The sequence below is a fragment of the Nonomuraea monospora genome, from assembly GCF_039531895.1.
GTDB classification, from domain to species: Bacteria; Actinomycetota; Actinomycetes; order Streptosporangiales; family Streptosporangiaceae; genus Nonomuraea; species Nonomuraea monospora.
The window spans coordinates 55,971-113,131 of sequence record NZ_BAAAQX010000044.1 but is presented as its reverse complement, the minus strand read 5'-3'; the positions used below and the strand labels follow the sequence as shown (position 1 = coordinate 113,131).

Genomic DNA, 57,161 nt, shown 5'->3' with positions numbered 1-57,161 from the left:
GCCGGGGCGGCCGGGAGGGCGGCGCCGGCGGCGGCGCGGGCGCACACGAAGTCGGACGAGGCGTGGGCGGCGGCGGCAGCGGCGGAGCTGGACGCGGACGCCGCGGCCGACGCGGAGGCGCACAACCGGGTGATGCAGCAGGTCGGCCCGGCGATCTCGGCCTGGCTGTCGCCCATCGACCAGATCGCGGCGGTGAACCAGAAGGCGTTCGCCGCGGTCGCCGCGGCTGATTCGGCGCGGGCGAACACGGAGGCCGCCGGGCGTGCCGCCGAGGCGGCGGGCCGTTACGCGGGGGAGGCGAGCACGGAGGCCAAGGCCGCGTTCGCCGCCGCCGCGCGGGCGGGTGCGAGCGCGGCGCGGGCGAAGCAGGCCACGGCGGAGACGGTGCGGCACGCGAACATCGCGCAGGAGGCGGCCGGTAAGGCGCGGGACGCGGCGACGCGGGCGGTGTCCTACGCGGAGCAGTCGGCCGCGGCGGCGGCGAGCGCCGCCGCGCACGCGGGCAACGCCGTCAACGCGGCGGAGCTGGCGACGCAGCATGCGGACAACGCCTACCGGGCGGCGGAGGATGCGCTGAACGCCGCCGAGACGGCGCAGACCGTCTACAAGTCGGCGCGTGAGGCGGACGCGCAGCGGCTGCGGGAGGAGCTGGAGCTGGAGTTGTCCTTCGCGCGGCACATCAGCGCGCAGGCCGCCGAGGCGCGGCTGGGGGAGGCGCACGGTTTCGACGTGCCGATGCGCGACTATCACACGCCGCAGATCGACGAGCTGATCGCCGAGGCCGCTGCCGCGCCGGCGTCCGACGCGGTGGCGGTGGGCAAGGCGCGGCAGGTGGCGCGGTTCTTCGCGACCGTGCCGGGCACGTGGACCAGCTCGGCGGCGGTGGACGCCCTCGGCGAGGACGACGGCGTGCTCGTCCTGGAGTTCGTCAAGCGCGGTCTGGCCGCGGCCGAGGAGCAGGACGACCGCACCACGCTGACCGGTCTCATGGTCACGAGCAGCCCGGCGATGAGGAGCGCGGCGCAGAGCGCGCTCGACGGCGGCTGGGACGACGTGGTGGAGTTCCTCGACGATCCGGAGTACCCGGAGCGGCCGGCCGAGCTGCGGGAGCGGATCGGGCGGATCCTGGCCGAAGCCCGTGGTGCGGGCAAGGCGGAGACGGAGCAGGCGGCGAACGCCGCGCTGCGTTCGGACGACGCGGAGGCGCTGGACAGGTTCCTGGACTCGACGTACAACACGGCGCACACGATCGACGTCCGTTCGAAGGTGGACGCGATCGCCGATGACGAGTCGCAGGGCACGGAGGTGCGCAACGGCGCCCAGGTGGCGCTGGCGGGGACGACGGCGATGCAGGTGGAGTTCCTGGAGGTGGGCCGGCATCAGGCGGCCGAGCGGGACCACGCGACCGCGACGCACAACTACGTCGCGACCTCTTTGATGATCGAGACGTCGCAGATCGCGCAGAGCGCGGTCGAGTTCGCGCGCACGGCGCAGGCGGCGGCGGCGCGGGCGCGTGGCGCGGCCGAGCAGGCGGTCGGTTACGCCAACGACGCCGGTGCGGCGGCCGGTCGGGCGCGGGAGTACGCGAGCGACGCCGTGGCGAGCGCCCGTGACGCGGCCGCTTCGGCGGAACGGGCGGCGCAGGCCGTCCGCACCGCCGCGGCGGCGACCCAGCAGGCGCAGCAGTCGGCGCGGAAGGCGTCGCTGTCGGCTCGTTGGGCGCGGGCCTCGGCCGTCTCGGCGGCGCAGGACGCGGCCAGTGCGTTCGCGGCCTATGACAGCGCGTACGCGGCGCAGATCCGGGCCGGGCAGAGCGCGTCGGAGGCGGCGCGCATCGCCGCGGAGGTGTTCGAGGAGTACCGGGAGGACGCGGAGGTGCGCCTGGGGGCGCTGAAGGCCACCTGGTACGGGCACTGCAAGTGGGGGCCGGAGGACGGCCTGCCGGGGTACAACGACTGCAACGCCTACGTCGAGGAGATCCTGAACGACCCGAAGGGGCCGTTGCACGATCCGGACGGGTACGCGCAGGAGCGCATCGAGCACTGCCGGAGCCAGTTCGTCGGCAAGGCCCAGGATGCCTGCATGTCGCTGGTGATGAGCCCGCTGTTCTACTTCGCGGCCAGGGGCATCGCCGATCGGGAGACCGAGACGCACCGGCTGGCCGAGGAGTACATGACGCTGTTCGGGCTGGACCTGCTGAACGCCGCCTCGCAGTACTCGGTCGTCGGCAAGTGCCGCAGCGCCGTGAAGGGCAGCCTCACGAAGGCCGCCAAGAAGTTCTCCGACTGCCTGACCGGGGTGCTGGAGCTGAGCGAGGACCCCGACTGGGACAAGTACGCCAGTCAGTGGCGGGGGACGTTCGTGGAGTCGCTCGTCCCGGAGGAGCTGCGGTTCGCCGAGTACAACTCGATCTGGGGGACGATGTACCTGAACGGGCATCTGTCGGACCGGACGATCCTGTCGGCGCTGTACGAGACGGATCTGGCGACGTCGCTGCTGCGGATCCTGCCGATCGGGTGCGTGCAACAGGGCGGGCAGTGCCCGTACGCGGGCACCGCGGAGCAGCTCAGGAACGTCAGCGCGTCCATCAAGCAGCAGAACAACCAGGGTTACATCGTCGACGCGTCCGGCCGGCCGCTGGACGCCAACGGGCTGCCGATCGCGAGCCTGCCGCCGGTGGACGATCTGCAGGCGTGGGCGCGGTACACGGTGGAGAGCGGGCTGCACGACGACCTGGCGGCGCTGGAGCACCGGCTGGGGCTGCTGTACCGGCAGGAGTTCGGGGTGCCGATGGCGCCTCCGGCGTGGCACCTGGAGACGCAGCTCGCCTATCGCGTCGCCACGCGGGAGGTGGCGTTGAAGGACAACACGCTGCGGCTGGTGATGAACAACCGGGGCGGCGTCTGCGACGCGGTGCCGATCACCGGCACGGGGCCCGACGGGCAGCGGCAGGCCGTGGCGGGCTGCGTTCAGGCCGTCAAGCTGCTGCTGCCGGCCGGCACGACGATGATCGTCTACTATCCCGACCCGGCTGACCCGGCGAAGCTGCTGGAGGTCACCGTGAAGGGCGTCGGCCGCTGGCTGGACTGAGCGCCGGCGCCGGGGGATCCCGTCCGATCGGGCGGGATCCCGCCGGGTAAAGGGCGCGTCAGCGGGCCCGGTCTCGCGGCACGGCCACCTCCCGCCTCCACGGCGGGGTGGGACGCGCGAAAGGGGCCACAGGTTCGCGTGCGATCAGGCAAGAAACCTTGGTCGGACGACACGGGGTGGCGAGCATCGCGGCGGCCCCCGCGAACTTACGTTTCGTTGTGGCTCCTATCCAGCCGCAACAAACAGGGGGATTCCTGATGCTTCGTCGTGCTCTCACGGGCTGCCTGACGCTCGCCGCCGGTCTGACCGTCATCGCGGCCCCGGCCGCTCATGCCGACATCCACACCGACTTCAAGGCCCCGTACGCGCGGGCCGCCGCGATCATCGACGCGGACGGCTCCCTCAACGAGGGCAAGAACGTCATCAAGGCCTGGCGGGCCGCCACCGGCCGGTACTGCGTGCAGCTCAGCCGCTACATCGACGCGCGCGAGTCGCTGATCCAGCTCACCCCGCGCCACGCCGTGCGCCTGCCGCACATCGCCTACCGTCACCCGTCGGCCACCTGCCGCCTGGACAACACCATCACCGTCCACGTCTACAGCACCAACACGGGGCGGCTCGCCGACAGCGGCTTCGACCTGCTGGTCTCCTAGCTCGGCCGAAAGGACACCGACATGAACACCATCCGGCGATTCGCCATCGGGGCCCTCGGCGCCGCCGCCGCCACGCTTCTGGCGCCGGTGGCCGCGTCCGCGGAGACCCCGTTCGCGCAGGCCTCCGCGAAGATCGAGGCCAACGGCTCGGTGGCGCACAGCAAGCACGTGGACGACGTGTGGCACCCGTCGCGCGGCCTCTACTGCGTCATCGTCAGCCATCTCGTCGACCTCGACGACGACGTGGCCGTGCACGTCACGCCCATCGGCCGGTACGACCATCCGCGCTCGCTGTCGGTGGAGCGCGGCGCCCGCGCCTGCGTCCGGCGTGACCTGCACCGCGGGGCGGCGGGGCGGACGTTCGCCGTGCACAGCCAGGCGGGCTCGCTGTGGGCCGCCGAGACCGCGTTCTACCTGACCGTCTCCTGACGCGGCGGCAGGCGTGGCCGCGCGCGCGACCCGCGCGCGGCCTGTCGGTGGCATACCGTCATGCCTGGCAGCCGTTCTTGCGGCGCTGGAGCGACGAGAGGCGGCGCCGTCAGCCGGCGGGCTCGCCGAACCAGCGGGACAGGTGAACGTCCAGGTCCCGCTGATCGTCGCCGATCCAGGCGACATGCCCGTCAGGACGTACCAGCACGCACGGGGCGTCCAGCTCGGCGGCGGGGTCCGCGAGGTGGTCGACCCGGTCCGACCAGCCGCCGGCGGTCAGCCGTTCGGTGCGGTCCAGCAGCAGGCCGCGGCCACGCCGCAGCAGGTCGTAGAGGCGGCCCTGCTTGACGTCGAGGTCGCGCAGGCGGCGGCCGAGCAGGTCGGGGCCTTCGCCGAAGTCGTAGCGGACGCCGATCGCGGTGATCTTCTCGACGAGGTGGCGGTTCACCTCCTCGAAGGCCATCAGCTCGGTGAGCAGCCTGCGCGCGGCCTGCGCGCCCGGTTCGGGTGACAGCAGCTCCACTTGGGCGCGGGTGTTGTCCAGGACGTCGGCGGCGACCGGATGACGTTCGGCGTGGTAAGTGTCGAGCAGTGTTTCCGGCGCCCAGCCGCGGACCTGCGCGGCCAGCTTCCAGCCGAGGTTGACCGCGTCCTGGACGCCGAGGTTGAGGCCCTGCCCGCCGATGGGGGGATGGATGTGCGCCGCGTCGCCGGCCAGCAGCACCCGCCCGGCCCGGTAACGCTCGGCCAGCCGGGTGGCGTCGCCGAAACGGGACATCCAGCGCGGGGAGTGCACGCCGAAGTCGGTTCCGGCGACGGCGCGCAACCGCCGCCGGAACTCCTCGATGGTGGGCGGCTCGTCGCTGACGCCCTCGGCCGGGACCAGGACGCTGTACCTGCCGCCGCCGAAGGGCCGCAGCCAGAACCGCTGATGGGGCACGGTCACCTGAGCCTCCGGGGGCACCCCCACCTCCATCTCGCCCATCAGTGTGTCGTTGCGTGAGGGCTCGCCGGGAAAGCCGACGCCGAGCAGCTTGCGCACCGTGCTGTGCGCGCCGTCGCAGCCGACGAGATAGCGCGAACGCAGCTTCTCGCCGCCGGCCAGCTCGACGGTCACCCCCTCGTCGTCCTGCTCGAAGCCGGTGACCGCGCGACCGCGCCGCACCTGCGCGCCCAGCTCGGCCGCGTGGTCGGCGAGCAGCTGTTCGATGACGGGCTGCGGGATGCCCAGCATGAAGTCGTACGCCGAGTCCAGGCCCTCGGGCACGGGCGCGGGAATGGCGGCGAACAGGCCGCCGGCCGGACGCCGCCTGCCCTGCTGGAGGAGGCGGTCCAGCAGGCCGCGCATCGCCATCAGCTCCAGGCTGCGCAGGTGCAGGCTGACGATGCGGACGAACGAGGCGGGCTCGGTCTCCTTCTCCAGGACGAGGACCCGCACGTCGTGCAGCCGCAGCTCGGCGGCCAGCATCGCGCCGGTCGGCCCGCACCCGGCGATGATCACGTCGAAGTTCATCGGTGTTGCCTTTCGGGAGTGCCTTGTCGGGTCAGGCGCTCCCGGCGACACCTACGTCGATCGCCCGGCCGCGACGGCGAGGCGGAGCACCCACAGCTCTGCAGCGTTCATGGGTCTCACCTCCTCGGGCGGTGTCACGGCCGACTGCAACCTACAAGCCCGGGGATCATCGCGTCCATTCCTTTTCAGGAGGAGCCTTCGATGGGGACGCCCAGGTAGCGGCCGAGGCCCAGCAGGTTGAGGTCCGCCCTGTCGGCTTCGGGCAGCCCGCGGAAGGTGGCGAAGAACTGCAGCGACTCGCCCGCGTCGATCGCGTTGGCATAGCTGGCCCAGTACGTGCACGAGCAGACGCCGTCCTCGGTGTCCGGGTGGGGCGACTTGTCCGAGCCGTCCGGCCGGATCGTGATCCCGTGGACGTCCCAGGATTCGCCGCCGCCCAGCAGGTGGGCCAGGTCGGCCTTGTCGCCGGGCGCGCCGAAGTTCTCGACCGTCCACTCCAGGCGCGTCTCGTCGAACTCGCGCGTCAGCTTGTCGATCGAGACGTGGACGGGGATCCGCCGCCCGTTGGCGTTCTCGACGTAGGTGTCGCGGGCGGCCAGGCCGGTGGTGGTGTGGACGTGCGCGGGCGCCGGCCCGGCGGTGGTGGCCTGAGCCGTCGGGGACGTACCTCCCGAAGCGCCCGAAGTGCGTGCGCTGTTCGACTGCAGCAGCACCGTGGCCGTGGCGGCCGAGACCAGCAGCGCGGCGGCGATCGCCGCCGCCGGGCGCGCCCACCGCCACCGCGTCTCCCGCGCGGCCCTGCGCTCCGGCTGCTCCCAGGACTGGTTGACCAGGTTCGTGGCCGCGGCCACGTTGATCGACTCGCGGCCGAGCAGGCGGTCGAGAAGCTGCTGCGACGTCGGCCGCCGGGCCGGGTCCTTGGCCAGCGCCTGCTCCACCAGCGGGTACAGCCTGCCGTCCAGGTTGCTCAGGTCCGGCGCGTAGTGCACCACCCGGTACAGCACCTCGGGCGGGCCGCCCACGCCGAACGGCGGCCTGCCGGTCGCCGCGTACACGACCACGCCGCCCCACGCGAACACGTCACTGGCCGCCGTGACCGGCTCGCCGCCGGCCTGCTCGGGCGACATGTACGCGGGCGTGCCCACGATGGACGCCGACTTGGTCGCGTCCGGCGTCATGAACTGGGCGATGCCGAAGTCGATGACCCGGGGGCCGATGGAGCTGAGCAGGATGTTGGCGGGCTTGAGGTCGCGGTGTACGACCCCGGCCTGGTGGATCGCGACGAGCGCGGTGGCCACGCCGACGGCCAGGGCCTCCAGGTTCGCGCCCGACATGGGGGCGCCGTCGCGGATCGCGGTGGCCAGGTCGGGGCCGTCGACGTACTCGGTGACGATGTAGGCGCTGTGCCCGTCGAGGCCCGCGTCCAGGACGGGGGCGGTGCAGAAGCGGGCCACGCGGCGCGCCGCCTCCACCTCCCTGGTGAAGCGGCGCTCGAAACCGTCGTCGGTGCCGGGGTTCAGGACCTTGAGCGCCACGGGTGGCGAGTCTCCGAGGCGTGCCAGGTACACGGTGCCCATCCCGCCTTGGCCGAGGCGTTTGATGATGGTGTACGGGCCGATGCGTCGGGTTTCGTCACTCACGTGTCGATTGTGATCAAGGTTGCTTGCGTTCTGGTATCAGGACGCTTACTTCCCGTACGGACTGTCCAGGGACACGCCCTCCTCGAGGATGACCACCCCCCGCCAGGGCCGGCACGCCCAAGAACGCCGGCACTCGCGAAACGCCGCCCCGCATCCTGCCTCCCAGGTGATGCCCCATCAGTGATCGTGACCGCCCGCGGTGTTCGTGGCGTGGTGGCGCTGGTAGTGGCGGGCGGCCCGGGCGCGGTTGGCGCACGACGGCTTGCACCACTCCTGCCGCCCGTGGCTCTTGACGAAGTAGCGCACGCAGCGCGGCGCGTTGCAGGAGCGCAACTGCTCACGCTGCGGGCCGCTCAGGAAGTCGATGGCCGCCCGCGCCAGCGCCGCGATCAGCCGCACGCCCGCATCGCGCTCCTGCGACGACACTCCCGCCCGGGGCGTTTCGCCCTCGGGCCAGTCGAGCCGCGGCACGACGGCCTCACGGGCCGCCGCCGCGTTCAGCAGCGCCAGCGCCTGCCCGGCGGGCATCAGCCGGTGGGCGTCGGCGCGGCTGGGCGGCGCGGGGCTGACCGCCCGCGCGAACAGTGCCCGCACGGCCTGGCGCAACTCGACGATCTCGCTCCTGAGCTGCTCGCTCACCGTGAGCGCCGCGATGTCGACGTGATCGCCCAGCAGCTCGGCCTGCTGGTGGATCCAGCGGGCCGTGCCGGGCACGGTCGCCAGGTCGTCGGCGACGCCGCCGTCGCCGTCGTGCCGGATCGTGCTCGCCAGTTCCAGGGCCGGCCAGCGCTCCACCCGTACCTCCCGGTTGCTCACGTTTCCCTGCATACCTTATGGTCCTAACGCTAAATCAAATTTAAGCGTTAGGAGGCCATCTGATGGCGTTGCTGCTGGCCCAGATCAGCGACCTGCACCTCGACGGCACCGACCGGGCGACCCGCCGCGCCACCCGGGTCATGGACCACCTGCGCGCGCTGCCCCGCCCGGTGGACGCGCTGCTCGTCACCGGCGACATCGCCGACCACGGTGAGGAGTCCGAGTACGAGCAGGCCGCCGAGATCCTGGCCGCGCCCTTCCCCGTGCTCACCTGCCCGGGCAACCACGACGCCCGCCCCGCCTACCGCAAGGCGCTGCTGCCTGTGCTGTCCGGCTCCGTCAACCAGGCGCACCACACCGCCGGCCCGGCCGATCAGCCGCACCACATCGACGGCCCCGTCAACCAGGCGCACCACGTCGCCGGGACCGCCATCCTGATGTGCGACTCCACCATCCCCGGCCGCGACGAAGGCCTCCTCGCCCCCGAAACCCTCACCTGGCTGCACACCACCCTCGACGCCCTCCCCCCTGACACACCCGCCCTGATCGCCTTCCACCAGCCGCCCGTCGAGCTCCACCACCCCCTGCCCGACTCCGCCCGGCTGCAGCAGCCCGGCTCCCTGGCCGCGCTGCTCGACGCCCACCCGCAGGTCGTGGCCGTGCTCACCGGCCACGCGCACACCGCCGCCGCCTCCACCTTCGCCGGCCGCCCCCTGATCGTCGGACCGGCCGTCACCTGGACCCTGCGCCTGCCCTGGGAGGGCGACCGGCCCGCCGACCGCGAACAGCCGCCCGGCCTCGCCTTCCACCTCCTGGACGACGACCGCCGCCTCACCACGCACTACCGCGTCGTGCTCCCGGCATGATCCACCCGTACGCGGTCGCCGGGTTCCTGCTGGCGATCCTGCCCCTCATCGCCACCCCGGGCGCCAGCCTCACCCTGCTGATCCAGCACGTCACCACGGGTGGCCGCCGCCGGGCCGTCCCCGTCATCCTCGGCACCGTCACCGGCCTGTACGCGCACGCCACCCTCGCCGCCGCCGGCCTGTCGGCGCTCGTCATGCACTCCAGCCAGGCCTTCACCGCCGTCAAGCTCCTCGGCGCGGCCTACCTCGTCGGCCTCGGCCTGTGGACCTGGCGCTCCACCACCCTGCCACCCCCCACGGACCAGCCGGAACGCCCCGGCTCGGGCTACACCCAGGCCGTGCTCGCCAACGTACTCAACCCCAAGGCCGCCTCCATCTACCTGACTCTGGTCCCGCAGTTCGTCCAGTCCGGCGATCCTCTCGGCGGCCAGATCCTCACCCTGGCCACCGCCCACGCCCTGCTGATGGTGGTGTGGCTGCTGACCTGGACGGCCCTGCTCCACCAGGGAGCGAACCTCGTCCGCAAAGCCCGCTTCAAGCGCGCGATCGGGAGGGTGACGGCGGTGGTGCTGGTCGTCCTGGGCGTCCGGGCCGCCGCCACGTAGGCGTCAGCGAGGCTTCTTCACCCGGTTGAAGGCGCGACGGTCAGACGGCCGTCCGGTGCGTCCGCCGCCGCTCCGTCCTCCTCGGCGGGAACGCCAGCCCCCACAGCGTCCGCCACCGCACCGGCAGGTGTTCCCTGTGCACCCGCCCCACGCTCGCGCTCGGCGTCCTGACGCGCAGCGCGCCCGGCCGCACCAGGCACCGCACCGGCGTGGGCAGCATCAGCGCCTCACCGTCCACGCCGACCGGCACCTCCGGCGCGTCGGCGTCCACGATCACCTCCCGCGCGGTGAACGAGGTGAGCGCCGCCGACCTGCGCCCCCACACCAGCCCCGCCGCCTTCAGCGCCGTGTCCGCCGTGATGCCCAGCACGCCCAGAACCCCCGAGTCCAGCCGGAGCCGCCGCCCGAAACCGCCGCCGCTGCCCGCCAGGTAGGGGTTGTTGCTGACCAGCACCGCCTGCGGCGCCTCGATGACGACCTCGCCCGCCCGCGCCACCAGCCGCGGGCCGCTGCGGTGCGTGAGCAGTTCGGGCAGCAGGTCCAGCGTCGTGTGCAGCTTGGTGTCCCGGTAGGCGGGGCTCTGCACGATCGCCGCGTACGCCCCGAACGAGGCGTTGTTGACGAACGTGCGGCCGGCCACCGACCCCAGGTCGATGCTGATCTCGACGCCGTCGTCGAGCGCGCGCAGCGACGTGCTCGGATCGTCGCGGTCCAGGCCGAGGTCCATCGCGAGGTGGTTGCGCGTACCCGCGGGGATGACCATGAACGGCACGTCGTGCTCGGCCGCGACGGCCGCCACCAGCGCCTGGGTGCCGTCGCCGCCGGCGACGCCCAGCAGGTCCGCGCCCCTGGCCACCGCGGCGCGGGCCAGCTCGGCGACGTCCTGGGGCCGGTCGGGGTCCAGCACCTGGACCTCCGCCCCCAGCGTGCTCGCCTTGGCCACCAGCCCGAACCTGTCCACCTTCCCGCCGCCCGAGCGCGGGTTCATGATCAGGTACGGCCGCTTCGGCGGTTCCACCACCCGGCCCTTCAACCGGGCGGGGGAGGCCCCCATCGCCAGCGCCACCCGTCCGACGGCCGCCGCCAGCAGCAGCAGCCCGGCCGAGACGATCATCGGCCACAGCGCGCCCACCATCGCGCTCCTGACCACCGCGCCCAGCGGCGCCAGCACCGCCACCGTCCCGGCGAGCACGCGGACCAGCCCCCGGTGCGTGAGCGCGATCCACACCGCTGCCGCGGCCACTGCCAGCGCGCCGAGCCCCAGGGCGAGCAGCGTGATGCTGTGGAAGCCCGCCGCCGTGAGCATGATCGGCACGACGGCTGCCGCGAGGGCAAGGGCGAGGCGCGCCGTCCACGCCTGCGCGTGGTCGAACCGGCTCGCCGGGATCTTCTCGCTGCCATCGGGACGTCCCATGCCCCGATGTCACCGTCACCACGTCCTGTCGCGCTTCACCCGCCGGAGGTGAAGCGCGACGCGCCCCGGCAGGCACGATCGAGCACGTGAGACTTCTCGAACGCTTCGACGCCCGGGACAAATGGGCCTTCGAGCGGATCGCCCGCGCCCACCTCCCCTACCTGGACGCGATCCTCCCCTCCCTGACGTCGGCCGCCGACAAGGCGGCGCTGTGGTGGCTCGTCACCGGCGGCCTGCTCATGACCGGGCGGCCGGACCTGCAACGGGCGGCGCTGCGCGGCGTGCTGGCCATCTCACTGGCCAGCCCCACGGCCAACCTGCTCGCCAAGCAGGCCTTCCGCCGGCAGCGGCCGGTGCCGCACGTCATCCCGGCGATCCGCCGCCGCCGCATCCCCACGTCGTCGTCCTTCCCCTCCGGGCACAGCGCCTCGGCCGTCGCCTTCGCCGTGGCGGTCGCCGCGCACGCACCCCTGCCGGTCTCCGCCCCGGTCGCGGTGCTGGCCGCCGGGGTGGCCTTCTCCCGCGTGTACGTCGGCGCGCACTACCCGGGGGACGTGGCCGTCGGCATGGCGATCGGGCTCGCCTGCGGGTGGGGGGCGAACCGGCTGCGGCGGCGGGCGGTGTGGGAACTGGTCAAACCGAGGTGGGAGGTGCTCAAGCCGGACGGCATGGACACCGGGCCCGCCAGCCTGCCCGCCGACTCGCGCGCTGGCCCCTCCGCCGACCCGTCCGGGCGCACCGCCGCCCGCCCGGTTCCGTGGACCGGTGCCGTCCGGCCCGATTCGGTACGGGTGACACGGCGCGACGCGGACGCCGTCTGAACGACAGGGCGGGCAGGACGGGCCGCCGGCGCATCCCGCCCGCCATTCGAGCTACGGCTCAGAACCACTTCTGGTAGTCGCCGGTATTACCCGGGGAAAGGTAAACCGACCCCTCCCAGTTGCTGTCCAGCTTGTGCCCCGACTGGTATTGCCCGATCTGGCCGTTGGCGTACATCTTCCACCACTGGTAACCGCCGTTATTGCAGCTGAGGGTGTACACCCGGCCGGTGGCCGAGGTGCCGTCCAGGCACTCCTGGCTCCACAGGTTTCTGAGGGACTTGAAATCACCTCCGCCGATCCACGTCCAGGTCTGGCTGGTGCCGCCGTGGCACGGAGCGGTGAAGACGTGGCCCGTCGCGCCGCCGTACGCCTGCTCCAGGCACCGGTGCGTGGCCAGGTTCCTGAGCTGGACGGACTGGGCCGTGACATCCGCCGGCTCCGCCGTGAAGCCGGACAGCGTCCCGGCGCCCGGCGCGGCGGCGGTGCCGAGCAGGGCGGTGGCGGTGGGTGCGGCGGTGGCGGGCGCGGACGCCAGCCCGGTGCCGACGGCCGCGGTGGCCACGACGGACATGCTGATCAGTGCGGTGCGGATTCGTTGACGCATGCTCACAACAACCTTTCTCGGTAATTGCCGGAGAACGGCCTGATCACTGTCGCAGGAAGAAATGGCGCGCCGCGAGGCTTGTAAGTTCTGGCTTAATCGGGCCGTTCAGAGCGTTGTGAAACTGCTTGGGGGGCGGATGCACAGAATTCATTTCACGGCCGGCGACCTGGCGCGGGTGCGGGTCGCGCCCACGCTGGGCCCCATGGCCGAAACCCTGTTCAGCCTGTACGCGTTGCGCGGCCGGGCCGAGGAGGCGGTGTTCGGCGCCTGGCGCCGCAGGGTGCGCGGCCGTCTCGGCCCGCGGTTCGCCGTCCTGGGCGGCATCGTCCCCGCGCGGCTGCCGAGCTTCGACCTGGCGCTGCTCGCCGGGCCGGGCGGCGACCTGGAGGAGAGCGCCGAGACGTTCCTGGCCAAGCCGGCGCAGGCCGTCCGGGCGGAGCTGGACTTCTACGCCGGCCACCACGGCCGGGTGCCGGCCGCGCTGGCCGGGCTGGTGGACACGTTGGCCGCCCGCCGGGAGGTGCTGTCCACGCTGAAGGCGTACCATCATGCGGCCGTCGGCTCGCACTGGACGCGCATCCGCGGGCACCTCGACGCCGAGCGCGCGCAGCGCGGCGCCGTCCTGCTCGATCGCGGGGTCGACGGCCTGCTGTCCAGCCTGCACCCGAGCGTCCGCTGGTCGCCGCCGACCCTCTACGTCGACGCCGGCGAGCAGTTCGACGACGACTTCGTCCTCGACGGGCGGGGGTTGCTGCTGGTGGCGTCGTTCTTCCACCGCATGCCGGGGGTGATGTACGAGCTGGGGGACCGGGCGACCTGCATCCTGATCTACCCGGCGGTGGTCGGCGCCGAGCACGCCGCGGGCGTCTGGGCGGGCGGGCAGCCGGAGGGCGCTGGCCAACCTGCTCGGACGGACCCGCGCGTCCGTCCTGACCGCCATCGCGGACGGTGTGAGCAGCACCGGCGCCCTGGCGCGGCGCGTGGGAACGTCCTCAGCGGCCATAAGCCAGCACACCGCGGTGCTGCGCCAGGCGGGTCTGATCACCACCCGGCGGCACCGCAGCCACGTCCTGCACCATCCCACCCAGACCGGACTGACGCTCCTGAATAAAACTTACTTTGTAAAGGCGGTCGGTTTAGACAATCAATCTCAAAATCACCAATAACGGCACGGGCTTCGCCCGTACGCCTCATCCAAGAACAGGACCGGCCGGCTCCGCGGGCTGGGCTTCGGGCTCGCGGGCGGCGGTGAGGGTGGCGCGGCCGGAGGGCAGGCGGGTGGCGATCGCGATGACGACGATGGCGGTGAGCCCGGCGGTGATGAGCAGGGCCTGCACGCTGACCACGTCCGCCAGCGGCCCGAACACGGCCATGCCGACAGGGGTGGCCAGCGCCATCACGATGCCGACATAGCTGAACATGCGCCCGTGCATGGCCGGTTCGACGGTCTTCTGGATGAGGGTCATGAACGGGGTCGAGAACGGCGGCACCAGCAGCCCGAACACGAACATGAAGGCGTAGAAGACCCACAGGTTGCCGCTCAGCCCGAGTGCCACGGTGGTCAGGCCGAAGCCGTAGACGGCGACGAGGATGAGGCCGATGGGGCTGCGTTTGGTTAGCACGGTGGACATGAGGATGCCGCCGAGCATCATGCCGAGGCTGAAGGCGATCTCGAGTGCGGCGAGCATCCAGGCTTGGCTGCCGAAGGTGCGGGCGACCATGAGCGGGGTGACGAAGGAGGGTGCGACGGTGAGCAGGAAGATGATGGCGTACACGATGAGGAGCCAGCGGACGACGGGGTGGGCGCGGACGTAGCGCATGCCTTCGGTGAGGTCCTGCCGGTAGGTGGGGCGGGTTTCGGTGGTGCGTTGCAGGGTGGGGACGGTGACGAGGGCGAGGAGCCCGATGCCGAGGACGGCGGTGATGACGTCGAGGAAGAAGACGGGGGCGAGGCCGTAGGCGGCGAAGATGGCGCCGGCGGCGGCGGGGGCGAGCAGGGCCATCGCTGATTGGATGGTCTGGAAGAGGCCGTTGACGCGCATGAGTTGGTCGGCGGGTGCGATCTGGGGGATCATCGCTTGCACGGCGGGTGTCTGGACTCCGGCGCCGAGGGAGCGGACGGCTACGGCGAGCAGGACGATCCACAGGTCGGTGACGCCGTTGGCCATGAGGAGGGCGAGGGCGAGGGTGGCTGCGGCGATGGCGGCGTCGGCGGTGATGACGAGGGTGCGGCGGTTCATGCGGTCGGCGAGTACTCCGCCGAAGATGGACACGATTCCTTGGGGGAGGAAGGCGGCGACGGCGTAGAGCGCTACGGCGAGTCCGGAGCGGGTTTGCAGGGTCACCCACCACATGACCGCGTATTGGGCGATCATGGAGCCGAGCAGTGACACGGTCTGCCCGGTCAGGAAGAGGGCGACGTTGCGTCGCCAGTGGGTGGGGGTCATCTGGTCTTTCTCCGCTCGGGGTGGTGGGGTGCGGCGCCGTGGAGGAAGAGGTCGACGACGTCCTGGGGGCGTTGACGGCATGGGGTTGGGCGTTCCTGTGGGGGCAGGGCTGCGGCGGCGAGTTCCATGAAGGCCGTGGCGAGGAAGCCGGGGTCGGCCTGGCGTAGTTGTCCGGTTTCGATCGCGTGTTTCATGAGGTCGGTGACGGGGGCGATCAGGGCTTGCTGGTAGGCGTGGCAGATGTCGGCGCGGGTGGTGTCGTCCATGTGGCGGGTGGCGTCGTAGACGCGGTTGCCGAGGGTGGAGTTGAAGGTGCCTTGGGCGTGGGCGTCGGCGAGTGCGAGGAGGTGGTCGTGCAGGGTGTCGCCGGTGTTGAGGGCGGTTCGCAAGGCGGTGCTGGTTTGTTGGATGTAGTGGTGGGCGACGGTGGTGAACAGGGCTGTTTTTCCGCCGGGGAAGTGGTGGTAGAGGCTGGCTTTTTTGACGTTCACGGTAGTGGCGATCTCTTCGAGGGAGACGCCGAGGTAGCCGCGTTCGGTGAGGAGCCGGGCGAATTCGTCGCGGGCGCGGGTGCGGGTGTCGCCCTGTGGGGTCACGTTCGTTCGGGTCCTGTCGGTGGGGTTGGTGGGGTGGGAGCCTACCTACCAATAGGTAGGGCGGCAAGTTCCGTGCGCTGATCTGGCACGCACTCAGGTGGTGGTGCTGGATCGGTTGCTGGGTGACAGGCGGGCGGCGGCTCTCGCGGGGTGGTGCCGGGTCCGGGAACATTTGTTCAAGCCGCCACCCCGTCCGGGCGGCGACACTCTGCCCATGACTGTTTCCCACCTCCTCCCGATGACTTAGGACGTCTCTCATGCGGATTCTCGTCTCCGGTGCCAGTGTGGCCGGGCCGGTGCTGGCGTACTGGCTCGTCAGGCACGGTTTCTCCGTGACCGTCGTGGAGCGTGCGCCGGCGTTGCGCAAGACCGGTGGTCACGCGGTCGATCTGTTCCGGCCCGCGGTGGACATCTCGGAGCGGATGGGGGTGCTGGCGCGTGTCGAGGAGCGGGCGACCGGGACGAGCCGGTTGAGCGTCCATCGGGAGGGTTCGCGGCGTCCTGTCCGGGCCGACCTCGGCAAGATCTTCAGTGCCACTTCCGCGCGGCATGTGGAGATCATGCGGGACGATCTGAGCGAGATCTACCATGACGCGGCCCGTGACGACGTCGAGTGGGTTTTCGGCGACTCCATCACCTCCATCTCGCCTGGCGGGGAGGTGCGGTTCGAGAAGGCCGGGCCGCGTCGTTTCGATCTGGTCGTCGGGGCGGACGGGCTGCATTCCAACGTGCGGCGTCTCGTGTTCGGTGAGGAGTCAGCCTTCAGCACGTTCATCGGCGCCTACCTGGGCGTGCTGAGCCTGCCCGGGGTGTCCGGTCTTGATGGTGAGTTGCGCATTCACGTTGGGGTGGGCCGCACGGCCGGCATGTACGGGGCGCGGCATCTCGGCGATGCGCGGGTGTTGTTCCTGTTCCGCAGTGAACAGCTCGACTACCACCACCGTGACGTGGCGCGGCAGAAGGAGTTGCTGCGTGGCGCGTTCATGGGCATGGATCCGGAGGTGGAGCGCTGGCTGGAGGGGCTGGACGGCACTGGGGCGTTCTACTTCGACTCGATCAGCCAGCTCCATTTGGACACGTGGTCGCGCGGCCGGGTGACGCTGGTCGGCGACGCGGGTTACTGCCCTGGCCCGGCGGTCGGGGGCAGCACGAGTCTGGCCGTGGTGGGCGCGTACGTTCTGGCGGGGGAGCTGGCGCGGGCGGGCGGGGACCATGAGCTGGCGTTTCCCGCCTATGAGCGGGCGATGGCGGAGCATGTGCGGGGCAGCCGCGCGGTCGCGGTGAGCGCGGCGCGCACCTTGATTCCGGCGTCCCGGCTCGGGGTGTGGGGGCTGGCTCAGGGCGCCCGGCTGATCTCCGCTCTGCCCGCGGGGCCCAGCCGGGCGCTGACCCGCCTGGCCAGCAGGACCGCGCGTCTGCACGATTCCATGGTGGTCGATGAGTACCCGCCGCGGCGGCAGGGCGTGTCCAGGTGAGCGGGAGCTGTGGGCCGGTTACGCCCAGGGGCGGGGGAAGGCGGGGCCGTCCAGCCGGTCGCCGGCGGCGAGGCCGAGGGGGTCGGTGACGGGGTGCGCGTCGCCGCTGTGGCGGGTGGCCTCGTCCATGTAGATGGTGACGTGTGCGAGGCGTGCCTGGCCGGTGCGGTTGGGCAGCGCCATGTGGCCGGTGTAGCCGCTGTGGAAGGTGCAGTCGCCGGCGCGCAGCGGCACGGTGACGCGGGGGGTCCAGCGCAGGGACGGGTCGGCGGCGAACAGGTCGTCCTCGTCGTGCAGGTCCTGGGGGCGCAGGCCGGTGCGGTGCTGGGTGCCGGGCAGGAAGGTCATGCAGCCTCGTTCCGGCGGGACGTCGACCAGGGCGATCCACGCCGACAGCGGTAGCCGGTCGCCTGTGTGCGGCCAGTAGGGGCGGTCCTGGTGGAATTCGGTGGCGGCGTTGTTGTGCGGCTCCTTGACCAGGAGCTGGTCGTGCCAGATGCGCAGCGGGAATCCGGCGAGTTGTTCGGCGATGCGGCCGAGCCGCGGGTCGAGGGTGAGCTCGCTGAGTGTCTCGTCGTGCTGCCAGACGTTGACGAGCTGGCTGAAGACGCCCTGCTTTTCCAGGCTTTCGGCGCGGTGCGCCGCCAGGAAGGCTTCGGCGCCGGCTCGGAAGCGCTGGATCTGGTCGGGTGTGAGTACTCCTCTGACTCGGACGAAACCGTGTTCGCGGTACGCCGCCACGAGCTCCTGGGGTACTTGGCCGTCGGCGTGGACGTCGCTGCCGGGCTGTTCTGACGTGCTCGTTTCCATCTCTGACCTCCGTGTGTGATACCGAAAGTGTCGTCGTGCGGTGCCGCCGGGAGCTAGGCCGATTCCGGCGGGTGGTCGTACGATTGCGACATGCCTGCCACGCTGCACGAGCACGCGCTGTTCGCCGGTGGCCCGGTGATGGGCGGCGTCCACCGTCTGGAGGCGGGCGTGGAGTCGCATGCCCATGACTTCCTGGAGATCGCGGTGATCGGGCCGGGCCGTGGCCGGCACGTGACCAGTCAGGGGGAGCATCCGGTGCGGCAGGGGCAGGTCATCGTGTTGCGTCCCGGCGCCTGGCACGGGTTTGCCGGCTGTGAGGACCTGGTGGTGGCGAACTGCTGTCTGTCGGCGCAGGCGTTGCGGGGTGAGCTGGCGCCGCTGTACGACCTGGCGATGCCGCGCCGAATGTTGTGGACGGATCCGGTGGCTTCCGGCAGGCACGGGGTGTCGGTCATCGCTGTCGATCCGGCCGCGGCGCGGGAGGCGATCGCGGAGATCGGGCTGCTGGAAGGTGATCTGCGGGCCGATCGGGGCAGGCCGGGCCGGGTGCTGGGCCGGCTGGTGACCGTGCTGGGCATTCTGGCCGACGGGCGGGCCGCCGAGCGGGGGGAGCCGGGGCCGGTCGTCCACCCGGCTGTCGCCGCGACCGTGGCCCGGCTGGAGGCGGCGCCCGCGCATTCCTGGCGGCTGGAGGAGCTGGCGCGGGCGGTGAACCTGGATCCCGCTTATCTCGGGCGGTTGTTCAGGCGGTACGTCGGGCTGACGCCGCTGGATTTCCTGGCGCGGTTGCGGGCTGAGCGCGCGGCCACGCTCCTGGCGCATTCGGCGCTGCCTGCCGCGCGGGTGGGGGCGGCCGTCGGGTGGGACGATCCGACGTACTTCGCCCGTCGTTTCCGCGCGTTGGTGGGGCTGACGCCCACCGAGTACCGGCGGCGCAGCCGATCAGCGGCCCCCGCCCGGCAGCCGGCCGGGAAGAATGATCAAATGTCTGCCACACTGGACGAGGTCGCCCACCCCGCGAAAGGTGCTTCATGACCGCATACGCCCTCGATCACGTGGCTCTCGCGGTGCGAGACTGGGCCCAGGCGGGGCCGGTGCTCGCCGGCCGGTACGCGGGCCGCTGGGACAGCGGCTTCAGGCAGCCGGTCTTCAGCCCCGCCCAGCTCGAGTACGCCGACGGCATGCGGATCGAGCTGCTGGAGCCGGGCGCGGAGCCGTCGTCGTTCGTGCGTCGTTTCCTCGACGCCAGGCAGGCGGCGGCCCGGCCGCATCACATCACCTTCAAGGTGGGCGACATCCGGGCGACGCTCGACCGGGCGCGGGAGTGCGGGTTCGAGCCGATCCAGGTGAACCTGGAGTCGGAGATGTGGAAGGAGGCGTTCCTGCACCCGAAGGCGACGGGGCTGGGCTTCCTGGTGCAGGTGGCGCAGGCGGCGGGGACGCCGGCGGACCTGGGCGGCGACCTGCCGGGCCTGCACCGGACCCCTCCGTGGCCGGCGCCTGCGGGTGCGGCTGCCGCGCTGCCCGCCGTCGCCGGCCGGGTGGCGGACCTGGAGACGGCCGGGCGGGTGCTGCGTGAGGTGCTGGGCGGCATCGAGACGCCGCTGGAGGCCGGCACCTCCTCCTGGGCGTGGCCGCAGGGGGCCGACCTCGTCCTGTCCGCCGCCGGGGAGCCGGGCCTGGAGCTGCTGGCCTTCCGCGGTGACGGGGCGACGTCCTGGAAGCTCGACGAGCTGCTGTCGGCGGCGGGCAGCGAGCCCGTCGTCCCGGAGCTGGGCATCAGGACCGTCGATCTGGGGCGCGCCGACTGACCTGTCGACAGTATGAAAGCGGTCATCCATGAGAATTCAGGCAGCCGTTCTGCGTGACACCGCGAAGCCGTTCGCCGTCGAGGACGTCCATCTGCACGATCCGGGCCCCGGTGAGGCGCTGGTGCGGGTGGCCGGCGCGGGGTTGTGTCACACCGATGTGGTCTTCCGCGCGTTCCCGCAGCTCCCGATGCCGATGATCTTCGGGCATGAGGGGTCGGGGGTGGTCGAGGCGGTCGGGCCGGGGACGAGCAGGGTCAAGCCGGGTGATCATGTGGTCATGAGTTTCGACTCGTGCGGCTGGTGCGTCCAGTGCGTGACGGGCGCGCCGGCGTACTGCGCGGAGTTCATGACCCGCAACCTGTCCGGCACGCGGGTGGACGGCAGCAGCGGCGCCACCGACCTGGCCGGGGCGCCGGTGGCGGCCCGCTGGTTCGGCCAGTCGTCGCTGGCCACGCACGCCGTGGCCACCGAGCGGAACCTGGTCGTGGTGGATCCGTCGCTGCCGCTCGATCTGCTCGGGCCGCTGGGCTGCGGGTTGCAGACGGGCGCGGGCGCCGTGCTGAACTCCTTGCCGGTACGGCCTGGCGACGGCGTGGCGGTGTTCGGCGCCGGGGCGGTGGGCCTGGCGGCGGTGATGGCGGCCAGGGTCGCGGGCGCGTCCGACATCGTCGCGGTGGACCTGCACGCCTCCCGCCGTGACCTGGCGCTGGAGCTGGGCGCCACCCGCGCGCTGGACGGGGCGGACCCGGAGCTGGCGGCGCAGGTCGGGCAGGTGGAGCACTCCTTCGACACGACGGGGGTGAGCGCCGTGATGGCGACGGCCGTGAGCGTCCTGAAGGTGGGCGGGACCTGCGGGCTGGTCGGGGCGGGCGGCGGCGACCTCACGCTCAGCCCGCTGGCGCTGGCCGGCCGGGGTGTCCGCTACATCTTCGAGGGCGACGCGGTGCCGCAGCGGTTCATTCCGCGGCTGATCGCGCTGTGGCAGCAGGGCCGTTTCCCGTTCGAGCGGCTGATCCGCACGTACCCGCTGGCCGACGTGGACGCGGCCGAGCGTGACTCCGCCGCGGGCGGCACGGTCAAGCCCGTTCTGCTGCCGTGAGCGGGCCGGCTTGCCGGGTCCTGTGGCGGCGATCTACCATCATGTCGATGATTCGACAAGTGTCGTCACGACGGGAACGAGATGGCTGACCCCGAGGATCTCGCGTTCGAGGCGCTGGCCGACGGCACCCGCCGCCGGATCCTGCGCCTGCTGTCCGAGCGAGGTGAGTGCACCGCCTCCGAGATCGCCGAGGCCGTCACGAACGTGGGGCGTACCACGGTGTCGAGTCACCTGCGCGTGCTGCGGGTGGCCAACCTCGTGGACGAGCGCCGCGACGGCCGTTTCCGCCGTTACTCCATCGCCAGGAAACCCGCCGAGGACATGGTGGATTTCCTGCGGGGCCTGTATCAGGGCTCGCTGGCCGCGCTCAGGGACAGGGCGGAGCATGCTGCTCCGCCCGAGCGGAGCGAGGCGGCGAAGTGGGCGGAATCTTCCTGAGTGAGGAGACCCGCGTCAATGCTCCCCCTGGGGAGGTGTTCGCCCTCTTCGGGCAGGACGCGGGCGCGGGGTGGTTGTTCGACGCGGCCTTCGACGCGCTGCGGCCGGGCGCCGTGGTGCGTTTCCGCATCCCCTGGCCCGCCGGTTCCGGCGGTGACGGCGCGCCGGCCGGGTGCGGCGGCGACGGGACGCTGGAGGCCACGGGCAGGATCGTCTCCGTGCGGCCGGGCAGCCGCATGGTGCTGGCCCACGAGACGCCCTGGCGCGGCCGGGTGGTGTGCACCCTGACCCCTGACGGGGGCGGCACCAGGGTCAGGGTCGTGGCCGAGATCGACGACAGCGGCATCGCGTGGCTGCTGGCCAGGAGCGGCCACGAGCCGCCGGGCCCGGCCGCCGAGCCGGGCTCGCATCCGGTCGGGCTGCTGGTCAGCCTGTCGGGCTCGGCCAGTGTGTTCGCCGCGGCGAGCGAGAACCTGGCCCGCATGGCCGTGGAGGAGGCGAACGCCGACGGCGGCGTGTGCGGCGGCCCGCTGCGGCTGGTCGTGGCGGACGACGCCACCGACGCGCGGGTGGGGGCCAGGCGGATGCGCTGGCTGGTGAGGGCGGGCTGCCGGGCGGTGTTCACGAACGTCACCTCGGCCACGTTCGCCGCCATCGAGCCGATCGCCCGCGCGGCGGGCGTCCTGCTGATCTACACGCCGGTGAACGAGGGCGGGCGCGGCGGGCACGGGCTGCTGCGGCTGGGGGAGCGGCCGGCGGGGCAGTTGTCGCTGGCGGTGCCGTACCTGATGCGTGACAGCGGCGGGCGGCGCTGGTTCCTGGCGGGCAACGACTACGTGTGGCCGAGGGCCAGCAACCGGCAGGCGCGGCGGATCATCGGCGCGGCCGGCGGCGAGGTGGCCGGGGAGCGGTACGCGGCGATCGGGACCCGTCGTTTCGAGCCGCTGGTGGAGGAGATCGAGCGGTCGCGGGCCGATCTGGTCGTGTCCACGTTCGTGGGCGCGGACGAGGCGCTGTTCGAGCGGGCCTGCCACGCGGCGGGGCTGCGCGCGCGGGTGCGGACGCTCTCGCTGGCGCTGGACGAGGCGACCCGCGAGCATGCGGGGGACGCGGCGGGAGCGGGCCTCTACACCGCGTTCGGCTACTACCAGCAGTTGCCCATCGCGGCCAACCGCGCGTTCCTGGCCCGTTACCGCGAGCGTTACGGGCCGGTGGCGCCGCCGGTGTCGAGCATCAGCGAGTCGGTGTACGAGGCGGTGCACCTGTACGCGGCGGCGGCGCGCGGGATCAGGGGCGGCGGTGAGCCGGCCGAGATCGGCCGTGCGCTGCCGGGCAGCACGCTGCGGGGGCCGAGGGGCCGAATCAGGGTGGCCGGGCACGATCGCCTGGAGCAGGACCTGCACCTGGTACGCGCGGTTCCGGGCGGGTTCGCGCACGAGGCTACGGCCGAACCCAAACCCCGCCCCTAATAAGTCAATATGTCGCCACTCATTGACATGTGTGGAGCGTTCCCCATAGCGTCCCCGGCAGTCGAACCGACCGCCAGGAGCACCGCATGCGCGCTCAGCCCCCCACTCCTGCCGACCTCGCCGCCCTCTCCGCCCGCTACGGCTTCGGCCTCACCGGCGAGGACCTGGCCGCCTACCACGAGCTGACCACCGAGACCTTCGAGTCCTGCGCCGCCGTGGAACGCCAGTGGGCCGCCCGCGACCAGCCCGCCGGCCAGCCCGCCGACCGAATCGCCGGCCGGGACCCGGGCCTCCGCCCGCAGGACGACCGCCTGGGCGCCTGGCAGCGGCGCACCTCGATCAAGGGCGCCCCCGAGGGGCCGCTGGCCGGGCGCACGGTCGCCGTCAAGGACAACGTGTGCGTGGCCGGCGTGCCGATGTCGGGCGGCTCGGCCGCGCTGGACGGCTTCGTGCCCGCGCGGGACGCCACGGTCGTCACCCGGCTGCTCGAAGCCGGCGCCGAGATCACCGGCACGTCGGTCTGCGAGGACCTGTGCCTGTCCGGCGGCAGCCACACCTCCGCGGCCGGACCCGTACGCAACCCGCACGACCTGACCCGCAGCGCCGGCGGCTCCTCATCCGGCAGCGCCGCCCTCCTGGCCGCCGGCGAGGTGGACCTGGCGATCGGCGGCGACCAGGGCGGATCCGTGCGCATCCCGGCCGCCTGGTGCGGCGTCGTGGGGCTGAAGCCCACGTACGGGCTCGTGCCGTGCACCGGGTCGGTGCCGATCGAGCCCAGCGTCGACCACCTCGGCCCCATGGCCCGCACCGTGGCCGGCGTGGCGGACCTGCTGACGGTCATCGCCGGCCCCGACGGCAGCGACCCGCGCCAGGACCCGCGCACCACGGTGCCCGACTACCGCCTGGCCCTCGGCGGCGGCGCGGGCGAGCTGCGGGTGGGGCTGCTCGCCGAGGGTTTCGGCCTGCCGGGACGCAGCGACCCCGCCGTGGACGCCACCGTACGGGGCCTCGTCCGGCGGCTGGACGCCGACGTGCGCGACGTCAGCGTCCCCGGGCACCGCGACGCGCCCCACCTCTGGACCGTCATCGTCGTCGCGGGCGCCGCCACGCAGCTCATCGACCTGGCCGGCGGCGGCGTCGCCGGCTGCGACCCCGAGCTGGCGGCGGCCCTGCACCGGGGCCGCCGCGAGCACGCCGGGCGGCTGTCGGCCACCGTCAAGCTGGTCACGCTGCTGGGCGCCCACCTGATCCACACCAGCGGCGGCGCGCACTACGCGATGGCCCGGCGGCTCGCCGCCCGGCTCACCGCCGCCTACGACGCCGCCCTGGCCGGGGTGGACGTGCTCGCGCTGCCCACCCTGCCCATGACCGCCACCCCGCTGCCCGCCCCCGCGGCGCCGCCGCGTGAGCAGGTCGCCCGCGCGCTGGAGATGATCCCCAACACCTGCCCGTTCGACGTCACCGGGCATCCGGCGATCAGCGTGCCCGCGGGGCTGTCCGGCGGGCTGCCGGTGGGCCTGATGCTGGTCGGCCGCCACGGTGACGAGGCCACCCTGCTGCGCGCCGCCGCCGCCTGCGAGCGGCTGTCCGGCGGCGCTCCCGCCATCACCACCACAGGAGGTACCCGATGATCCCGTCCCGGCCCCGCTCCATCCGCACCACGCAGGCGGTCGACCGGCTGCCCGACTTCCCCTTCGACTACGGCCAGTACCTCGCGCCCGACGGGAGCGGGCAGCGCAAGTTCATCGGCACGCTGCCGCAGGGCGCGCAGGGCAGGCCCGTCGCCGTCATCGGCGCCGGCGCCGCCGGGCTGTGCGCCGCCTACGAGCTGATGCGGATCGGCCTGCGGCCGGTCGTCTTCGAGGCCGACAAGGACGCCTCGGGCCGGCCGCGCATCGGCGGACGCATGCACACCCTGTCCCTGAACCCGGCCGACCCGGCCAAGGCGGAGATGGGGTGCATGCGCTTCCCCAGCTCGGCCGTCACCCAGCACCAGTACGCCGAGCAGTTCGGCCTGACCTACCAGCTGTTCCCCGACCCGTTCACCGAGGACGCCGTCGGCCTGACCACGGTCGACATCGACGGCAAGCAGTACGCCGCCGCGAACATCGATGACTTCCAGCGGCGTTTCCCCGTGTTCGCCCAGATCAGCCAGGCCTGGAACGAGGCGCTGGAGCAGGTCGGCTTCACCGACCTGGCCAAGGCCATCGAGAGCGGCGACACCGCGGCCGTCAAACGGCTGTGGAACCCGCTCGTGCGCCGCTACGACAGCACCAGCTTCTACGAGTTCCTCGTCGAGAGCGGCACCATGACGCGCGAGCAGATCCGCGTCTTCGGGCTGGTCGGCTTCGGCACGGGCGGCTGGGACTCCTTCTACGACATCTCCTGGCTGGAGATGCTGCGCATGCTCGTCACCGGCATGGACGCCGACCAGCTCCTGCTGGTGGAGGGTTCGAGCGCGTTCGCCCAGGGGTTCTGGACGCACGCCCCCGACGACATCCGCTACTGGAACAAGGGCACCACCCTGGCCGCCCTGCACGGCGGTGGCCCGCCGCGGGGCCGGGTGACCGCGATGGAGGGCAGCCGCGTGCAGCCGGGCTGGATCGACCTCACGCTGGAGGGCGGCGGCACGGAGACCTTCCAGGCCGTCCTGCTGACCCCGCAGCTGCACGCCGTGGAGACGCAGATCGCGCTGCCGCGCAACTTCCCGCCCACCTCCGGCCAGATCCCCGTGTTCGGCGACCGGCTGTGGAACTCCATCCACAAGACCAGCTACTGGCAGTCGGCCAAGACCTTCTCCCTGATGCCGGCCCCGTTCTGGAAGAACGGCGCGAACGAGTACCGGATGGGGGTGACGCTCTCCGACAGCCTGCCCCGCGCCGCCTACGTCTTCGACTACGGCCAGTACGGCCCCGTGCCGCCCGGCCGCAACGCCGCCGCGATCGCGCTCAGCTACACCTGGGCCGAGGACGCGATGAAGGTCAGCGCCTCCGACCTCGCCGAACGCGTGACCCTCTACAACCGGGAGCTGGCCAGGATCCACCCCAGCCTCTCCCACGCCATCTGGTCGAACTGCCGGCCGGACAACTCGGTGACCATCTCCTGGGAGAACGAGCCCCACTTCCGCGGCCTGTGCAAGTTCAACCGGCCCGGCCAGTACGAGCTGCAGTGGAACCTGTTCGCCCACTTCATGAAGAACAAGGTCACCGGGGAGCCGGCCAACAACCTGTTCCTGGCGGGCGACGACATCTCCTGGTCGGCCGGCTGGGTCAACCACGCCCTGCAGTCGGGGCTGAACGCCGCCTGGGGGATCGCCAAGCTCGTCTTCGGCGCCGACACCAGGGCCAACCCGGGCCCCGGCGACCTGTGGGACGAGTTCGCCCCGCTGCCGCCCGCCGAGCTGCACAGAAGACCACGCAACCACGACACCAGGAAATAAGGACGAAGCCATGCGCATCATCCAGGACCGCATCGACTACGAGGTCACCGGTCTCCCACCGGTGACCCTGCCCGCCGACCTGAACGACCAGGCCGTCCAGGCCAAGGTCAAGGCCAGCCGGCTCAGCGGCCACCAGCTCAGGGGCCTGGAGGACACGACACCGCAGGAGAGCCGGGCCCTGCTCTGGCTCCTGGCCGAGTACTGCACGGCCGACAGGCGCGACATGACCTTCCGCGCCCTCCTGCCCATCCCCGGCGGCGTCGGGCAGATCATCCTGCGGTACGGCTCGCAGTTCCAGGGCTCGGCCACGCTCGTGGGGCGCGGCCTGCCGATGGGCGGCAAGGACCCGGGGGTGGAACCGGAGGATCTGCTGCAGCAGATCAGGACGCAGTACCGGCTCGGCGGCATCCGCGGCACCTGGACGCCGGACCAGGTGCTCAAGCTGTACCACGCGCTGGCCCGCGTCCCAGAGGCGGACCGGCCGGCCCTGCTGGGAGTGGTGATCGAACGCGTCGCGCACCTGGGCGCCGACAAGTACGGCGCGCACACCCAGGGCAGGTTCTCGCACACGGCGGGACGGACCTCGGGAGACTGGGGCACGCTCACCCTGACGGACGCGGCGTTCACCGGCGACGACAAGGGCTTCTACGGAGGCAGCGACGGCTCCGCCGTGTACCCGCCGAGCGTGCAGGTCATCCTGCACGAGGTCGGCCACGCCGTCGAGAGCCAGGTCCGCAGGGCCGAGTCCAGGGCGAACGCCGACCTGGCCCTCGCGATCTCCGGCGGCGCCGCCTACCCGCGGGAACGCTCCCTGCCGGACGACGCGCCCATCACGCAGGGCCTGCAGCTCCGCTACCAGGACCTCCGGGACGCCGACGCGGCCGAGGCGCTCGTCCGCGAGACCTACAACCTGGTGGCGGCCAGGCAGGACGCGGCCGGGAAGATCGCCGCCTGCCGGAACCTGGGCGGCAAGATCGCCGCGTTCGCCCAGGCCGTGCAGGGCATGAAGGACCCCGGCACCGTCGCCCCCGCCGAGCGGCTGCTCAAGGAGATCCAGCACGAGCACGCCGAGCTGGTGAGCTGGTACGACTACGCCCGCGACATGATCGTGCGGCGCGGCCACGGGGAGGAGTTCGATCCCCCCGCGTACGCCAAGATCAAGGACGCGCTGGCCGGGAAGCTGGACCACACCCCCTGGCTGACCTACACCGGCGAACTCAACCGCTGGGCCGACCTGCACATCGCCACGTCCGCCTGGCGCAAGAAGTACACCAGGGCCGAGGGGTTCGTCACCCGCCGCGAGCAGAACCTCGTCGAGCACGCCAACCTCAACAAGATCGGCATCGCCCTGACCCCCTACACGAAGGCGTTCTTCGAAGGGGACAAGGCCGCGACGGAGCTGTACGCGGAGGCGTACGGGCTGTGGCGCGTGCACCCCGAGGCCGTCGCGTCGCACAGCGCCGACCTGCTGGCCTACTTCACCAGCGGCGCCTACCGCCAGGGCGACTGACCGGGAGTACTCGCTCGCGTACGTCAGCCGAGGCTCTGCCGGCCAGGCCGAGGCAGGCGTGCGCGGCGGCGCGGTGCGCTGGTCAGTCCTCTCGTGCCATCCCCGCCATCAGCGCGTCCAGCAGCCCCGGCACCGCCTCCTGGAGGGCGTCGCGCCGCAGCCGATGCCCCCGCGACGGCCCTACCATGACCGGACGCAGCACCCCCGCCTCCACCAGGATCTTGAAGTGGTGCGTCGCGGTCGACTTGTTCAGCCCGTCGTACAGGTCCGCGCACGCAGCCTCGGCGGCCGGGCCCGCGGCCAGGCCTCAGTGCAGGCACTCGCCCGAAGCCGCTCTCAGGCATGGAGTTACGCGGCCCTGCTCACCCTGCTCATGCTCGGCCAGGCGACCTCCGCCATCCCCTCGCCGCTCTACGCCCTGTACGCCGAGAAGTGGGACTACCCGCCCTTCCTCACCATCGTCATCTTCGCCGCGTACGGAGCCGTCGCGGTCGTCGCGATCCTCGTCTCCGGCGCCCTGTCCGACCGGTACGGCCGCCGCCCCGTGCTCCTGGCCGCCGTCCTGCTGCTGATCGCCGGGCTCGCGGTGTTCGTCCTCGCCACCGGGCCGGGCACCTCGTCGTGGCGCGGATGCTCAACGGCGCCGCGCTCGGCACCGCCGCCCTCGCCCAGAGCGGCTTCCACCCTCTGGTGCTGCCCTACCTCGCCGCCGCGCTCATCGCCGTCGTCCTGTTCGTCCTGCTCGTGGTGATGCGCGAGCCGCACCCCCCGTCCGGCGCGGCGCCGCTGGGGATCCCGCGCCCGCAGGTGCCCCAGGCGATCCGCGGCCACTTCGTCTTCGCCGTCGTCGGCGCGGGCGCCGCCCGGGCCGTGCTCGGCGTCTGCTTCTCGCTGGAACCTTCCATCGCCGCCCAGGCCGCCCGCGTCGAGGGGCCGTTCTTCGGCGGCGTTCGTCATCGCGGCCGTGACCCTGGCCGCCGCGGCCGCCCAGATCGCCGGCGCCCGCTACCCGGCCCGCACGGTCGCGCTGGCCGGCGACACGGCGCTGGCCGTGCTCATGCCGGCCGGGGTGGCGGCCTTCGCCACCGGCGACGCCGCCGTCATCGTCGTCACGGTCGCGGTCGTCACGGTCGCGCTGCAGGGCGGCGCCTACGGGCTCGCCTTCGGCGGCTCCCTGCGCCACCTGACCGCGCATCTCCCCGCCGAGCGGCGCGGCGCCGTCATGTCCATGTTCTACCTGCTCGCCTACGGCGCGCTCATCACGCCCACGCTCCTCGTCGGCGTCGGCGCGACCGTCTGGGGCGGCGCCGCGATCTTCCCCGTCTTCTCCGTGCTCGCGGCCCTGCTCTGCCTGTCGGCCGTGGCCGCCGAGCGCGTGCTCACCCGCCGGGCCAGGCGCCCGCGGACGGTGCCCGCGGGCGAGGTGCGCGGAGCGGGCAAGGCCGGCTGAGCCGGGGGACGTACCGCGTCAGGTGGAGTTGCGCCACGCCTACCGCGGCGGATTGACCTGCGCCGTCAAATCCTGGGTGGACGACCGGCAACAGCCCGGTCGATATCGTGATGCCGAATGTCGGAAGCGGTCACGGCCGCCGGTCAACGAGGGCCGCCATTCATCCGCTCACCTTTTGCGAAAGCCCCTGACGACGCTTCCACCTGCCGAAAAACCGTCCTAGGAGGAAAATTCATGGGTTTACGGGGTGCGGCTGTCATCGTCTGCCTGACGATGGCCGCCGCGAGCGTGCTGACATTGTCGGACCCCGGGGGAAAACCGGCCGCCGCCGCCACGGCGCCGGCCGCGGAGGCGGTTTCCCCGTTGTCCATCATTTCGACGTCGTATCCCGTCCCGGCTGACGCGATATTCGTCGCGCCCGGCGGGAACGACGCGAACGCCGGCACCCTGGAGGCTCCGCTGCGGACCGCGGGGGCGGCCGTGGCCAGGGCCGCGGCGGGCCGGATGACCACGATCGTGCTGCGCGCCGGCGAGTACCGCGAACGGCTGGGCAACGTCGCCGCGCCGGTGACGCTGCAGCCGTACCCGGGGGAGCAGGTCTGGTTCAAGGGCAGCTCGCAGATCCAGCAGAGCCAGCTCACGGCCGACGGCGGCGCCTGGCGGCTGGACGGCTGGAACCCGGCCAGCGTCTGCCGGGCCGGCGCGCCCGCCTACGACGAGTGCATGAACCCGCTGCACTTCAACGACGACAACCCGGTCGGCGGGGACCCGCAGATGGTGTTCCTCGACGGTGAGCCGCTGCGCCAGGTGGCCACCAGGGAGGAGGTCAGGGCGGGCACCTTCTTCCACGACGGTGCGGGCGACCGGACCTACCTCGGCAGCGACCCGGCCGGACGCAAGGTGGAGATCACGGCCAGGAAGAGCGGCATGCACTTCTTCGCCGGGGCCGACGGGTCGGTCGTGCGGGGGCTCGGGTTCGCCCACTTCGGCAGCAGCCAGAACCAGACCAAGGAGCCGGCCGCGCTCATCGCGCAGGCCAAGGGCATGGTGTTCGAGAAGAACACGATCATCCACAACGCCGCGTCGGGCCTGCTGGTCAACGCCGACGACGTGCGCGTGAGCGGCAACGCGATCGCCGAGAACGGCTACCTGGGCATCGGCGCGCACCGGTCGGCGAACCTGACCGTCGAGGGCAACCGGGTCGTGCGCAACAACACCGAGCAGCTCGGCTTCTCGCAGGGCTACCACCTGGCGGGCGCCGGGATGAACGCCACCCGGGTCACCGGCGCGACCGTCCGCGACAACGTGTTCGAGGCCAACCAGGGCGTCGGCCTGTGGTGCGACCTGTCGTGCCACGACGTGACGATCATCCGGAACCTGATCCGCGGCAACTCCCGGCACGGCCTGCACTACAAGGTGTCGGGCCAGGCGCTGATCGCCTCCAACGTGCTGGCCGGCAACGGCATGACCGGGCTGAGCCTGCTGGGTTCGAATCACGTCCGCGTGATCAACAACACCTCCGTCGGCAACGCGCAGGCGATCGCGGTGCAGGAGGACGCGCGGCCGGCCTGCCCCGGCACGGAGGACCTCTGCCCGACCGACGCCGACAAGGCGCTGGGCATCACGTGGGACACCGCCGACGTCACGCTGATGAACAACGTGATCGCCGGCGGCACGAGCACCGCGCCGCTGGTCAACACCACCGACAACAACACCGGCGAGTCCGGGCGCAGGGTCGGCGCCGACGGCATGATCCCGGCCGCGCAGATGCACCACAACGGGTACTCGCGCACCGGCGCGGACACGCCGGCCACGCTCGTGCAGTGGTCGCGGGTGACCGGTTCGAGCGTCCATCACCCGTCGCTGGCGCAGTTTCAGGCCGCGACCGGCCGCGACGCGAACTCCCGCTACCAGGAGACGAGCTACGTGGTCAACGCCGACGGTGGCGACTACCGGCTGGTGCCGGGCAGCCCGGCCGAGTCGGCGGGCGCGCCGCTGCCCGCCGACGTCGCCGCGGCACTCGGCGTCCCGGCAGGGGAGCCGGTCCGGCTGGGCGCGCTGGCCTGGCCGGCCGAGCCGGCCCAGGCCGAGCTGGTCCGCAACGGCACGCTGGACGGGACGTCGATCGTGCCGTGGTGGTCGGCGGGCAACCCGGCGCTCACCGTGGACGGTGGCGAGCTGCGGGCGGCCGTCGCCGACGGCGCGGCCGAGCCGGGCGACGCCGTCGTCACGCAGCTCACCGGCGGCCTGATCAGCGGGCGCGCCTACACGGTGTCGTTCGACGCCCGCGCCTCGGCCGACGTGGCCGTCGAGGTGGCCGTGCAGGAGGGCGAGGCGCCCCACAGCGCCGCGCTCGCGCAGAGCGTCGAGCTGGAGACGGGCCGTCAGCGGTACTCCTTCCCGTTCACCTCCACCGTCGACACCACCGCGGCCGAGGTGGTCTTCCGGCTCGGCGGCCAGGGCGCGCTCACCGTCCACCTCGACAACGTCTCCCTGGTGGAGAACACCTGGGGCCTGTCGAAGGAGCCCCAGCAGAGCGAGGCGGAGGCGCTGGCCGCCGCGGCGGCGAGCGGGCAGCTCGTCGAGGTGCTGTCCGAGCGCGGCCAGACGCGCGAGGTGTACGCCACGCCCGACGGCAGCTTCACCTCCAAGGAGCACTTCCAGCCGGTCCGCGTGGTCAAGGACGGCGTGTGGACGCCCGTCGACACCAAGCTGCGCAAGCTCGCCGACGGGTCGATCGTGCCGAACGCGGTGCCGGCCGAGATCAAGCTGTCCGGCGGCGGCACCGGCCCCCTGGTGACCATCAACCGGGCGGGCCGGCCGATGTCGCTGACCTGGCCCACGACGCTGCCCAAGCCGTGGCTGGACGGCGACACCGCCGTCTACCCCGGCGTCCTGGGCGCGGAGGTGGACCTGCGCGTCCGGGTGGAGCCCGAAGGGTTCTCGCACGTGCTGGTCGTCAAGACCGCCGCTGCCGCCGCCGACCCGCGCCTGGCCGCCGTCAAGCTCGGCCTGTCGGCGCCCGGCCTCAGCGTGCGCACGGCGGACGACGGCACCCAGCAGGCGATCGACGAGACCACCGGCAGCGTGGTCTACGAGGCCCCCGTACCGATCATGTGGGACTCCACCGCGCCGGCCGCCGCGGCGGCCATGCGGGCGGCGACGGCCGGCGACGGCGGGGAGACCCCCGGCGAGGACCTCACCGACAACGGCGTCGTGGAGGCCTCCGCCAGCCAGCCCGGCGACACCTCCAAGATCGCCACCGTGACCACGAGCGTGAGCGGCGGCGAGATGACGCTCAAGCCGGACCCGGCCCTGCTCACCGGCGCGGACACCACCTACCCCCTCTACATCGACCCCATGTGGGACACCCCGCGCGCCTCGGCCCGCCTCATGGTCTCCAGCGCCGGATGGTCGAAGTACAACTTCACCAAGAACGAGGGCATGGGCCGCTGCCCCCGCGACTACCCGCCCGCCGGCCGCTACTGCAACGGCTGGTACGAGAAGCGGCTGTTCTACCGCGTCCCCACGGCCAGGTTCGCGCACAAGCAGATCATCTCCGCCGAGTTCCACTCCCAGGAGACCTTCGCCACCTCCTGCCGCAAGCGCGTCGTGGACATCTATCTGGCCAAGAGCTTCGGGACGGGCTCCACCTGGAACTCCACGTCCGACAACTGGGTGCGCAGGCTGGACAGCAGGAACGTCGCCAAGGGCTGGAGCTCCGGCTGTCCCGCCGGTGACGTGCTGTTCAACGTGACGAGCGCCGTCCAGGAGGCGGCCAGGAAGGGCTGGTCGAACACCACCTTCGGGCTGCGCGCCCGCGACGGCGGCGACCAGCTCGCCTGGAAGCGCTTCGACCGCGACGCCTTCGTCCGCGTGCACTACAACAGCCCGCCCGCGCAGCCGAAGATGAGCCAGCTGTCCTCCAGCCCCGGCGGCCCCTGCCGCGGCCCGGCCACCCCGGCCACGTTCAACCGGCTGCCGACCCTGTTCGCCAAGAACCTCACCGACCCGGACAACAAGGGCGTGGAGGGCGAGAAGCTCAAGGCGCAGTTCCAGGTCACCTGGACGGAGAACGGCGTCCAGAAGGTCAAGAACCTCGGCACCGTCAAGAAGATGTCGGCCAACGGCCCGCGCAAGTCCTCCTTCAGCGTGGTGATCCCCAAGGACCTCATCCCGCAGGGCGTGGTCGCCCACTGGGGCGTGCGCGCCTCCGACGGGCGCGCGTGGAGCCCGTGGAGCTGGGACGGCAACGCCACCGCCTGCTACTTCGTCTACGACGCCAGGGCGCTGCCCGACCCGACGGTCACCTCCACCGGCGCCGACGGCTACCCCGCCCTCGACCCGGCGAACCCGGCGCAGGTCCCGGCCGACGGCGTGGGCCGGTACGGCACGTTCACGATCGCCCTCGACACCCGGGTCAGCAAGTACGCGTGGGCGATGAACACCGACCCCGCCGAGGGAGCGGCCAAGACGAAGACCACCGCCACCGAGTCGATCAAGGCGATGCCCACCCACGCCGGCCTCAACACGCTGTACGTGACGGCGTGGGACGCGGCCGGCAACTGGTCGACCGGCACCTACGAGTTCTGGGTCGCCGACGGCAGGGCGCCGAAGGCGTACTGGAAGCTGGACGAGGCGGCGGGGGCGGCCCGGCTGGCCGACGCCCAGGGCGCCCACCCGGCCACCCCGCAGGGCGGCGCCGCCCTCGGCGCGCCCGGCGCGCTGAGCACCGCGATGCGGCTGAACGGCACCACCGCCTACGCCGCCACCGGCGGCCCGGTGCTGGACACCACCCAGAACCTCGCCGTCTCGGCGTGGGTCAAGATGCCGGCCACGCTGCCCACCACCCACTTCGTCGTGGCCAGCCAGGCCGCGGCCAAGAACTCGCCCTTCTACCTGAAGTACGACCCGGCCGACAAGAAGTGGAAGCTGTGGCGCGTCCAGACCGACGCGAGCACCACCGGAGCGGGCACCGCCTACTCCAGGGAGCCCGCCAAGCCCGGCGGGTGGACCCACCTGGTCGGCGTGCAGGACGTGGTCACCAAGAAGCTGCGGCTCTACGTCAACGGCGTCGAAGGCGTGCCGGGCGACATGAGCACCGCGGCCTGGGCGGCGGGCGGCGCCTTCCAGATCGGGCGGGGCCTGTACAACGGGCAGTTCGCCAACTACACGCCGGGGGTCGTGGACGACGTCCGGGTCTTCGACCGGGTGGTGACCGGCGACGAGGTGCGGGACCTCTACACGATCAAGCCCGTGGTGGAGAGCAAGTGGCACCTCAACGCCGCCACCGGCACCCCGCCCGGCAGCCCCGACACCGGGCAGGGCGTCGCCTACCCGCTGACGCTCAACGGCGCCGCCAAGATCACCACCGACTTCGCCGAGGTGCTGGTGAAGTCCCCGGCCGGCACCCCGAGCGGGGCGCTGAAGCTGCCGGGCGGCAACAACGACTACGCCGCGGCGACCGGTCCGGTGATCGACACCCGCGACAGCTTCACCGTCTCGGCGTGGGTGTCCACCCCGGGAGAGCCCAGCAGGGCGATGACCGTGCTCGGCCTGGCCGGATCGCACAACAGCGCGATCACGGTGCGCTACGACCCGGCCAAGCAGCGCTACGTGCTGGACGTGCCGGACAAGGACGGTGCCGGCGCGGTCACGGCCGGCGTGGAGCACTCCATGTTCCACCAGGGCAACTTCGGCGACTGGGACCATCTCGCCGTCACCTACGACGCGACCGAGGGGACGGTCACGCTGTGGGTCAACGGGGTGAAGGAGGCCGCGAGCGGCGCGGACAACCTGTCCTTCCGCCACCGCACCCGGCCCTTCGGCCCCATCGCCTCGCTCCAGGTCGGCCGCGCCCTGTCCGGCGGCGCCTATCCGGCGGGCAAGGCCTGGGCCGGCGTGATCGATGACGTGTGGGTGCTGCGCGGCGTGGCCTCGCAGCAGCTCATCGACATGCTGGCGGTGCCCACGGAGATCGCCTCGATCCCCGGCTGACCCGGCGGGGGCCGGCGGCCCGGGCGCCGCCGGCCCCCGCCCCACCTGGCCGCACGACCTGACTTCACGACGCGCTTCGGAGGTGACGCATGACTGTCCGCGGTGTCACAACGCGGGTGGGAAGCGGGCCGGTCCGCCGGCTCCTTCACTTAGCCATGACCACGGCCCTGGTGGCAGGGCTGCTCGCGGCCACGCCGGCGACCGGCACGGCCGGGGCCGCGGCGGGGGAACCGCCCAGGCCGGTGGACCACGAGATCGTGGTGCCCGGCGCATCCTTGAAGGTCACGCCGCGCAAGGGCGCCCCGCGCGCCCCTGACCCGGTGGTCCGCTGGCCGGCCGCGGGGGAGGCCGAGGTCACGCTCAACGGCGAGAACAACGGCCAAGACAACGGCCAGGTCAACGGCCAGGACAGCGGCCGGCTCAGCGGCCAGAACGGCGCCCGGGAGACGGGCGCGCGACGGGCGGGCGGGCTGCCCGTCTGGATCTCCGCACCGGCATCGCAGGCGAAGGCGGCCGAACAGGGGCCGGCCGCCGAGCCGGGCAAGGTGCGGGTGCGGATGCTCGACCGGACGGCCGCCTCGCGCGCCGGTGTCAGCGGGGTGCTGCTCACCGTCGGGCAGGCGGCCGGCCGGCCGGGCAAGGTCGGCCTGCGGCTGGACTACTCGGGGTTCGCCGAGGCGTTCGGCGGGTCGTTCGGGTCGCGGGTGCGCTTGGTGAGCCTGCCCGCGTGCGCGCTGACCACCCCCGACCTGCCGGGATGCCGGACGGCCGCACCGCTGCCGTCGTCCAACGACACCCGCGCCAGGACGGTCGCCGCCGACGTCGAGACCGCCGCGCAACCGGTCGTGGTCGCGGCGGGCGCCGGCGCGGAGAGCTCGCGCGGCGACTACAAGGCGACCGAGCTGGCGGCCTCGGCCACCTGGCAGGTCGGCACGCAGACCGGCGACTTCACCTGGTCCTACCCGCTGCGGATGCCGCCGGTGCCCGGCGGGCTCACCCCCGAGCTGGCCGTCGCCTACTCCTCCTCCTCCATCGACGGGCGCACCTCCAGCTCCAACAACCAGGGCTCGCAGGTCGGCGACGGCTTCGACCTGTGGCCCGGCTACATCGAACGCAAGTACCGCTCGTGCAAGGACGACGGCGTGCCCAAGGACGGCACCTACGACGTCCACCCGATGGACCAGTGCTGGGGCTACGACAACGCGGTGCTGACGCTCGGCGGCAAGGGCGGCGAGCTGGTGCAGTCGGGCCAGAACGAGTGGCGGCTGCGCAAGGACGACGGCACCCGGATCAAGAAGGTGTCGGGGACCGGCGCCGACACCGCCAACGGCGACGACGACAACGAGTACTGGGTGCTCACCGCCCCCGACGGCAAGCGCTTCTACTTCGGCAAGAACCGGCTGAAGGGCTGGGCCTCCGGCAAGGCGGAGACGAAGTCCACCTGGACCGTGCCCATCTTCGGCGACGACTCCGGCGAGCCCTGCCACGACGACACCTTCGCCACGTCGTGGTGCCAGCAGGCCTGGCGGTGGAACCTCGACTACGTCGAGGACCCGCACGGCAACGCGATCGTCTACTACTACGGGCAGGAGGGCAACCGCTACGGCCGCAACCTGCGGGCCGCGGACGACACCCCCTACGTCAGGGGCGGCTACCTCAAGAGCGTCGAGTACGGCCTGAACGCCGCCGACCCCTACCCGGCCGCCGTCCCGGCCCGGGTGGACTTCAAGGTCGCCGAGCGGTGCCTGCGCCCGGCCGACGACTGCGCCGAGTCCAGGATCGACGACCATCCCGCCTACTGGGAGGACGTCCCCTGGGACCTCAACTGCGCGGCCGGCACCAAGTGCGAGAACTACAAGGGGGCGTCGGCGCCCACGTTCTGGACGCGCAAGCGGGTCGTCGAGGCCGCCACGAAGGTGATCAAGAGCGACGGCTCCGGCCACCGTACGGTCGACTCGTGGGCCTTCACCCACGACTGGGGCACCGCGGACGTGGACCGGCAGCTCCTGCTGAAGTCGATCGTGCACACCGGCCACGCCGGCCCGGCGCCGGTGGTGATGCCGCCGGTCGGCTTCGCCTACACGCAGCTCGCCAACCGGGTGGACGCTCTCGGCGACGACGTGGGCCCGTTCATCAAGAACCGCGTCGGGTCCGTCACCAACGAGACCGGCGGGGTCCTGGACGTCAACTACTCCGCGGCCGACTGCCGCGCCGGCGACACGCCCAGCCCGCCCGCCAACCACCGCCGCTGCTTCCCCGTCATGTGGGAGCGCACCAGCGGCGACGCCAGCCCGACGCTCGACTGGTTCCACAAGTACGTGGTCACCCAGCTCGTCCAGACCGACCTGACGGGCGGCTCGCCCGACATGGTGACCGACTACGACTACGGCATCGGCGAGCCCGCCTGGCGCTTCACCGACGACGACGGCCTGACCAAGGAGAAGTACCGCACCTGGTCGCAGTGGCAGGGCTACGACAAGGTACGGGTGCGCACCGGCGTCACCAGCGCCGCCCCGTCGCAGACCGACCACTGGTTCTTCCAGGGCATGGACGGTGACCGGCTGAACGCCGACGGCGGCACGAGGAAGGTCACCGTCAGCGACGGCGAGGGCGGCTCCTACCCCGACCACGAGTCGCTGCAGGGCCTGACCCTCAAGACGATCACCTACGACCAGGCCGGCGGCGAGCCCGTCAGCAAGAGCGTGAACAGGCCCTGGCACCACCAGACCGCCTCACGCACCCGCACGATCGACAAGGACACCGTCACCGTCACCGCCAACCTGAGCGGCGTCGCCGGCACCCGCGGCCTGAAGAAGGTGGACGACGGCTGGCGGGCGACCAGGTCGAGCGTCACCGCGTTCAACCTCACCACCGGCGCGCCCGCCCAGACCGACGACGAGGGCGACACCGCCGTCACCGGCGACGAGAAGTGCGTCACCACGACGTTCACCGCCGACGGCGCCCGCGTGCTCGCCAAGCCCGCCCAGGTCAGGACCGTGGCCCGGCGCTGCGCCGACACCCCCGACCTGGCCAGGGACCTGATCTCCGAGGAGCGCATCTCCTACGACAACGGCGCCTTCAAGGCGGCGCCCACCCTGGGCGACGCCACCCTGGTGGAGAAGGCCAAGGAGGCCACGGCCACCGCGGTGACGCCGCTGGCCGCGTCCCGCACCACCTACGACGCCTACGGCCGGCCCGTCACCGTCACCGACGCGGCGGGCCGGACCACCACCACGAAGTACACCCAGACCCACGGCCTGACCACGAAGGTCGAGGTGAGCGGCCCGCCCGCGACGCCCGGCGACGCCGCCACCGCGCACACCACCGTCAAGGTGCTCGACCCGGCGTGGGGCAGCCCCGTCAGCGACACCGACGCCGGCGGCAGGACCACCACCGTCCAGTACGACGCCGCCGGCCACCTGACCAAGGTGTGGCTGGGCAACCGGCCCGCCTCCGCCGTGCCGGACAAGGAGTACGACTACCTCATCCGGCCGGACGCGGTGGTGGCCGTCTCCGCCAAGTCCCTCACCGCCGAAGGCGGCCAGGAACAGTCCTACACGCTGTACGACGGATGGCTGCGGCAACGGCAGCTCCAGGCCGCGGGCCGCGACGGCGCCGCCAAGGGCCGGCTGATCTCCGACACCTTCTACAACGCGGCCGGCCAGGTGGACCGCACCTACGAGAGCTACTACGCCGACGGCGAGCCCAGAGCCGAGGTCTTCGGCGTGGCCGACCCCGGCAAGATCGAGACCCAGCACGTCCACGAGTACGACGGCCAGGGCCGCACGACGGCCGAGCGGCTGCTGGTGGGCAGCAGCGACGCCCAGGAGAAGTGGCGCACCCGCTACGAGTACGGCGGGAACTGGACCAGGGTGACCCCACCGGCGGGCGGCACGCCCGTCACCACCTTCACCGACGCCCACGACCGCAGGACCGAGGTGCGCGAGCACCGGGCCGGCGGCTACCTCGCCACGCGGTTCCGCTACGACCACCGCGGGCTGGAGTCCTCGGTCACCGGGCCCGGCGACCACGTCTGGACCACCGCCTACGACCTGCGCGGACGCAAGATCCAGACGTCCGACCCCGACAAGGGCGTCACCAGGTTCAGCTACAACGACGTGGACCAGCTCATCTCCACCGAGGACGCCCGCGGCAAGAAGCTGACGGTCACCTACGACGGCACCGGCCGCAGGACCGGCCTGTACGACGCCACCACGGGAAGCCCGGGCGTCAAGGTCGCCGAATGGGTCTACGACACCGTCCGCAAGGGCCAGCTCACCAGCGCCACCCGCATCGCCGGGACCGCCAGGTACACCACCCAGGTCGACATCTACGACAACCTGAACCGGCCCACGCGCAAGCGCGTCCTGCTGCCGGGCAGTGAAGGAGCGCTCGCCCCCGAAGGCGGCTACGTCTTCGACACCGCCTACAACCTCGACGGCAGCGTCAAGGCCGCGAGCAGCCCGGCCGCCGGTGACCTGCCGGCCGAGACCACCGCCTTCAGCTACGACGACCTCGGCCGGCTCGTCGCGACCGGCTCCAACCTCTCGACGTACCTCGTCGGCGTCGACTACACCAAGACCGGCAAGCAGATCGGCCAGCGGCTGTCGATCGGCGCCGCCGGCAAGCAGGTGGACCAGACCTTCAGCTACGAGTACGGCACCCAGCGGCTGCGCAAGGCCACCACCGCGCACGCCGGCACGGCCGGGACCGACCGCAGCGTCGAGTACCGCTACACCGACTCGGGCAACCTGCTGCAGGCCGTCGACACCTCCAGGGACGGGGTGGACAACCAGTGCTTCCGCTATGACGACCTGCAACGGCTGATCGACGCCTGGACCCAGGAGGGCGCCACCTGCGCGGCCGACCCCGGCCAGGCCACGATCGGCGGGCCCGCGCCGTACCGGGTGAACTACGCCTACGACGACGCAGGCAACCGGACGGGGGAGACCCACTACGCCGCCGGGCCCGCAGGCGGCGCGCAGACCGCCACGCGCGGCTACCGCTACGCCGGCAACCCCGGCGTGGACCCCAAGTACCGCGGGCACCAGCTCGCCGACGTCAGCGGCGACCCCGAGACCTACGGCTACGACCCGGTCGGCAACACCACCGAGCGCAGAACCTCCTCCGGCAACCAGACGCTGCACTGGGACGCCGAAGGCGAGCTGGTCAAGGTCGTCGACGACAAGAAGGGGGAGACCACCTTCCTCTACACCGCCGACGGCGAGCGGCTGCTGCGCCGCGACCCGGCCGGCACCACCCTCTACCTGCCCGACCTGGAAGTGCGCCTGGACAAGGGGCAGAGCGCGGCCAAGGCCGTGCGCTACCACCGCAACGCCATGCGCACCGGCCAGGGCGTCACCTTCCTCGTCAACGACCACCACGGCACCGCCGAGCTGGCCGTCAACGCCGCAGACGGCTCGCTGAGCCGCCGCCGCTACACCCCGTTCGGCCAGCTACGGGCCGCCAAGGGGCAGTGGCCCGCGGGCGACGAGAAGGGCTTCGTCGGCGGCGTCGTCGACGCCACCACCGACCTGACGACGCTCGGCGCGCGCGGCTACGACCCCGACACCGGCCGGTTCATCTCCGTGGACCCGGAGATCGAGATGGGCCGCTCGCAGCAGATGAACGGCTACAACTACGCCGACAACAACCCCGCCACCATGTCCGACCCGGACGGCCGCTTCCCCTACGTCAACTACTACCTGCTCGGCTACCGCCAGTTCTGGGTGCGCTACGGCAACTACAACTACCTGATGCGGCAGAACCTGTACCTGGTGCACGTGTACCTGAACATCTTCACGCACCGCTTCTACCTGGCGGTCAGCAACTGGTACGTCGCCGCCCGCCAGCAGGCCTACCTCCAAGGGCCGGTCGCGCCGGGGCAGAAACCGCTGCTGCGCCAGCCCGGCATCCCCGACCTGACCCCCAGGCCGCCGGCGGAACCGGCCAAGCCGCCGGCGCCGGCCAAACCGAAGAAGGGCACCGTCGGCCTGTGCGGCGGGCTCGGCATCAAGCTGACCGCGGCCTTCAGCGTGGAGGGCTGCCTGGTCTTCGACAGGAAGGGCGTGGGCCTGGCCGGCACCTACAAGACCGGCCTGTCCACCTCGATCGGCGCCGAGGCCAGCGGCGGCCTGTTCTACAAGCACACGACCATCGAGGGGCTGGCCACCAAGCCGGGCACGTGGGACGCCTACTACGGGGCCGAGTACGAGTCCAGGAAGGGCTGGGGAGGCGGCGGCTACGCGGTCACCGACAGCAAGGGCAACCTCAAGGGCGGCGGCGCCGACGTCACCTACGGCGTGTCGCAGAGCCTGCACCACGCGACCGCGGGCCAGCTCCCCGTGGGCGTCACCGCCGAACGGGGCAGGACGGTGTCCAAGCGGCTGCGCAACCCGGTGAGCTGGTTCCAGGAGAAGATGCGCGGCTTCGTCTGGGAGTCCTACCACCCAGGAGGCTGAGCACGGGCGCCCGGGCGGTCCGCCGCCCGGGAGGCTGAGCGCGGGTGCCCGGGCGGTCCGCCGCCCGGGCGCTCACCCCCACGGCAGCCACACCTCGACCCTGAACCCGCCCTCCGGCAGCGGCGCCCCCGACGCCGTCCCGCCCAGCCCCTCGGCGCGCTCGTGAATGCCGATCAGCCCGTACCCGCCCGCCCCGGCCCGCTCGCGCTCCGCGCCCCCGCCGCCGTCGTCGGTGACCTGGATGTGCAGCCCGTCCGCCGCGTACCGCAGCACCACCTCCGCCGTGGCGTCCTTCTCCGCGTGCTTGAGCGTGTTCGTCAACGCCTCCTGCACGATCCGGTACGCCGCCCGCCCCACCTCCGGCGGCACCTCGCCGGGGCTGCCTTCGACGCGTAACCGCACGTCGAGGGGCAGCCACTCGGCCATCTCGCCGATCGCCTCGACCCCCGGCTGCGGCATCGCCGGGCCCTCCCGCAGCACGCCGAGCAGCAGCCGCAGCTCGGCCAGCGCCGTGCGGCCCACGTGCCCGATCGCCTCGACGGCCGCGCCCGCCGCCGCCCTGTCGTCGTTCAGCAGCGCCACGCCCGCGCTCGACGACTGGATCACCATCGCGCTCACGTTGTGCGCCACGATGTCGTGCAGCTCGCGGGCGATGCGCATGCGCTGCTCGGCCAGCGCCGCCTGGGCCTTGCTCTCCTCGGCGCGGGCCGCGGCGCGCGCCACCGCCTCGGCCTCCGAACGCCGCAGCCTGCCCAGGCCCCACGCCGCCGCGCACGTCACGAACGACACCACGTACAGGTCGTCAGGGGGCGCGGCGGCCACCGGCCCCGCCACCACCGCCGCGAGCACCGGCCCCGCCACCACCGTCACAAGGGCCGGCAGCAGCGTGCCCGCCAGGAAGACGACCGGCAGGCTCGACGACGTCCACCGGCCCGCGGTGTAGAGCGCGAGCATGAGCGCGGTCGGCGTGCTCAGCTCCGACCAGGAGGCGTTCCACTCCGCCCAGATGTCCCACCGCCCGCCCGCGAACCACAGCGCCCACACCAGGGCCAGCACCTGCACCGGGTACCTGCGCCGCAGAGCCAGGCTCGCGTAGGCCAGCAGGTCGCCCCAGAACGTCACCGGCAGGCGGCCGGGGCTGGCGATGGTGTGCTCGCTGTAGGGCACCTCCACCAGCAGGAACGTGCAGGCCGCGGCGGCCAGCAGCGCGTCGGCGAGCTGAGGGTGCTCGCTCCACCAGTCCAGGGCTCGCCGGATCATGGTCGAACGCTACGGCCGGGACGTCCGCCGCGCCAGCCGAAGATCGCCTTCAGTCGCGGGCGGGGATCACCTCAGATACATGCGACGCCTGCCTCAGGCGCGTGCGGAGCCTTCCCGGCCTGGGACGATGAGCCCGGACTCGTACGCCAGCGCCACGATCTGCGCCCGGCTGGACAGGTTGAGCTTCGTCATCGTCCGGTTCAGGTGGGTCTTGACGGTGGCCTCGCTGACCCGCAGCCGGGTCGCGATCTCCGCGTTCGACAGCGCCCGCCCGACCAGCTTCAGCACCTCCACCTCACGGGCGGTGAGCGGGTGCAGCGCGGGGGAGAGCAGCGCGGCCGGCGGGTCGGCGTGCGGGTCGGCATGCGTGGTGTAGGCCTCGATCAGCCGCCGGGTGACGCTCGGGGCGAACAGCATGTCGCCCGAGGCGACGGTGTGCACGGCGGCGATGAGCCGCTCCGGCGGGGTGTCCTTCAGCAGGAACCCCGACGCGCCGATGCGCAGCGCGTCGTAGACGTACCTGTCCAGGTCGAACGTGGTCAGGATGAGCACGCGAGGCCGGGGCTCGCCGCTCGCGGACAGGATGTGCCCGGTCGCGCTCACGCCGTTCATGCCCGGCATCCTGATGTCCATGAGGATGACGTCGGGCCGCGCGGCGGCGGCCTGCGCGATGGCCTCCTCGCCGGTCGCCGCCTCCCCGACGACGTCGATGCCGGGCGCCGCGCGCAGCAGCGCCGCCAGACCTGCGCGGACGAGAATCTGGTCGTCGACGACGAGTACCTTGATCATGTTTTCGGCTTACCGTCTGTCTGAGGGGGGTGAGCGGGCGGCATGGGCAGGGGTAAGGGCAGGGTGACCACGACCTCGAACCCGCCCGACGGCTGCGGCCGGGCCGCGACCGTCCCCTTGTAGAGCTTGACGCGTTCGCGCATGACGATCAAGCCGTGGCCGTCCTCGTGCGGGACGGCGTCCGCGCCGCGCCCGTCGTCGGTGACGCGCAGTTCCAGCTCGGCGCCGTAGTGCAGGAAGACCCGGGCCGTGGCGGGGCCCGCGTGCCTAAGCGCGTTGGTGAGGCATTCCTGCACGACGCGGTACGCGCACAGGTCGATGCCGGGCGGCAGCGGGCGTACCAGGCCGGTGATCTCCACCTCGACCGGCAGGCCCGCCGACCGCAGCCGCTCCACCAGCTGGTCGAGCCGCTGCAATCCGGGCGCGGGATCGTAGCCCTCCGTATCGTCGTACGCGTCGTCGCCGGTGTCGTCGTTGAGGTCGATGCGCAGGATGGCCAGCAGGCGCCGCATCTCCGCCATGGCCTCGCTGCCGGTGTCGGCAATGGTGGTGAGCGCGCCGCGCGCGGTGGCCGGATCGGAGCCGAGGACGTACCGGGCCAGGCCCGCCTGGATCACGATCACCGACATGTGGTGGGCGACCACGTCGTGCAGCTCGCGGGCGATGCGCACCCGCTCCTCCGTCACGGCGCGCCGCGCCCTGTCCTCCTGCTCCTGACGCAGCCGCTCGCTGAGGCCGGCCAGCCGCCTGTTGCGCTCCACCAGCATCCTGGTGCTGTTGCCGAACGTCCAGGCGACGGCGATCATGACGCTCGTCTGCGCCAGATTCGGCCACAGGAACTCCTGCGGCCCGAGGAACGCCGCGTGCCACAGCGCGGCGACCGGGAGCAGGGCGCACGGCACGGACACGGCGGGCGGTCGCTTCCCCGCCACGGTGTAGAGCGCCAGGAGCGGCGCCACCCCGTTGAGCCGGGCGTCGTAACCGGCGGCGTGGAAGACGATCGAGGCGGCGCACGAGATCACCAGCACGCTGACCGGGGCACGCCGCCGCCAGGCCGGCGCCAGATTGACCACCAGGGTCAGCAGCACGCCGGCCGCGTCCATCGGGCGCCGCGCGTAGCCCGGATCGGCCGAGCCGCCGCCCAGGACCAGGCCGAACGTCAGGGTGACGGCGGTGATGAGGACGCACAACAGCAGGTCGGTGAGTAAGGGGTTCATCACGGCGAGCCGTCTGAGCGACGACAGCACCTTTGCGCGCATCGACGCATGGTAGCCGCGACCGGCCGGGTCGCTCATCACTCGTTCGGATGAGCGCGGCTACAACCCGTGCGGTACACGCGCGGCGGCGTACCGCAGCGGGTTGACCCACCCGCCACCGGGAAGGTCGTCGTGGTGCCGTGAAGATCCAATAACCTCTATTTCCGCCCTGTTTTAGCGGTATGTTGTGGTCTTCGCTTGAACAACCGGGAGGCGGCATGACACCACCGACGGGGCCGTTCAGCACCGCCGGCGACCCAGAACTGGACCGGCTGCTGAAGAACTTCCAGCAGGAGCTGACGGCGATCGAGGGGCTGCGCGACCAGATCACCTCGGTCGTGGGCCGGGGCGAGGCGGCCGAGGGGCGCGTCGTGGTGACGGTGACGCAGACCGGCGCGCTGACCGGGCTGAGCATCGACCCCCGCGCGATGCGGCTCGGCTCCGGCGAGCTCGCGGCGGCGATCCTGGAGGCCGCCGCGTCGGCGGCGCTCGCCGCCGAGCAGGAGGCCAACGACATGGTGGCGCCGTTCATCGCCGGGACGCCGCTGAACGAGGACGGCACGGGCGGGACCCGGTGGCGCTGAACATCAGCCCCGGCCGCGCCAGCATCTACGGCATGGGCACGCTGGGCATCGCGGCCTTCGTGTTCGAGATGCTCGCCACGCCCTACCCCGAGGGCGATCCGGACAGGGCGCGGCAGGCGGGCGCCGTCTGGAAACGCCTGGCCGACCGGATCGAGGAGAGCCCCGAGCACACCTACTCCGCCGCGCAGAGGGTGTGGCGCGGGAACGACGGGGCCGGGGTGGAGGAGTTCAAGAAGACGGTGACCGCCGCGCTCTACCCGCGGGCCGAGGGGGACGCGTTCACCGCCAGGCTCGCCAAGCGGTGCCGCGACAACGGCACGGCCTGCGACGACTTCGCCGAGACGCTCAAGGCGGCCAGGGACGCGTACTGGACGCTGGCCCTGGCCAACCTGGCGAGCTTCATCTTCATCACCACCTTCCCGTGGCAGGCGGGCTGGGCGTACCAGATCACGCAGATCCTCATCCGGCGGGCGGAGGCCGGGCTGCTGGCCAAGCTGCTGGAGCACAGCATCGCCAAGATCGTGCTGAGCAAGCTGACGGAGTACTCGATCGGCAGCGTCTTCTTCGCGGTGGGGGACGTGAGCGTCGTGGCGGGCGTCAAGGCGCTGCGCGGCGAGGACCCCGGCTCGCTCGGCCAGAACGCGACGCAGGCGGTGAAGGAGTTCGCCGCGTCGGTCGCCTTCTACGGGGCGTTCGACGCGGCCATGCCCGTGATCAGGAAGGCCACCTCGAACATGGACATCCAGTACTTCGTGAGCCGCCTGGTCGGCGGATCGGCCGGGTACGGCCCCACGTACGAGGCGCTGAACGGGCAGTCGGGCAAGGAACTCGTGCCCACCTGGGAGCAGACCCTGAGCCGGGTGCTGCTGTACTTCACCATGGCGCACAAGCCGGCCGGAGGATGAGGAGACGGCATGGAGATCCACCAGAAACCGTTCCGGTCGGCGGCGACCGCGTTCGAGATCGAGCAGAGCGATCTGCGCGGGTTCGTCGCCGCGGCGGCCGAGGACCTGAACGCCATCGGCGACTTCTGGGGCGGCACCCAGGAGGGCACGACGTTCCTGAAGGGGCAGGGCGGCGGCAGCGGGTACGAGGCGGTCACCGGCCAGATCATCGCGGCCGTCGACGTGCTGCTCGACGCGCACCTGGAGATCGCCGCACGCCTGCGCCTCATGGCGGGCAACGTGCAGGTGGCCGACTGGGCCGGCCTCGCCGCGATCCTGTCGAAGCTGCCGCCCGCCGACCCGGAACGGCCGATCTGGGGCACGGGCTGAGCGCAGCCGATGCCGTGACGCGCGCTCAGGAGGCATCATGGGTGGTGTGATCATGCGAACGTGGCGAGGATGGACCCGGACCTCCCAGGCGGCCGCCTACGAGGAGTACCTGCTCGAAACCGGCTTCAAGGGATACACCGGCACTCCGGGGAACCGGGGCGCGCAGTTCACGCGGCGCGACGTCGAGGGCGGCAGGACCGAGTTCTTCCTGGTCTCGTTCTGGGAGTCGTGGGAGGCGATCAGGGCGTTCGCGGGCGACGACCCCGCGCGGGCGGTGTTCTACGCGGCCGACGACGAGTTCCTGGTGGACAGGGAGACCACGGTGGAGCACTACGAGGTGTTCGCGAGCGCTCCCTCGTGATGGCGATCAGCCGGTCGCCGCGGCCTCCCGCTGTTGCCTGATCGACGAATCCACCGGCTCCAGCCGGATCCTCCGGCTGTCCGGCAGCCCCCACGCCGCGACGATCCCGGTCACCGCCGTCCCCATGATCACGAACGCGGGCGACAGCGGCAGGCCGGCCTGCGTGGTCAGCACGTTGGCGACCAGGGGCGGCAGGCCGGAGAAGACGAACGCCCCGATGGTCCACGCGATGCGGGGGTCAGTACTGGCAGAGACCGTTGATCGAGTGATCTGTATTCACCTGTGCGGGAAGATCGGCGGTTACTTTGAGTGGTCACCGGCGGCGTAACGGCTCCACGGGCCTCCGACTGCCGCAGCCTGGTGCCAAGCGACCTGAGAACATCAGCGGACTGCGACGTGCAATGTCAGTGGCGGAGACACGGAAGTGTCAGTAGCTCAGCCCGTCGTGCCCGGATCCGGTTAGAAGATCGTGGTTTTGTCGACAAGGGCCCTCTGCCGGATCTCGTCCTCCGTCTTTCCGTGGATGCCCTGGAGGTCCGCACCACGCAGGTCCACGCCGTACAGGTGCGTGGTGCTGAAGTCCGCGTCTCTCAGCATCGCGCCGCGCAGATCGACGTCGATCAGGGATGAGCCCGTGAAGTCCGCGCTGTTGAGCGACGCGCCACGTAGACGTGTGCGTACCAGGCTGGCGTTGGTCAGGGTTGCGATGTGCAGGGACGCGTTGTCCAGGTTCGCGCCCCACAGGTTCGAGCCATCTAGATTTATGTGGTCCAGATTGTTGCCGGTCAGCTTCGCGTCAACCAGATTTGTGTATGTCACGTACGCACGAGTCAGGGAGATGCCCCGCAGATCTGCTCCGCGCAGGTTCGCGTCAGAGATGCGGATACTGTCCAGATTGGGCGGCCGCGTACCGTCTCGGGCGACGTTTCGACGGCCGATGATCGTCAAGGCGACCTGCACATCAGTGCTGGGTGGTTCGGGTACCAGCTCTACGCTGGGCTTGGGGTCGTGCTCGCGAACGAAGGTGGCCAAAACGTCGTACACGGTCTGGTGGTCGCGCGATGAGTCTTGCGCGAGTCGTTCCAGGGCGTACATCCCGCCCAGCCGGATGTCTATCTTGTCGGAGCCGAGCTGTTGCACGGCCTTGGTGTAGCGGTCGGTGATTTGTCCCTGTTCGGCGGTCCATTGGGCTTGCCGGGAAGCGTCAAGTGATTGTGCGGTGTACCACAAGCTCTGCGCTGTGAAAACGGCACCGCCAATAACGACCAGCCCGGTTGCGGCCTGGATGAGGGTATGGCGGGCAGCGTTGACAGCCTCGACACGTTCGGTGGCGGTCATCTGCTGACGCTCGGCCTGGGTGAGCGGGTGCTGTTCGCCTGCGAGACGGCGCGCGGCCGGTCCGATGAGCAAGGCGAGGCCGAGGACGGAGAGTACGGCGAGAGCGGTACCGGCCAGGATCCACCGGCCCTGAGCCGGGATGCTTTCGCTGGTCGCCGCGATACCGGCCCCGGCGACGCCCATCAACAGGACGGGCAGCCAGACAGCTCGCAGTAGCCACCGCTGCGCCCCACGTGTTGATGCGCCTGACTGAGTGGGAGCAGGGACATCTGCGGCCCTGGCCATGCGGCGTGCCTTGGATGCGCTGGCCACTGCGATGATCTGCCGGACTGATGGCCGCGGCTGCCGGGGATGCATGGCACCTATTGCATCCCATCCTGCTACGAACAGTGACCGATACTCCTTAAACTGTTACCGCAGGAAACGAATCATCACCTTGCCCATCGACCGGGAACTGAGGTGTACTCCCGCTACAGCCCATCAGTAGACCCAGGCTGAAGCGCAGCTCACTTGGGCCATTCGTGCGAACAACTTCGGATGGTTGGCCGGCCGGTGTACTGGCAGCAACCGTTGATCTGTATTCGTCTGTACGGGAAAGTCCGTGGTCACTTTGTGTGGTCGCCGGCGGTATAACGGCTCCAGGGGCTTCCGGCATCTGCGGCGTGGCGCGTGGTGGCTTGAGGGGTGTAGCCGAGCATCTTCGCGACGACTGGAGCTGGGGCTTGGAGCACGAGTTGGCGCAGGGCAGCTTCCCGGGCGGCGCCGCTGGGGAAGCCGAGTAGCCGGAGTTGCTCTCGAATGGTGGCTGCGTTGAGAGGTTCTCGGGCGCTCTGACCAGGGAAGAGCCAGCGGGCGTCGGGGTTGGCTGCGGTGTTCATGTTCGACCGGGCCTCGGCGAGCTGGAGAAGCAGGGTGGCGAAGGGCTCGGGGACCGGGCTGGGCGGATCGCCGAGTCGGAGTTGCACTTCGGTGTCGGTGATGCTGATGTCGTCGAGGGTCAGGCGCATGATCCGGGTGATGGGCTGGGCATAGAGGAGTACCAGGCATGCGGTGACCCGGACGCGTAACGGAATCTGATCATCGGTGGCGGCCCGGCGGATCAGCTCCAGGCGGCGGCGCTGGCTCAACGGCGCAGAGCTTCCGCGCGGCGGGACGGGCAGGTCAAGACGGCGCATGTGGCGGTTGGCGATGGCCCAGGTCAGGAAAGCTTTCAGTGCGGCGCGATGGGACTTTGGATGAGTGGCGTGCCAGCAGTCCAGGTCAGCCTGTCCGCACTGTCGTAGATCAAGGTCATGCTCGTCGAGCCAGGCCAGGAAAGCCTGGGCGTAGGTGAACTGTTCGCCGGCGAACCGGCGGGCGCTGGCCGGGAGGGGCTGGCGGGCGGCGCGAGCGCGCAGGGTGGGTAGGAGGTGCCAGGTGGCGAAGCGGCGCAGCAGCGGCTCGTGCGCGTGGCCGTCGAGCTCGGCAAGGCGGTGGGTGAGCCAGGTCTCGGTGTGCAGGAGCTGCTTGTCGACGGTAGGGAGCACGCCGCAGGCCATCAGCAGGTCGCGCAGATAGGCGACGGTCCGCCAGCCGGGAAGCTGGTGAAGCGCCTGGTGGGTCAGGGGGATGCGACTGCGGGCCAGGCCGGTGAGAAGGTCCTGAACGTGGGCGGTGCGCAGCCACATCCATCCCTTCCAGGGATCGGGCATCGCGATGAGCGCCTCGGCCAGCGGGACCAGCGTGGGATTGATCCGGCCGGTGCCGTCGTCGAGCGTGGCCGTGACCTTGTCGGCCAGGGTGCAGCGCTCGCAGAGCCGACCGCCGTGCAGGCGGCCCTCGAACCCGCACCGGTCGCAGAAGAAGCTGCGGGTGATGCCCGCGCAGTCCCGGCAGATCGGGCTGCCGTCCGGGCTGCGTCCAGGCAGGAGCCGGTCGGTGCCGCAGCCGGGGCAGCGGCCTCGGGTTCGGGTGGCCCTGTCCAGGCAGGCGCGGCAGATCGGCCCATCGCACCAGTTCGCCGCCTTCTTCGCATGGCGGCCGCAGCGGGCGCAGTCCCGCAAGTGCCAGCGCTCGTACTGCTCAGCGGCGAGAGGGCGCATGTGCTACTTCTCGGGCTGGATCCGGGCCCGCTTGGGCCGGATCGGGGCCAGCTCGGTGACTTCGTCGGGGTCGGTGGCGGTGCGACGGGCGGGGGCGTTCTCGGCCTTGGTCGCGATGAGCCGGTCCGGGGTGCAGCCGAAGATGTCGCAGAGGGCGGCCAGCACGGGCAGGGACAGCCGTTCGGGAGTCTGCGTGACCAGCCGCCAGACCTGCACCGAGGACAGGGTGATGCCGCGCTCGGCCAGCAGCGGGGCCAGGTCGGTGGCGGCGAACATGCCGTGGGCGGCCATCGTCTCGCGCAGACGCCACTGGTAGCTGACCTGACGTTTCATCGCTTCCTCCGGGAGGGGTTGAGTGCGGCGTCCAGGGTGGCGTCCAGCGCCCGGCGCAGCGTGCGGGTGCGGAAGTCGGAGGAGACGCAGGTGTAGATCGAGGTGGTGGAGGCGTGCTCGTGGCCGACCTGCTCCTGGACGAAGCGGGCGTCCCAGCCGCCCTCGATCAGATGGGTGACGTAGGAGCGGCGGAAGGAGTGGAAGTCCAGCGCCCGGTCCAGGCCGAGCGCGTCACGGTAGGCGGCGAAGCGGGTGTTGATCTGGGAGAAGCCGATCCGCGGGCCGCGCTCGGATGGCCAGAGCGCGCCCGCCTCGGCGGTGGCGAACAGGGGCCGGACTTCGGTGTCCCACTGCTCTAAGATCTCCGCCGCCCAGGGCCAGACGGTCAGCACGCTGCGCCGTTTGGGCGGTGAGCCCTTCTGCGCCTTGCCGTGGCGAACGTAGAGCACGCCGTACTCGCCGAACTCCGAGCCGTCGGGATTGCGGCCGAAGTCCACCACGTCCAGCATGCGGGCCTCGTTGCGGCGCAGGCCGAAGGCGTAGGCGGTCTTGAACAGCACCCCGTCGCGGAAGATCGGCAGCCAGCCCTTGCGGCCGGCCTCGCGTACCCGGTCGACCTGCTCGTCGGCGTGATCGAAGAAGGCCTGCAGCTCCTGGCGGGTGAAGGCGCGCTTGCCCGCGTCGGCTTCGGCCTCGGCCACGTGCACCGCGGTGTTCCACTCGTGGCAGACCTGGACGGGATGGGTGCCGAAGCGCTGCTCGCATTCGGCCGGCCAGCCGTAGGCCGGGTCGGTGATGTAGGAACAGAAGCTGCGTACCGCCTCTTGGTAGTTGCGCAGCGTCGACCGCTTGAGGTGGTGGACCGCGCGCAGGTCGCCGCACCACTCATCCACCATCAGCGGTGTCCACCGCCAGGGGAAGGCGTCGGCGTGCCGCGCGAAGGCCCGTACCGTGTTCTCCCGCCCATCGATCGTGCCGAAGGCCAGGTTCCTGGCCAGCTGCTGGTTACGCCAGCCGTCCAGCATCGCGCTGAAGACCTGCTCATCGGGGCGCAGCAGCGGCAGACCGTCCACCAGATGAAGGCCTGCGGCGCCCGGGATGAGACCGTCATTAGTCATCACTCCAGCACCCTCCGTCACTTACATTGAACGAAGGGATTCTTCATCAGATGTAATCGCCTGGCAAGCGCTGCAGGTCAACCGCCCCTAGCCGGACCTGCGTCGGGGCCACTACTCTCGTTCAGGGACCGCAACCGCCCGCGCCGACCAGCGCGGCCACCTGGGACGCCCTCCATCGGCCAGCCCCGCATGTCAACTAGTCGGAGATTGCATCGGCTGAAATTGCGGCCGGTAAGAGATTTGGAACGGAATCCGGCGTTAACGGGGTTCCCGCTGGTCAGCGGGCCCTGTCGTCTCCGGCTTGCGGAGGAGGCTCGCGCCGGATTCCGGTCGCTCTGACAGCGCGACTTCGATCTACGTTGTGTGATGGTAGGTAGCCGGGGCATCGCGGCCGGCACATCCGATGCGGCTTCGCCCTGCAACTCGTGACCGTTCGCTACCTGGGATGCTTCCTGGCCGACCCGCTGGAGGTGCCGAACGAGGTCCTGGACGAGGTCCTGGACGTCGTCGCCGCCCAGCTGCACATCGACGACCCGTCCTGCGTGAAGCGCTACACCGAGCGGGACAAGACGCGGCTGGAACACACCTGGGAGATCGCCAAGGCGTTCGGGCTGAAGGACTTCGCCTCGGCCGAGGCCGAGCTGGCGGGCAAGGTGCGGGCGCACGCCTGGAACACCGGCGACGGCCCGACCGCGTGCTTCCAGTACGCGGTGCGCTGGCTGCGCCAGAACGACGTGCTGCTGCCCGGGATCAGCACACTGACCCGGCTGGTGGCGCGCGAGCGGGAACGCGCCACCCGGGAACTGCACGACACCCTGGCCGCGCTGCCCAGCGCCACCCCTTGGTGCTTACGGCCCGTTCTGGGTGAGCGCGACGATGACGTGGAGCATGCCGTAGGCGGCCGTCATGGTCTCGGCGTCGAAGGCGACGGTGCGCCCGCGCCGGGTGACGCTGGGCAGGAGCGCGGCCAGATCCGCCGCGCGCGGCTGATGCAGGTCGACCTCGATGCGAAGCGGGTGCGGCACCGAGGCCGGCGCTGTGGTGGCGTGGAGCCGCATCGCCTGACCGGTGCCGCGCCGCAGGAGATCGTGTGCTTCGGCCGAGGTGAGCGGCTCAAGGAACGGATCTACGCGGCATCATCAGGCTTGCCGTGGTGGTCAGCTAGAGAGTCGCGGTCACGGGACGGCGGCCGCCAAGGTGGGCGGGAACGGAGGTAAGCAGCGCCACCACGAGCACGGTCGCCAGCACCAGGGCGATCAGCTGCCAGGGTGCGGGAAGCGTGGCCTTGTCGCTGTCGCCGCCGGTGATCGTGGTGATGGCGGCGAACAGCAGGAACCCTCCCGGGAAGACACCCATGACGGCACCGAGGAGCGCGGGCAGCACCTGTGTGGTCGCCAGGGCGACGGTCACTTCCCGCGGGGTCGCGCCAAGAGCGCGCGCCAGCGCCGACGCATGCCGGTTGTCGAGCACCGTCGCCCAGGTGATGACGATGGCGTTGACCGCCGCCAGGGTGAGCAGGATGACCGTCCAGACCAGGAGCACGTGCCGCAGCACCGCCACCTGAGCTTCGGTGTACGCGCCGGTGCCTGGCTGGTCGGCGAGGAAGGCGTTGAGCACCAGCAGGACGTAGATGCCGCTGACCGTGACCGCGATGGTGACCACGCCCAGCACCACCCGTCGCGGCCGGCGGGCGGCGACCCGCAGAGCGAGCAGCAGCGAAACGGGCAGTCGCGCCGAGACAGTGATCAGCCAACCGGTGCGGCGAGGTGGGCGTGCCGAGTCGGCCAGCGCGCCGACGGTGCTGGAGCGGGCACCGCGCACGGCCGGAACAGCGGTCGCCACCACGGCGACGCCGAGTGCCACGGCGGTCACCAGACCGATCGTGGACCAGGTCAACGACGCCGTCCCCGCGCTGCCGACGAGGCCGGCACTGGACTCGGTGAGCAACGGAGCGGTCAGCGCTCCGATCGTCAGCCCGGCCGCGGCCGCGACGACGGCCACCAGGAGGTACTCCGCGAGCAGCACGGCAGCGACCAGACTCGGGGTGCCGCCGACCGCCTTGAGGAGTCCGACGCGTCGGTGCTGGTCGGCCATCCGGCCGCCGACCAGCACCGAGAGACTGGCCACGGCGAGCAGGCCGAGCAGCCAGGCGCCGATGAGCAGCAGGATCTGGGAGTCTTTGGCCAGGTCGGTGGCGTCGGCGAGGATGCTCTGCCAGGTCTGCATCGGCATGGCGCCACCATGATCGCCGCCGCTCCGGTCGACGAATGCCTCCGCTGTGTCCGGGTCGGTCAGCTTCAGGTTCACCACGTAGGACAGGGAGCTTCGGTCCGAGGCGAGGCTCCGCACGTCCGCCTGGGTGAGCCAGACCAGCCCGGGATTGTGCAGCAACCCCGCCGGCAGGTTCCGGACGTCGGGGATGGCGCCGTTGACGCAGCCGGTGGAGACGATGCAGGACGCCCCGGGATGGGGCGGCATGGCGGCGGTGACCGCGACGCCGACGACCTTGAACGACCTGCCGCCCAGGGCGATCGTGTCGCCGACGCCCACATCGAGGGAGCCGGCGAAGGCGGCCTCGAGCACCACGCCGCCGTCGCTGACCCACTTGCCTTGCGTCACCCCGGGCTGATCGACCGCCGCGACGGTGGCGTCGCGCCCCATGGCCTGGACATCCGACGTCCGGCCACCCGCCTCGAGCTTTCCCGCGATGACAGGGTACGGTCCGCTGTGCGCGGTGACGCCGGAGGCGGTGGCCAGTTTCCCGAGCTCAGTGAGGCCGGCGAGGTCGGCGCCCGCGACCACGTCGGGTCCCTTGGTCGCCGCCCGGGTGCTCTGGTACGGGTCGCCGGCCGCGTCGCGCAGGACGAGCCCAAGCGTCAGTGTCGTGGTGGCGGCCAGGATGGCGATGAGCAGAAGCGCGGCCTCGGTACGGCGACGCCGGAAGTCTCGCAGGGCGAGACGGATCACGAGAAGGATGCGCCCCATTGCGGTCAATCCTCCAGCCCGGCGAGCGCGCGAACCTGCCCGGTGGTGTCGCCGGTCAACCAGGTCTCGTCCACGAACGCGCCGTCGCGCATCGAGAACGTCCGGTCCGCGGTGGCCGCGATCCGCGCGTCGTGGGTGACGATGACCAGCGTCTGCCCGGACTCGTGCAGGTCCTTGAAGAGCTGCAGGACGTCCAAGGTGGCGGCGCTGTCCAGGTTTCCGGTCGGTTCGTCAGCCAGGACGACCAGCGGCTCGTTGCTCAGCGCCCGGGCGACCGCGACCCGCTGCCGCTGGCCGCCCGACAGCGCGGAGGGCAGGAACCGCGCCCGGCCGGCCAGCCCGAGATGATCCAGCAGCTCCTGCGCGCGCCGCCGTGCGGCCCGCGGCGAGCGTCCGGCCAGCAGCGCCGCCAGCTCGACGTTCTCCACGGCGGTGAGCTCCTCCATAAGGTGGAAGGACTGGAAGACGTAGCTGACCTCGGTCCGCCGCATCCTGGCCAGCGCCTTCTCGCCGATGTTGTCGATGCGCCGGCCGTTCAGCGACACCTCGCCGGCCGAGGGCCGATCCAGCCCGCCGAGCAGGTGCAGCAGCGTCGACTTACCGCAGCCGCTCGGCCCCATGATCGCCACCTTCTCTCCCGCGCCGACGTCGAGATCGACGCCGTCGACGGCGCGCACCAATCCCTCCCCTTTGCCATGCTCCTTCCGCAGCCCGCGGGCGCTCAGTACGGGCGTGTCGGCGGCATTGCTCACGATCCACTCCTTCGGATGGGTCCAGTTCTGCTTACGGGTCTTGAGCCGGCGCAGGCCCGCCTCAAACGCGAGCACGATGCCCTCCGCCGACAGCGCAGCGGTCGAGCGGGTCCGGCTCGGCCATGGCGGGGCGCCGGGTGTCGGCGACGGTGAGAGAGGCGGCAGGCCGGCCGCTGCGGCGAGCGCGTCAAACAAGCGCCAGTGCCTTGTCCATACCCGGGTCGCGCCCGGTGGCCAGGTCGAGCGCGGTGATGGGGGCGGAGTGGTCGACCGGCACGCCGATCGTGTCGATGATTTCGCGGGCGGGCCCGAGGTGGCGGACCTTGGGCAGGAACACGGCGCTGCCGTCGTCGAGGAGGTATGCCTGGCTGGGGCCGGAGACGGCGCCGGCGGTGCGGGTCCCGACGAGGGTGCCCAGGCCGTTGTCCTTGACCGCCGCGCTGAAGTCCTCGCAGGCCGAGGCGCACCCACGGTCGGTGAGGACGATCAGGCGCGAGCCGAGCAGCGGGACGCTGTCGTCGGTCCGGTTGGGCACGCACTCGCCCTTGAGCGGGCAGAAGTAGCTGGTGACCTTGCCGTGCGCGAATGCGCCGAGCAGCCGGGTGACCTCGCGAGGTGACCCGCCGCCGTTGCCGCGCAGATCGAGGACGACGGCCTTCGGTTTGTCCCGCAGCTTGGCGATGACCTGGTCGGCGGCGCCTTCGGAGAATCCGGGCAGTTGGATGTAGGTGACGCCGTCGGCGAGTTTCTTTGACGTCACCGCCGGGGGCTGCCGCGTGATGGGGCCCTCTTTGAGCTCGACGGTGCGGGTCCGTCCCGTCGTGGGGCGCTTGAGCGTGAGCTTTACCGGATTGGTGGCGAAGGCTTCGACGATGCTCTGGTTCACGGTGTCCCCGATGAACGCGGGCACGCCGTTGGCCTTGACGATGATGTCTCCGGGTCTGATGCCGGCCTTGGCGGCGGGGCTGCCGGGCAGGACGCCGGTGATGAACAGCGGCGGCTTGGCCGCCGGGTCGAGTTGCTGGCCCTGCCGGGCCGATATGCCCACGATGCCCGTTCCGGTCGGCCCGCCTTCCGGCTGGGGAGTCGGCCTGACCGCGCGGGCGTGGTTGTCGTGCAGTCCGGCGACCATTGCGATGATCGCGGCGCGCAGCGCGGACACGTCACCGGCGCCGAGGACTTTGGCGAAGGCGGCCCAGTCGGTGTCTCGGTTCCCGGTCAGCTCGGGCAGCCGGAGGTCGGCCCGATCGGCGTCGCGCCGCATCAGGTCCTGGGTATAGGCGGCGAAGGCGCTCTTCAGCAATGCCTTCGGATCCATGGCCGGGCCGCTGTAGTAGTTGTCCAGCACGCAGAAGTACGCCTGCCGGAGCGTGTTCACCGATGTCGGCGGTGCCGATGTCGGCGGTGGCGCCGTGCTGGTGGTGCAGCCCCCGCCCCGGGTGGCAGATGGGGACGCCGGCTGGGACGTCGTGGCCGAAGCCGACGCGGACATGGAGCAGACCGCCACCAGGACGGCCGCGCAGAGGGATCTGATCATGGCCACCAGCGTGGCCTGAAGCGGGTTACACGGTGGTGAA

The 57,161-nt window shown here is 71.7% G+C and carries 44 protein-coding genes and 1 pseudogene; 26 read left to right on the top strand and 19 right to left on the bottom strand.

Going from position 1 to position 57,161, the window contains the following annotated elements:
- The 3 genes from ABD331_RS51100 to ABD331_RS51090 form a co-directional block, all read left to right on the top strand.
- On the top strand, positions 1-3,090 hold a 3,090-nt coding region (locus tag ABD331_RS51100), incomplete at its 5' end, for a DddA-like double-stranded DNA deaminase toxin (RefSeq protein ID WP_344493097.1).
- Positions 3,091-3,347: 257 nt separating this feature from the next.
- Positions 3,348-3,743, top strand: a complete 396-nt coding sequence (locus ABD331_RS51095) for a hypothetical protein (RefSeq protein WP_344493095.1) — start codon at positions 3,348-3,350, stop codon at positions 3,741-3,743.
- 21 nt (positions 3,744-3,764) lie between these two features.
- Positions 3,765-4,172, top strand: a complete 408-nt coding sequence (locus tag ABD331_RS51090; protein ID WP_344493093.1) for a hypothetical protein — start codon at positions 3,765-3,767, stop codon at positions 4,170-4,172.
- 109 nt (positions 4,173-4,281) lie between these two features.
- Here ABD331_RS51090 and ABD331_RS51085 read toward each other — a convergent pair whose 3' ends face one another.
- From ABD331_RS51085 to ABD331_RS51075, 3 genes are all read right to left on the bottom strand, one after another.
- Complete coding sequence (locus tag ABD331_RS51085; protein ID WP_344493091.1) at positions 4,282-5,685, bottom strand: FAD-dependent monooxygenase; 1,404 nt, start codon at positions 5,683-5,685, stop codon at positions 4,282-4,284.
- A 185-nt stretch (positions 5,686-5,870) separates the two neighbouring features.
- Positions 5,871-7,325 (bottom strand): serine/threonine-protein kinase, encoded by a 1,455-nt coding sequence (locus tag ABD331_RS51080; protein WP_344493089.1) that lies wholly within the window; start codon positions 7,323-7,325, stop codon positions 5,871-5,873.
- A gap of 177 nt (positions 7,326-7,502) precedes the next feature.
- Positions 7,503-8,141, bottom strand: a complete 639-nt coding sequence (locus ABD331_RS51075; protein WP_344493087.1) for a CGNR zinc finger domain-containing protein — start codon at positions 8,139-8,141, stop codon at positions 7,503-7,505.
- Between the two features lie 62 nt (positions 8,142-8,203).
- On the opposite strand from ABD331_RS51075, the gene ABD331_RS51070 reads away from it, so the two are divergent.
- Together ABD331_RS51070 and ABD331_RS51065 are read left to right on the top strand one after the other, a co-directional pair.
- Positions 8,204-9,007, top strand: a complete 804-nt coding sequence (locus ABD331_RS51070; RefSeq protein WP_344493085.1) for a metallophosphoesterase — start codon at positions 8,204-8,206, stop codon at positions 9,005-9,007.
- The gene (locus tag ABD331_RS51065; protein ID WP_344493083.1) at positions 9,004-9,612 is read left to right on the top strand and encodes a LysE family translocator; all 609 of its coding nucleotides are present in this window, start codon (positions 9,004-9,006) and stop codon (positions 9,610-9,612) included. Before ABD331_RS51070 ends, ABD331_RS51065 begins: the two co-directional genes overlap by 4 nt.
- Positions 9,613-9,652: 40 nt before the next feature.
- Here the strand turns inward: ABD331_RS51065 and ABD331_RS51060 are convergent, their stop codons facing one another.
- Entirely contained in the window at positions 9,653-11,026 is a 1,374-nt protein-coding gene (locus ABD331_RS51060) for a diacylglycerol/lipid kinase family protein (protein ID WP_344493081.1), read from the bottom strand.
- Positions 11,027-11,112: 86 nt separating this feature from the next.
- Between ABD331_RS51060 and ABD331_RS51055 the strand changes: the two genes are divergently transcribed.
- Positions 11,113-11,847, top strand: coding sequence for a phosphatase PAP2 family protein (locus tag ABD331_RS51055; RefSeq protein ID WP_344493079.1), 735 nt, complete (start codon positions 11,113-11,115; stop codon positions 11,845-11,847).
- Between the two features lie 58 nt (positions 11,848-11,905).
- On the opposite strand, the gene ABD331_RS51050 is transcribed toward ABD331_RS51055, so the two are convergent.
- On the bottom strand, positions 11,906-12,451 hold the full coding sequence (locus ABD331_RS51050; protein WP_344493076.1) for an RICIN domain-containing protein: 546 nt from the start codon (positions 12,449-12,451) through the stop codon (positions 11,906-11,908).
- 950 nt (positions 12,452-13,401) lie between these two features.
- Here ABD331_RS51050 and ABD331_RS51045 point away from each other — a divergent pair.
- Positions 13,402-13,617 (top strand): ArsR/SmtB family transcription factor, encoded by a 216-nt coding sequence (locus ABD331_RS51045; protein ID WP_344493074.1) that lies wholly within the window; start codon positions 13,402-13,404, stop codon positions 13,615-13,617.
- Positions 13,618-13,641: 24 nt separating this feature from the next.
- On the opposite strand, the gene ABD331_RS51040 is transcribed toward ABD331_RS51045, so the two are convergent.
- Both ABD331_RS51040 and ABD331_RS51035 read right to left on the bottom strand, forming a co-directional pair.
- A complete protein-coding gene (locus ABD331_RS51040) occupies positions 13,642-14,898 on the bottom strand; it encodes an MFS transporter (RefSeq protein ID WP_344493072.1) in 1,257 nt (418 codons plus the stop codon).
- On the bottom strand, positions 14,895-15,494 hold the full coding sequence (locus tag ABD331_RS51035) for a TetR/AcrR family transcriptional regulator (protein WP_344493070.1): 600 nt from the start codon (positions 15,492-15,494) through the stop codon (positions 14,895-14,897). Before ABD331_RS51035 ends, ABD331_RS51040 begins: the two co-directional genes overlap by 4 nt.
- Positions 15,495-15,751: 257 nt before the next feature.
- Between ABD331_RS51035 and ABD331_RS51030 the strand changes: the two genes are divergently transcribed.
- A complete protein-coding gene (locus ABD331_RS51030; protein ID WP_344493069.1) occupies positions 15,752-16,969 on the top strand; it encodes an FAD-dependent monooxygenase in 1,218 nt (405 codons plus the stop codon).
- 18 nt (positions 16,970-16,987) lie between these two features.
- On the opposite strand, the gene ABD331_RS51025 is transcribed toward ABD331_RS51030, so the two are convergent.
- A complete protein-coding gene (locus tag ABD331_RS51025) occupies positions 16,988-17,779 on the bottom strand; it encodes a phytanoyl-CoA dioxygenase family protein (protein WP_344493067.1) in 792 nt (263 codons plus the stop codon).
- 90 nt (positions 17,780-17,869) lie between these two features.
- Between ABD331_RS51025 and ABD331_RS51020 the strand changes: the two genes are divergently transcribed.
- The 12 genes from ABD331_RS51020 (at position 17,870) to ABD331_RS50965 (ending at position 41,453) form a co-directional block, all read left to right on the top strand.
- Positions 17,870-18,814: a helix-turn-helix domain-containing protein gene (locus ABD331_RS51020; protein ID WP_344493065.1), complete on the top strand. Its 945-nt coding sequence runs from the start codon at positions 17,870-17,872 to the stop codon at positions 18,812-18,814.
- Positions 18,811-19,590: a VOC family protein gene (locus ABD331_RS51015; RefSeq protein WP_344493063.1), complete on the top strand. Its 780-nt coding sequence runs from the start codon at positions 18,811-18,813 to the stop codon at positions 19,588-19,590. The genes ABD331_RS51020 and ABD331_RS51015 overlap by 4 nt, the downstream gene beginning before the upstream one ends.
- 28 nt (positions 19,591-19,618) lie before the next feature.
- Positions 19,619-20,689: an NAD(P)-dependent alcohol dehydrogenase gene (locus tag ABD331_RS51010; RefSeq protein WP_344493061.1), complete on the top strand. Its 1,071-nt coding sequence runs from the start codon at positions 19,619-19,621 to the stop codon at positions 20,687-20,689.
- An 81-nt stretch (positions 20,690-20,770) separates the two neighbouring features.
- A complete protein-coding gene (locus tag ABD331_RS51005) occupies positions 20,771-21,127 on the top strand; it encodes an ArsR/SmtB family transcription factor (RefSeq protein ID WP_344493059.1) in 357 nt (118 codons plus the stop codon).
- Positions 21,109-22,596 (top strand): ABC transporter substrate-binding protein, encoded by a 1,488-nt coding sequence (locus ABD331_RS51000; RefSeq protein WP_344493057.1) that lies wholly within the window; start codon positions 21,109-21,111, stop codon positions 22,594-22,596. The genes ABD331_RS51005 and ABD331_RS51000 overlap by 19 nt, the downstream gene beginning before the upstream one ends.
- 86 nt (positions 22,597-22,682) lie before the next feature.
- Complete coding sequence (locus ABD331_RS50995) at positions 22,683-24,227, top strand: amidase (RefSeq protein ID WP_344493055.1); 1,545 nt, start codon at positions 22,683-22,685, stop codon at positions 24,225-24,227.
- On the top strand, positions 24,224-26,035 hold the full coding sequence (locus ABD331_RS50990) for a flavin monoamine oxidase family protein (RefSeq protein ID WP_344493053.1): 1,812 nt from the start codon (positions 24,224-24,226) through the stop codon (positions 26,033-26,035). The genes ABD331_RS50995 and ABD331_RS50990 overlap by 4 nt, the downstream gene beginning before the upstream one ends.
- Before the next feature lie 10 nt (positions 26,036-26,045).
- On the top strand, positions 26,046-27,545 hold the full coding sequence (locus ABD331_RS50985; protein ID WP_344493051.1) for a hypothetical protein: 1,500 nt from the start codon (positions 26,046-26,048) through the stop codon (positions 27,543-27,545).
- A gap of 163 nt (positions 27,546-27,708) precedes the next feature.
- Positions 27,709-28,296, top strand: a complete 588-nt coding sequence (locus ABD331_RS50980; RefSeq protein WP_344493049.1) for an MFS transporter — start codon at positions 27,709-27,711, stop codon at positions 28,294-28,296.
- 213 nt (positions 28,297-28,509) lie between these two features.
- Positions 28,510-28,995: a hypothetical protein gene (locus ABD331_RS50975; RefSeq protein WP_344493047.1), complete on the top strand. Its 486-nt coding sequence runs from the start codon at positions 28,510-28,512 to the stop codon at positions 28,993-28,995.
- A gap of 234 nt (positions 28,996-29,229) precedes the next feature.
- Positions 29,230-34,992 carry a LamG-like jellyroll fold domain-containing protein gene (locus ABD331_RS50970; protein WP_344493045.1) on the top strand — a complete coding sequence of 1,921 codons (5,763 nt, stop codon included), beginning with the start codon at positions 29,230-29,232 and terminating at the stop codon, positions 34,990-34,992.
- A 155-nt stretch (positions 34,993-35,147) separates the two neighbouring features.
- Entirely contained in the window at positions 35,148-41,453 is a 6,306-nt protein-coding gene (locus ABD331_RS50965; protein WP_344493043.1) for an RHS repeat domain-containing protein, read from the top strand.
- 72 nt (positions 41,454-41,525) lie between these two features.
- Here ABD331_RS50965 and ABD331_RS50960 read toward each other — a convergent pair whose 3' ends face one another.
- From ABD331_RS50960 to ABD331_RS50950, 3 genes are all read right to left on the bottom strand, one after another.
- Positions 41,526-42,713: a sensor histidine kinase gene (locus ABD331_RS50960; RefSeq protein WP_344493041.1), complete on the bottom strand. Its 1,188-nt coding sequence runs from the start codon at positions 42,711-42,713 to the stop codon at positions 41,526-41,528.
- Positions 42,714-42,806: 93 nt separating this feature from the next.
- On the bottom strand, positions 42,807-43,502 hold the full coding sequence (locus ABD331_RS50955) for a response regulator (protein WP_344493039.1): 696 nt from the start codon (positions 43,500-43,502) through the stop codon (positions 42,807-42,809).
- Positions 43,499-44,761, bottom strand: a complete 1,263-nt coding sequence (locus tag ABD331_RS50950; protein WP_344493037.1) for a sensor histidine kinase — start codon at positions 44,759-44,761, stop codon at positions 43,499-43,501. Before ABD331_RS50950 ends, ABD331_RS50955 begins: the two co-directional genes overlap by 4 nt.
- Positions 44,762-44,976: 215 nt before the next feature.
- On the opposite strand from ABD331_RS50950, the gene ABD331_RS50945 reads away from it, so the two are divergent.
- Genes ABD331_RS50945 through ABD331_RS50930 form a run of 4 tightly spaced genes read left to right on the top strand, consistent with a single transcriptional unit; the run spans position 44,977 to position 46,977 of the window.
- Positions 44,977-45,342, top strand: a complete 366-nt coding sequence (locus tag ABD331_RS50945; protein ID WP_344493035.1) for a YbaB/EbfC family nucleoid-associated protein — start codon at positions 44,977-44,979, stop codon at positions 45,340-45,342.
- On the top strand, positions 45,333-46,247 hold the full coding sequence (locus tag ABD331_RS50940) for a WXG100-like domain-containing protein (protein ID WP_344493033.1): 915 nt from the start codon (positions 45,333-45,335) through the stop codon (positions 46,245-46,247). The genes ABD331_RS50945 and ABD331_RS50940 overlap by 10 nt, the downstream gene beginning before the upstream one ends.
- A 9-nt stretch (positions 46,248-46,256) precedes the next feature.
- Positions 46,257-46,616: a hypothetical protein gene (locus tag ABD331_RS50935; protein WP_344493031.1), complete on the top strand. Its 360-nt coding sequence runs from the start codon at positions 46,257-46,259 to the stop codon at positions 46,614-46,616.
- Positions 46,617-46,668: 52 nt separating this feature from the next.
- A complete protein-coding gene (locus ABD331_RS50930; RefSeq protein ID WP_344493029.1) occupies positions 46,669-46,977 on the top strand; it encodes a hypothetical protein in 309 nt (102 codons plus the stop codon).
- A 6-nt stretch (positions 46,978-46,983) separates the two neighbouring features.
- On the opposite strand, the gene ABD331_RS50925 is transcribed toward ABD331_RS50930, so the two are convergent.
- The 5 genes from ABD331_RS50925 to ABD331_RS50905 all read right to left on the bottom strand — a co-directional run bounded on the left by ABD331_RS50925 (position 46,984) and on the right by ABD331_RS50905 (position 51,847).
- Positions 46,984-47,151: a hypothetical protein gene (locus ABD331_RS50925; protein ID WP_344493027.1), complete on the bottom strand. Its 168-nt coding sequence runs from the start codon at positions 47,149-47,151 to the stop codon at positions 46,984-46,986.
- 285 nt (positions 47,152-47,436) lie between these two features.
- Positions 47,437-48,498, bottom strand: a complete 1,062-nt coding sequence (locus tag ABD331_RS50920) for a pentapeptide repeat-containing protein (protein WP_344493025.1) — start codon at positions 48,496-48,498, stop codon at positions 47,437-47,439.
- 422 nt (positions 48,499-48,920) lie between these two features.
- Complete coding sequence (locus ABD331_RS50915) at positions 48,921-50,396, bottom strand: hypothetical protein (RefSeq protein WP_344493022.1); 1,476 nt, start codon at positions 50,394-50,396, stop codon at positions 48,921-48,923.
- A 3-nt stretch (positions 50,397-50,399) separates the two neighbouring features.
- Complete coding sequence (locus ABD331_RS50910) at positions 50,400-50,729, bottom strand: helix-turn-helix domain-containing protein (protein WP_344493020.1); 330 nt, start codon at positions 50,727-50,729, stop codon at positions 50,400-50,402.
- On the bottom strand, positions 50,726-51,847 hold the full coding sequence (locus ABD331_RS50905; protein WP_344493018.1) for a tyrosine-type recombinase/integrase: 1,122 nt from the start codon (positions 51,845-51,847) through the stop codon (positions 50,726-50,728). The genes ABD331_RS50910 and ABD331_RS50905 overlap by 4 nt, the downstream gene beginning before the upstream one ends.
- Before the next feature lie 395 nt (positions 51,848-52,242).
- On the opposite strand from ABD331_RS50905, the pseudogene ABD331_RS50900 reads away from it, so the two are divergent.
- A pseudogene (locus ABD331_RS50900) lies at positions 52,243-53,064 on the top strand (DUF4158 domain-containing protein); the annotation flags it as partial.
- Here the strand turns inward: ABD331_RS50900 and ABD331_RS50895 are convergent.
- From ABD331_RS50895 to ABD331_RS50885, 3 genes are all read right to left on the bottom strand, one after another.
- On the bottom strand, positions 53,009-54,832 hold the full coding sequence (locus ABD331_RS50895; RefSeq protein WP_344493016.1) for an FtsX-like permease family protein: 1,824 nt from the start codon (positions 54,830-54,832) through the stop codon (positions 53,009-53,011). The pseudogene ABD331_RS50900 and the gene ABD331_RS50895 sit on opposite strands and share 56 nt — an antisense overlap.
- Positions 54,833-54,837: 5 nt before the next feature.
- Entirely contained in the window at positions 54,838-55,584 is a 747-nt protein-coding gene (locus tag ABD331_RS50890; RefSeq protein ID WP_425566254.1) for an ABC transporter ATP-binding protein, read from the bottom strand.
- 187 nt (positions 55,585-55,771) lie between these two features.
- Positions 55,772-56,962, bottom strand: a complete 1,191-nt coding sequence (locus ABD331_RS50885; RefSeq protein WP_344493012.1) for a S41 family peptidase — start codon at positions 56,960-56,962, stop codon at positions 55,772-55,774.
- Here ABD331_RS50885 and ABD331_RS50880 point away from each other — a divergent pair.
- A complete protein-coding gene (locus tag ABD331_RS50880; protein ID WP_344493010.1) occupies positions 56,955-57,140 on the top strand; it encodes a hypothetical protein in 186 nt (61 codons plus the stop codon). The genes ABD331_RS50885 and ABD331_RS50880 overlap by 8 nt on opposite strands.
- The last annotated feature ends 21 nt before the right edge of the window (positions 57,141-57,161 follow it).

Coding starts and splice junctions, on each gene's coding strand:
- ABD331_RS51095 (WP_344493095.1), top strand. CDS start 3,348: ATGCTTCGTCGTGCTCTCACGGGCTGCCTGACGCTCGCCGCCGGTCTG.
- ABD331_RS51090 (WP_344493093.1), top strand. CDS start 3,765: ATGAACACCATCCGGCGATTCGCCATCGGGGCCCTCGGCGCCGCCGCC.
- ABD331_RS51085 (WP_344493091.1), bottom strand. CDS start 5,685: ATGAACTTCGACGTGATCATCGCCGGGTGCGGGCCGACCGGCGCGATG.
- ABD331_RS51070 (WP_344493085.1), top strand. CDS start 8,204: ATGGCGTTGCTGCTGGCCCAGATCAGCGACCTGCACCTCGACGGCACC.
- ABD331_RS51065 (WP_344493083.1), top strand. CDS start 9,004: ATGATCCACCCGTACGCGGTCGCCGGGTTCCTGCTGGCGATCCTGCCC.
- ABD331_RS51060 (WP_344493081.1), bottom strand. CDS start 11,026: ATGGGACGTCCCGATGGCAGCGAGAAGATCCCGGCGAGCCGGTTCGAC.
- ABD331_RS51050 (WP_344493076.1), bottom strand. CDS start 12,451: ATGCGTCAACGAATCCGCACCGCACTGATCAGCATGTCCGTCGTGGCC.
- ABD331_RS51040 (WP_344493072.1), bottom strand. CDS start 14,898: ATGACCCCCACCCACTGGCGACGCAACGTCGCCCTCTTCCTGACCGGG.
- ABD331_RS51030 (WP_344493069.1), top strand. CDS start 15,752: ATGCGGATTCTCGTCTCCGGTGCCAGTGTGGCCGGGCCGGTGCTGGCG.
- ABD331_RS51025 (WP_344493067.1), bottom strand. CDS start 17,779: ATGGAAACGAGCACGTCAGAACAGCCCGGCAGCGACGTCCACGCCGAC.
- ABD331_RS51020 (WP_344493065.1), top strand. CDS start 17,870: ATGCCTGCCACGCTGCACGAGCACGCGCTGTTCGCCGGTGGCCCGGTG.
- ABD331_RS51015 (WP_344493063.1), top strand. CDS start 18,811: ATGACCGCATACGCCCTCGATCACGTGGCTCTCGCGGTGCGAGACTGG.
- ABD331_RS51010 (WP_344493061.1), top strand. CDS start 19,619: ATGAGAATTCAGGCAGCCGTTCTGCGTGACACCGCGAAGCCGTTCGCC.
- ABD331_RS51005 (WP_344493059.1), top strand. CDS start 20,771: ATGGCTGACCCCGAGGATCTCGCGTTCGAGGCGCTGGCCGACGGCACC.
- ABD331_RS50995 (WP_344493055.1), top strand. CDS start 22,683: ATGCGCGCTCAGCCCCCCACTCCTGCCGACCTCGCCGCCCTCTCCGCC.
- ABD331_RS50990 (WP_344493053.1), top strand. CDS start 24,224: ATGATCCCGTCCCGGCCCCGCTCCATCCGCACCACGCAGGCGGTCGAC.
- ABD331_RS50985 (WP_344493051.1), top strand. CDS start 26,046: ATGCGCATCATCCAGGACCGCATCGACTACGAGGTCACCGGTCTCCCA.
- ABD331_RS50980 (WP_344493049.1), top strand. CDS start 27,709: ATGCCCCCGCGACGGCCCTACCATGACCGGACGCAGCACCCCCGCCTC.
- ABD331_RS50970 (WP_344493045.1), top strand. CDS start 29,230: ATGGGTTTACGGGGTGCGGCTGTCATCGTCTGCCTGACGATGGCCGCC.
- ABD331_RS50965 (WP_344493043.1), top strand. CDS start 35,148: ATGACCACGGCCCTGGTGGCAGGGCTGCTCGCGGCCACGCCGGCGACC.
- ABD331_RS50960 (WP_344493041.1), bottom strand. CDS start 42,713: ATGATCCGGCGAGCCCTGGACTGGTGGAGCGAGCACCCTCAGCTCGCC.
- ABD331_RS50955 (WP_344493039.1), bottom strand. CDS start 43,502: ATGATCAAGGTACTCGTCGTCGACGACCAGATTCTCGTCCGCGCAGGT.
- ABD331_RS50950 (WP_344493037.1), bottom strand. CDS start 44,761: ATGCGCGCAAAGGTGCTGTCGTCGCTCAGACGGCTCGCCGTGATGAAC.
- ABD331_RS50945 (WP_344493035.1), top strand. CDS start 44,977: ATGACACCACCGACGGGGCCGTTCAGCACCGCCGGCGACCCAGAACTG.
- ABD331_RS50935 (WP_344493031.1), top strand. CDS start 46,257: ATGGAGATCCACCAGAAACCGTTCCGGTCGGCGGCGACCGCGTTCGAG.
- ABD331_RS50930 (WP_344493029.1), top strand. CDS start 46,669: ATGCGAACGTGGCGAGGATGGACCCGGACCTCCCAGGCGGCCGCCTAC.
- ABD331_RS50920 (WP_344493025.1), bottom strand. CDS start 48,498: ATGGGCGTCGCCGGGGCCGGTATCGCGGCGACCAGCGAAAGCATCCCG.
- ABD331_RS50915 (WP_344493022.1), bottom strand. CDS start 50,396: ATGCGCCCTCTCGCCGCTGAGCAGTACGAGCGCTGGCACTTGCGGGAC.
- ABD331_RS50910 (WP_344493020.1), bottom strand. CDS start 50,729: ATGAAACGTCAGGTCAGCTACCAGTGGCGTCTGCGCGAGACGATGGCC.
- ABD331_RS50905 (WP_344493018.1), bottom strand. CDS start 51,847: ATGACTAATGACGGTCTCATCCCGGGCGCCGCAGGCCTTCATCTGGTG.
- ABD331_RS50895 (WP_344493016.1), bottom strand. CDS start 54,832: ATGGGGCGCATCCTTCTCGTGATCCGTCTCGCCCTGCGAGACTTCCGG.